The sequence below is a fragment of the Streptomyces sp. NPDC050704 genome (assembly GCF_040654355.1).
GTDB lineage: Bacteria > Actinomycetota > Actinomycetes > Streptomycetales > Streptomycetaceae > Streptomyces.
Map to the genome: position 1 here is coordinate 57672 of NZ_JBFAHW010000029.1, position 53965 is coordinate 111636.

48 protein-coding genes and 1 riboswitch are annotated in these 53965 nt (G+C 70.5%); of the genes, 13 read left to right on the top strand and 35 right to left on the bottom strand.

Features of this window, described 5'->3' with window-relative positions:
* Nucleotides 1-192 precede the first annotated feature (192 nt).
* The 6 genes from AB0I18_RS18995 to AB0I18_RS19020 all read right to left on the bottom strand — a co-directional run bounded on the left by AB0I18_RS18995 (nucleotide 193) and on the right by AB0I18_RS19020 (nucleotide 8164).
* Nucleotides 193-2517: a bifunctional diguanylate cyclase/phosphodiesterase gene (locus AB0I18_RS18995; protein WP_363106651.1), complete on the bottom strand. Its 2325-nt coding sequence runs from the start codon at nucleotides 2515-2517 to the stop codon at nucleotides 193-195.
* Nucleotides 2518-2811: 294 nt separating this feature from the next.
* Nucleotides 2812-5022, bottom strand: a complete 2211-nt coding sequence (ligA, locus tag AB0I18_RS19000; RefSeq protein WP_363106652.1) for an NAD-dependent DNA ligase LigA — start codon at nucleotides 5020-5022, stop codon at nucleotides 2812-2814.
* Between the two features lie 15 nt (nucleotides 5023-5037).
* Complete coding sequence (locus AB0I18_RS19005) at nucleotides 5038-6045, bottom strand: methionine synthase (protein ID WP_363106653.1); 1008 nt, start codon at nucleotides 6043-6045, stop codon at nucleotides 5038-5040.
* Between the two features lie 31 nt (nucleotides 6046-6076).
* Nucleotides 6077-6775 carry an SDR family oxidoreductase gene (locus AB0I18_RS19010; RefSeq protein WP_363106654.1) on the bottom strand — a complete coding sequence of 233 codons (699 nt, stop codon included), beginning with the start codon at nucleotides 6773-6775 and terminating at the stop codon, nucleotides 6077-6079.
* Between the two features lie 7 nt (nucleotides 6776-6782).
* Nucleotides 6783-7322 carry a TIGR00730 family Rossman fold protein gene (locus tag AB0I18_RS19015; RefSeq protein WP_363106655.1) on the bottom strand — a complete coding sequence of 180 codons (540 nt, stop codon included), beginning with the start codon at nucleotides 7320-7322 and terminating at the stop codon, nucleotides 6783-6785.
* Nucleotides 7323-7351: 29 nt separating this feature from the next.
* Nucleotides 7352-8164: a class I SAM-dependent methyltransferase gene (locus AB0I18_RS19020; RefSeq protein ID WP_363106656.1), complete on the bottom strand. Its 813-nt coding sequence runs from the start codon at nucleotides 8162-8164 to the stop codon at nucleotides 7352-7354.
* Nucleotides 8165-8266: 102 nt separating this feature from the next.
* On the opposite strand from AB0I18_RS19020, the gene AB0I18_RS19025 reads away from it, so the two are divergent.
* A complete protein-coding gene (locus AB0I18_RS19025) occupies nucleotides 8267-8590 on the top strand; it encodes a DUF427 domain-containing protein (RefSeq protein WP_363106657.1) in 324 nt (107 codons plus the stop codon).
* A gap of 52 nt (nucleotides 8591-8642) precedes the next feature.
* Here the strand turns inward: AB0I18_RS19025 and mnmA are convergent, their stop codons facing one another.
* Nucleotides 8643-9773, bottom strand: coding sequence for a tRNA 2-thiouridine(34) synthase MnmA (mnmA, locus tag AB0I18_RS19030; RefSeq protein WP_363106659.1), 1131 nt, complete (start codon nucleotides 9771-9773; stop codon nucleotides 8643-8645).
* A 60-nt stretch (nucleotides 9774-9833) separates the two neighbouring features.
* Here mnmA and AB0I18_RS19035 point away from each other — a divergent pair, with 60 nt between their 5' ends.
* Nucleotides 9834-10538, top strand: a complete 705-nt coding sequence (locus AB0I18_RS19035) for a peptidoglycan recognition family protein (protein WP_363106660.1) — start codon at nucleotides 9834-9836, stop codon at nucleotides 10536-10538.
* A gap of 21 nt (nucleotides 10539-10559) precedes the next feature.
* On the opposite strand, the gene AB0I18_RS19040 is transcribed toward AB0I18_RS19035, so the two are convergent.
* The 3 genes from AB0I18_RS19040 to AB0I18_RS19050 form a co-directional block, all read right to left on the bottom strand.
* On the bottom strand, nucleotides 10560-11729 hold the full coding sequence (locus tag AB0I18_RS19040; RefSeq protein ID WP_363106661.1) for a cysteine desulfurase family protein: 1170 nt from the start codon (nucleotides 11727-11729) through the stop codon (nucleotides 10560-10562).
* Nucleotides 11730-11789: 60 nt separating this feature from the next.
* Nucleotides 11790-12059, bottom strand: coding sequence for a DUF4190 domain-containing protein (locus AB0I18_RS19045; protein WP_363106662.1), 270 nt, complete (start codon nucleotides 12057-12059; stop codon nucleotides 11790-11792).
* A 61-nt stretch (nucleotides 12060-12120) separates the two neighbouring features.
* Complete coding sequence (locus AB0I18_RS19050; RefSeq protein ID WP_363106663.1) at nucleotides 12121-12285, bottom strand: hypothetical protein; 165 nt, start codon at nucleotides 12283-12285, stop codon at nucleotides 12121-12123.
* Nucleotides 12286-12404: 119 nt separating this feature from the next.
* Here AB0I18_RS19050 and AB0I18_RS19055 point away from each other — a divergent pair, with 119 nt between their 5' ends.
* Nucleotides 12405-13022 (top strand): TetR family transcriptional regulator, encoded by a 618-nt coding sequence (locus AB0I18_RS19055; protein ID WP_363106664.1) that lies wholly within the window; start codon nucleotides 12405-12407, stop codon nucleotides 13020-13022.
* On the opposite strand, the gene AB0I18_RS19060 is transcribed toward AB0I18_RS19055, so the two are convergent.
* From AB0I18_RS19060 to AB0I18_RS19125, 14 genes are all read right to left on the bottom strand, one after another.
* A complete protein-coding gene (locus AB0I18_RS19060) occupies nucleotides 12991-13674 on the bottom strand; it encodes an ATP-binding protein (protein WP_363106665.1) in 684 nt (227 codons plus the stop codon). The genes AB0I18_RS19055 and AB0I18_RS19060 overlap by 32 nt on opposite strands.
* Before the next feature lie 138 nt (nucleotides 13675-13812).
* Nucleotides 13813-14781, bottom strand: coding sequence for an MEDS domain-containing protein (locus AB0I18_RS19065; RefSeq protein WP_363106666.1), 969 nt, complete (start codon nucleotides 14779-14781; stop codon nucleotides 13813-13815).
* A 105-nt stretch (nucleotides 14782-14886) separates the two neighbouring features.
* Entirely contained in the window at nucleotides 14887-17178 is a 2292-nt protein-coding gene (locus AB0I18_RS19070; RefSeq protein ID WP_363106667.1) for a LuxR C-terminal-related transcriptional regulator, read from the bottom strand.
* Between the two features lie 275 nt (nucleotides 17179-17453).
* Entirely contained in the window at nucleotides 17454-18449 is a 996-nt protein-coding gene (locus tag AB0I18_RS19075; protein ID WP_363106668.1) for a YafY family protein, read from the bottom strand.
* Nucleotides 18450-18516: 67 nt separating this feature from the next.
* Nucleotides 18517-19377: a thioesterase family protein gene (locus tag AB0I18_RS19080; protein ID WP_363106669.1), complete on the bottom strand. Its 861-nt coding sequence runs from the start codon at nucleotides 19375-19377 to the stop codon at nucleotides 18517-18519.
* Nucleotides 19378-19437: 60 nt separating this feature from the next.
* A complete protein-coding gene (locus AB0I18_RS19085) occupies nucleotides 19438-20100 on the bottom strand; it encodes a trimeric intracellular cation channel family protein (protein ID WP_363106670.1) in 663 nt (220 codons plus the stop codon).
* A 133-nt stretch (nucleotides 20101-20233) separates the two neighbouring features.
* Nucleotides 20234-21712, bottom strand: coding sequence for a dipeptide ABC transporter ATP-binding protein (locus AB0I18_RS19090; RefSeq protein ID WP_363106671.1), 1479 nt, complete (start codon nucleotides 21710-21712; stop codon nucleotides 20234-20236).
* 14 nt (nucleotides 21713-21726) lie between these two features.
* Nucleotides 21727-22824, bottom strand: coding sequence for an ABC transporter ATP-binding protein (locus tag AB0I18_RS19095; protein WP_363106672.1), 1098 nt, complete (start codon nucleotides 22822-22824; stop codon nucleotides 21727-21729).
* On the bottom strand, nucleotides 22821-23819 hold the full coding sequence (locus AB0I18_RS19100; protein WP_363106704.1) for an ABC transporter permease: 999 nt from the start codon (nucleotides 23817-23819) through the stop codon (nucleotides 22821-22823). The genes AB0I18_RS19095 and AB0I18_RS19100 overlap by 4 nt, the downstream gene beginning before the upstream one ends.
* A 117-nt stretch (nucleotides 23820-23936) precedes the next feature.
* A complete protein-coding gene (locus tag AB0I18_RS19105; protein WP_363106673.1) occupies nucleotides 23937-25724 on the bottom strand; it encodes an ABC transporter substrate-binding protein in 1788 nt (595 codons plus the stop codon).
* 61 nt (nucleotides 25725-25785) lie between these two features.
* Nucleotides 25786-26799: an ABC transporter permease gene (locus AB0I18_RS19110; protein ID WP_363106674.1), complete on the bottom strand. Its 1014-nt coding sequence runs from the start codon at nucleotides 26797-26799 to the stop codon at nucleotides 25786-25788.
* 321 nt (nucleotides 26800-27120) lie between these two features.
* Nucleotides 27121-27912, bottom strand: coding sequence for an enhanced serine sensitivity protein SseB C-terminal domain-containing protein (locus AB0I18_RS19115; protein WP_363106675.1), 792 nt, complete (start codon nucleotides 27910-27912; stop codon nucleotides 27121-27123).
* 291 nt (nucleotides 27913-28203) lie between these two features.
* A complete protein-coding gene (locus AB0I18_RS19120) occupies nucleotides 28204-29037 on the bottom strand; it encodes an enhanced serine sensitivity protein SseB (protein ID WP_363106676.1) in 834 nt (277 codons plus the stop codon).
* Nucleotides 29038-29099: 62 nt separating this feature from the next.
* Nucleotides 29100-29777, bottom strand: coding sequence for an AAA family ATPase (locus AB0I18_RS19125; RefSeq protein WP_363106677.1), 678 nt, complete (start codon nucleotides 29775-29777; stop codon nucleotides 29100-29102).
* Between the two features lie 217 nt (nucleotides 29778-29994).
* Nucleotides 29995-30108: riboswitch (glycine riboswitch) on the top strand.
* Nucleotides 30109-30248: 140 nt separating this feature from the next.
* On the opposite strand from AB0I18_RS19125, the gene gcvT reads away from it, so the two are divergent.
* The 5 genes from gcvT to AB0I18_RS19150 all read left to right on the top strand — a co-directional run bounded on the left by gcvT (nucleotide 30249) and on the right by AB0I18_RS19150 (nucleotide 36697).
* On the top strand, nucleotides 30249-31403 hold the full coding sequence (gene gcvT / locus AB0I18_RS19130) for a glycine cleavage system aminomethyltransferase GcvT (RefSeq protein WP_363106678.1): 1155 nt from the start codon (nucleotides 30249-30251) through the stop codon (nucleotides 31401-31403).
* A 114-nt stretch (nucleotides 31404-31517) separates the two neighbouring features.
* Nucleotides 31518-31895 (top strand): glycine cleavage system protein GcvH, encoded by a 378-nt coding sequence (gcvH, locus tag AB0I18_RS19135; RefSeq protein WP_363106679.1) that lies wholly within the window; start codon nucleotides 31518-31520, stop codon nucleotides 31893-31895.
* Nucleotides 31896-31908: 13 nt separating this feature from the next.
* Nucleotides 31909-33171 (top strand): serine hydroxymethyltransferase, encoded by a 1263-nt coding sequence (gene glyA / locus AB0I18_RS19140; RefSeq protein WP_363106680.1) that lies wholly within the window; start codon nucleotides 31909-31911, stop codon nucleotides 33169-33171.
* Between the two features lie 151 nt (nucleotides 33172-33322).
* The gene (locus AB0I18_RS19145) at nucleotides 33323-34690 is read left to right on the top strand and encodes an L-serine ammonia-lyase (RefSeq protein ID WP_363106681.1); all 1368 of its coding nucleotides are present in this window, start codon (nucleotides 33323-33325) and stop codon (nucleotides 34688-34690) included.
* Nucleotides 34691-35011: 321 nt separating this feature from the next.
* A complete protein-coding gene (locus AB0I18_RS19150) occupies nucleotides 35012-36697 on the top strand; it encodes a hypothetical protein (RefSeq protein WP_363106682.1) in 1686 nt (561 codons plus the stop codon).
* A 31-nt stretch (nucleotides 36698-36728) separates the two neighbouring features.
* Here AB0I18_RS19150 and AB0I18_RS19155 read toward each other — a convergent pair whose 3' ends face one another.
* Together AB0I18_RS19155 and AB0I18_RS19160 are read right to left on the bottom strand one after the other, a co-directional pair.
* Nucleotides 36729-39248, bottom strand: a complete 2520-nt coding sequence (locus AB0I18_RS19155) for a tetratricopeptide repeat protein (RefSeq protein ID WP_363106683.1) — start codon at nucleotides 39246-39248, stop codon at nucleotides 36729-36731.
* A 237-nt stretch (nucleotides 39249-39485) separates the two neighbouring features.
* Nucleotides 39486-40022, bottom strand: coding sequence for a DUF2087 domain-containing protein (locus tag AB0I18_RS19160; RefSeq protein ID WP_363106684.1), 537 nt, complete (start codon nucleotides 40020-40022; stop codon nucleotides 39486-39488).
* Between the two features lie 164 nt (nucleotides 40023-40186).
* On the opposite strand from AB0I18_RS19160, the gene AB0I18_RS19165 reads away from it, so the two are divergent.
* Nucleotides 40187-40744: a glycoside hydrolase family 25 protein gene (locus AB0I18_RS19165; RefSeq protein WP_363106685.1), complete on the top strand. Its 558-nt coding sequence runs from the start codon at nucleotides 40187-40189 to the stop codon at nucleotides 40742-40744.
* A gap of 5 nt (nucleotides 40745-40749) precedes the next feature.
* On the opposite strand, the gene AB0I18_RS19170 is transcribed toward AB0I18_RS19165, so the two are convergent.
* Complete coding sequence (locus AB0I18_RS19170) at nucleotides 40750-41193, bottom strand: endonuclease domain-containing protein (protein WP_363106686.1); 444 nt, start codon at nucleotides 41191-41193, stop codon at nucleotides 40750-40752.
* A 548-nt stretch (nucleotides 41194-41741) separates the two neighbouring features.
* Between AB0I18_RS19170 and AB0I18_RS19175 the strand changes: the two genes are divergently transcribed.
* Entirely contained in the window at nucleotides 41742-42284 is a 543-nt protein-coding gene (locus tag AB0I18_RS19175; RefSeq protein WP_363106687.1) for an MOSC domain-containing protein, read from the top strand.
* A 27-nt stretch (nucleotides 42285-42311) separates the two neighbouring features.
* On the opposite strand, the gene AB0I18_RS19180 is transcribed toward AB0I18_RS19175, so the two are convergent.
* Nucleotides 42312-42971 carry an NAD(P)-binding domain-containing protein gene (locus tag AB0I18_RS19180; protein WP_363106688.1) on the bottom strand — a complete coding sequence of 220 codons (660 nt, stop codon included), beginning with the start codon at nucleotides 42969-42971 and terminating at the stop codon, nucleotides 42312-42314.
* Nucleotides 42972-43083: 112 nt separating this feature from the next.
* Complete coding sequence (locus AB0I18_RS19185) at nucleotides 43084-44085, bottom strand: zinc-dependent alcohol dehydrogenase family protein (protein WP_363106689.1); 1002 nt, start codon at nucleotides 44083-44085, stop codon at nucleotides 43084-43086.
* 102 nt (nucleotides 44086-44187) lie between these two features.
* Here AB0I18_RS19185 and AB0I18_RS19190 point away from each other — a divergent pair, with 102 nt between their 5' ends.
* Nucleotides 44188-45114 (top strand): AraC family transcriptional regulator, encoded by a 927-nt coding sequence (locus tag AB0I18_RS19190; protein ID WP_363106690.1) that lies wholly within the window; start codon nucleotides 44188-44190, stop codon nucleotides 45112-45114.
* Between the two features lie 83 nt (nucleotides 45115-45197).
* Here the strand turns inward: AB0I18_RS19190 and AB0I18_RS19195 are convergent, their stop codons facing one another.
* Nucleotides 45198-45410, bottom strand: a complete 213-nt coding sequence (locus tag AB0I18_RS19195; RefSeq protein ID WP_363106691.1) for an EF-hand domain-containing protein — start codon at nucleotides 45408-45410, stop codon at nucleotides 45198-45200.
* 137 nt (nucleotides 45411-45547) lie between these two features.
* On the opposite strand from AB0I18_RS19195, the gene AB0I18_RS19200 reads away from it, so the two are divergent.
* On the top strand, nucleotides 45548-46186 hold the full coding sequence (locus AB0I18_RS19200) for a GNAT family N-acetyltransferase (RefSeq protein ID WP_363106692.1): 639 nt from the start codon (nucleotides 45548-45550) through the stop codon (nucleotides 46184-46186).
* Between the two features lie 53 nt (nucleotides 46187-46239).
* Here the strand turns inward: AB0I18_RS19200 and AB0I18_RS19205 are convergent, their stop codons facing one another.
* From AB0I18_RS19205 to AB0I18_RS19225, 5 genes are all read right to left on the bottom strand, one after another.
* Nucleotides 46240-46872: an ADP-ribosyltransferase gene (locus AB0I18_RS19205; RefSeq protein WP_363106693.1), complete on the bottom strand. Its 633-nt coding sequence runs from the start codon at nucleotides 46870-46872 to the stop codon at nucleotides 46240-46242.
* A gap of 162 nt (nucleotides 46873-47034) precedes the next feature.
* A complete protein-coding gene (locus tag AB0I18_RS19210; protein ID WP_363106694.1) occupies nucleotides 47035-47616 on the bottom strand; it encodes an ATP-binding protein in 582 nt (193 codons plus the stop codon).
* Between the two features lie 264 nt (nucleotides 47617-47880).
* Nucleotides 47881-48648, bottom strand: coding sequence for an enoyl-CoA hydratase-related protein (locus tag AB0I18_RS19215; RefSeq protein WP_363106695.1), 768 nt, complete (start codon nucleotides 48646-48648; stop codon nucleotides 47881-47883).
* Nucleotides 48649-48815: 167 nt separating this feature from the next.
* The gene (locus AB0I18_RS19220; RefSeq protein WP_363106696.1) at nucleotides 48816-50060 is read right to left on the bottom strand and encodes an Ig-like domain-containing protein; all 1245 of its coding nucleotides are present in this window, start codon (nucleotides 50058-50060) and stop codon (nucleotides 48816-48818) included.
* A 182-nt stretch (nucleotides 50061-50242) separates the two neighbouring features.
* Nucleotides 50243-51475: an Ig-like domain-containing protein gene (locus AB0I18_RS19225; protein ID WP_363106697.1), complete on the bottom strand. Its 1233-nt coding sequence runs from the start codon at nucleotides 51473-51475 to the stop codon at nucleotides 50243-50245.
* A 152-nt stretch (nucleotides 51476-51627) separates the two neighbouring features.
* Between AB0I18_RS19225 and glgX the strand changes: the two genes are divergently transcribed.
* Entirely contained in the window at nucleotides 51628-53883 is a 2256-nt protein-coding gene (gene glgX, locus AB0I18_RS19230) for a glycogen debranching protein GlgX (RefSeq protein WP_363106698.1), read from the top strand.
* Nucleotides 53884-53965: the final 82 nt, after the last annotated feature.

Below are 53965 nucleotides of genomic sequence, written 5' to 3' on the forward strand. Positions count from 1 at the left end.
ACCGGTCTCAGGGCGGGCGCGGTGGCTGCGGGGCCGAGGGCACGACGCACCGGCAGTCGCCGACGGCGAGGCACCCCCACGGGAAGGCCCGTACCCGGCGGACGCGCGTCACGGGCGGTGCGGGCGGTGCGGGCGGGAATCACAAACCCGGCCGGGGGCCGGGGGCGCCCCCACAGACCCGCACAGGACCGACTACTCGTCCCCCGCGGCGGCAGGCAGCGCGGCGGCCGGCCGCTGCCACCCCCGGGACCCCCGGGCCAGCAGCCACGCGGTCGCCTCCTCCGCGGGCATCGCCGCGGCGACGAGCCAGCCCTGCACGGCATCGCACCCGAGATCCCGGAGCCGCTCCCACGTCTCGTCGTCCTCGACCCCCTCGGCGACGACGAGCAGCCCGAGCGAGTGGGCGAGGTCGACCGTGCACCGGACGATCTCGGCGTCCTCGTTGTCCACCGCGAGCCGGGCCACGAAGGAACGGTCGATCTTCAGCTCGCTCACGGGCAGCCGCCGCAGATGCACCAGCGACGAGTACCCGGTCCCGAAGTCGTCGAGCGACATCTTCACGCCGTGCCCGGTCAGTCCTGCGAGGGTGTCAGCGGCGCGCTGCGGGTCCTCCAGCAGCACATGCTCGGTTATTTCCAGCTGAAGGGACCCGGCGGGGACCCCGTGCCGGGCGAGCCGCGCGGCCACCGCCCCGGCGAACCCGGGTGTGTGCACATCGCGGGGCGACACATTGACGGCGACCGGAACGTGCAGCCCCTGCGCCCGCCACCGCGCCACCTGCCCGAGCGCCGTCTCCAGCACGTACTCGGTCAGATGCGGCATCAGCCCGGACGACTCGGCGATGGCTATGAACTCGTCGGGCGGTACGCGCCCGCGCTCGGGATGCACCCACCGTACGAGCGCTTCGAGCCCGGCCACCTGCCCGTCGAACCGCACCTTCGGCTGGTAGTGCAGCTCGACGTCCCCGGCGTCGAGCGCCCGCCGCAGATCCCCCAGCAGCCCCAGCCGGTCGGGGGTGTTGGAGTCCCGCTTGGACTCGTACACCTCCACCCCCGTACGGTCCCGCTTCGCCTGGTACATCGCGACGTCCGCCCGCCGCAGCAGGCCCTCCGCGTCCAGCGCGTGGTCGGGAAAGACGGCGAGCCCGGCACTGGCCTCCAGGACGAGCGTCAGCCCGTCGAGGTCGAGCGGCGAGCCGAGCGTGGCCACGAGACTGCGGGCGACCCGCGTCGCGGACGTCGTCGAGTCGGCGATGGGCAGCAGCACGGCGAACTCGTCCCCGCCGAGCCGCGCGGCCTCCGCCCCGCGCGGCAGTGCGACCCGCAGCCTGTCCGCTATCTGCAACAGCAGACGGTCCCCCGCGAGATGTCCGAGCGTGTCATTCACGGACCGGAAGCGGTCAAGATCGATCAGCATCAGGGCAGAACGTGCACCGATTCGCTCGGCATCGTCCAGCGCCCGCCAGGTCCGTTCGAGCAGCCACTGACGGTTGGGCAGACCGGTGAGCGGATCACGCAGTTGCTCCTCGGCCCGGGCCCGGGCTATCCAGAGCGTGGAGTCGAGAGCGATGAGCGGAACAGCGAAGAGCGGCAGTAACACGGGGAGGGCGACCGCGACGACGCAGATCAGCGGGGCGATGCCGAGCAGCGCGACGGCGACGAGCCCCTGTCTGACCAGGGCGCTGCGGGCCACGGTCGGCAGCCCTCCGGTACGCGGCGCATGGAGGTACCAGAGGAGCGCGCGGGTCACCGCGAGATACGCGACGGCCACCAACACCACCTCGGGGGCGGTGTAGACGGTCCACGTCTCCGGCTTCCACGGCGTCTCGACGGACGGGACCCGGCCGAACACGGCGAGCACCAGCGCCCCGGCGCCGATACCGAGGATGTCCACCGCGCCGTGCAGCAGTCCCTGCCGCCAGCGGTGGCGGCGGGCTATGCCGACGAGCACGACGACGGTGAGGCTGACCATCCCGGCGGGCACCCAGCCGTACAGGAGCAGGACGGCGAGGGTGAGGGCCGCGCCGGAGCCCGTGCCGCCCCACCAGCGGGAACGGCCGAGTGCGACCAGATGGCCGACGATGATGCCGACCAGGACGGCCAGCGCCCAGCCGGCCTGACCGGCCGGGAAGAGCGCGTGGTTCCCGGTGAACGCCCCGAAGAAGCCCGCGCCGAGCACGAACCCGGCCACCCCGACGACCGTCGCGGGCAGCGCGGGCCAGGCCGACTGCCGCTCGGACTCCTGGCCCGGCACGGAGGTATGGGATCCGGGAGCGTGGGATCCGGAAGTGTGGGATCCCGGGTAGGCGGTGTAGCGGCCCGGGCCGCGCCCGTCCGCCGTGGTGAGCTCTTCGGCCGCGCGCCCCTGCGTGCCCGCCCGTCCCATCAGCCGGGTGATCCGGCGAACCGCCCCGAGCTCCCGGCTTCGCTCCAGCAAGGGATACCCCCACCGCCACACGCCGGTCAGCCGGCGCGGGCGCAGCCGTGAGTCCGGGGCGGCGCTCTCGGTCGGTTCCATTCCCGTCCCTCTCACAGCCGGCGGTGCCCACGCCACGCGGCCCGATGCCCGACAGTCCTTCAACGGCACCGCGTCCGAAAACCCTTCCCCAGACTCCTGAAGAGCAAGGGAATGCCCCAACCGCAGCTGGGCACGGCAGGCGCACCCCTCAACAGTAGGCCGCAGAAGGCTTCCACGGGCAGCGGTCGTAGACGGTTGCCCGAATGCGTCCCAGCCACCCGTATGCATCTGGTATGCGCCGAACGGGTGGTCTTCAACCCCCCACGCCTCCGCCGCTCCTCCGCTGCTCCTCGATTACTCCTCGATCGGAAGCGCGACTTCGGCGGCCGCTTCCGGTCCTTGTTCGAGCAGGACGGCGAAGCCCTCTTCGTTCAGAACCGGCACCTTCAGTTGCATCGCCTTGTCGTACTTCGATCCGGGATTGTCACCCACGACGACGAAAGATGTCTTCTTCGAAACCGAACCGGTCACTTTCGCTCCCCGGCTCTGCAGTTCCTCTTTCGCTCCGTCGCGAGTGTGATGCTCCAGGGTGCCGGTGACGACGAGGGTGAGCCCTTCGAGCGGGCGGGGTCCCTCGTCCTCCCCTGAGCTCTCCTCCTCCATGCGGACACCGGCGGCCTTCCACTTGCGGAGGATCTCCTGGTGCCAGTCCACCGTGAACCACTGCTTCAACGAGGCGGCGATGGTGGGCCCGACGCCCTCGACGGCGGCCAGCTCCTCCTCCGTGGCCTGCTGGATGCGGTCGATCGAGCGGAACTCGCGGGCCAGTGCCTCGGCCGCGACCGGGCCCACATGCCGGATCGAGAGGCCGGTGATGATCCGGGCCAGCGGGCGCTCCTTGGCGGCCGCGATGTACTCCAGCATCGCGAGCGCGTTCTTCTTGGGCGCGCCCTCCTGGTTGGCGAAGACCGTGGCGACCTTCTCCTCGCCCGTCTTCGGGTCCCGCTTGGGCAGTCCGCTGTCCTGGTCGAGGACGTACGCCTTGATGGGCAGCAACTGCTCGATGGTCAGGTCGAAGAGGTCGCCCTCGTCCCCGAGGGGCGGCTCGGCGGGCTCCAGCGGCTTGGTCAGGGCGGCGGCCGCCACGTATCCGAAGTTCTCGATGTCCAGGCTCTTGCGTCCGCCGAGATAGAAGAGGCGCTCGCGCAACTGGGCCGGGCAGGTGCGGCCGTTGGGGCAGCGCAGGTCGATGTCGCCCTCCTTGGCGGGCGCCAGCGGGGTGTCGCACTCGGGGCACTCGGCGGGCATCACGAACTCCCGCTCGCTGCCGTCGCGCAGGTCGACGACCGGGCCGAGGATCTCGGGGATGACGTCACCGGCCTTGCGCAGCACCACCGTGTCCCCGATGAGGACGCCCTTGGCCTTGACCACGTCCTGGTTGTGCAGCGTCGCGAACTCGACCTCGGAGCCGGCCACGGTGACCGGCTCCACCTGCGCGTACGGCGTGACGCGGCCCGTGCGGCCCACGCCCACCCGGATGTTGACCAGCTTGGTGTTGACCTCCTCCGGCGCGTACTTCCACGCGATCGCCCAGCGCGGGGCGCGGGAGGTCGAGCCGAGGCGGCCCTGGAGGGGGATCTCGTCGAGCTTGACGACCACGCCGTCGATCTCGTGCTGCACGGAGTGGCGGTGCTCTCCGTAGTACTCGATGAACTCCCGTACCCCGTCGAGGTCGTCGACCACCTTGCTGTACGGAGTCGTCGGCAGGCCCCATGCCTTCAGCAGGTCGTAGGCCTCCGAGAGACGGCTCATGCCGTTGAAGCCCTGCAGCGCGCCGATGCCGTGCACGACCATGTGCAGCGGGCGGGTCGCGGTGATGCGGGGGTCCTTCTGGCGGAGCGAACCCGCCGCCGCGTTGCGCGGGTTGGCGAAGGGCTTGTCGCCGGCCTCCACCAGACGGGCGTTGAGCTCCTCGAACTTCTCCATCGGGAAGTAGACCTCGCCGCGGATCTCCACGAGGTCCGGGATGCGGTCGCCGCTCTGGAGGCGGTCGGGGATCTCCGCGATCGTCCGCACGTTCGGCGTGATGTCCTCGCCCGTGCGGCCGTCGCCGCGGGTCGCCGCGCGCGTGAGGCGGCCGTGCTCGTACGTGAGGTTGACCGCGAGGCCGTCGACCTTCAGCTCGCACAGGAAGTGGTGGTCGGAGGTGCCGACCTCCTTGGCGACGCGGTCGGCCCAGCCGGCCAGCTCCTCGTCGTCGAAGGCGTTGTCGAGGGAGAGCATGCGCTCGCGGTGCTGGACGGCCGTGAACTCCGTCTCGTACGCCCCCGAGACCTTCTGGGTCGGCGAGTCGGGGGTGCGCAGCTCCGGATACTCGTCCTCCACGGCCTCCAGCGCGCGCAGGAGCTTGTCGAAGTCCGCGTCGCTGACGACCGGCGCGTCCTTCACGTAGTACCGGAAGCGGTGCTCCTCGATCTGCTCAGCGAGCTGCGCGTGCTTCTCCCGTGCCTCGGCGGGCGCGGGTTGTCCAGCCGAGGCAGTCTGTGCGTCCTTGTCGCCGGCCACCGTATCGTCCTCCCGTTACTCTGGGTTGTCCGCGAGTGATCTCGCCGCCCGGGCGCAGTGGGCCAGCGCCCGGCGTGCGTACTCAGGGGAAGCGCCCGCGAGTCCGCACGCCGGAGTGACCGTGACCGCGTCCGTGAGAAGCCCCGGACTCAGCCCCAGCCTGCGCCACAGCGACCTGACACCCATGACGCTACCGGCAGGGTCTGACAATGGGCTGTCCGTGCCGGGCACGACACCGGCGAAGAGCTTCGTGCCCCCTTCCACCGCTTCCCCGATCGTGTCGTCGTCACGCTCGGTGAGGAGCGCGAAGTCGAAGGAGACCGCGGCCGCACCCGCCCTGCGCAGCAGCGCGAACGGCACGTCGGGCGCGCACGAGTGCACCACCACGGGTCCGCCGCGGTGCACCCCGATGACGTCCCGCAGCACGGCCTCGACCGCCTGCCGGTCCACGGGGCCGTGGGTCCGGTAGCCGCTCGCGCTCCTCACGTGCCCGCGCAGGACGGCGACGAGGGAGGGCTCGTCGAGTTGCAGCACGACGTCGGCTCCCGGCACGCGCCGCCGCACCTCGTCGAGATGCGTCCGCAGCCCTTCGGCGAGCGACCCGGCGAGGTCCCGGCGGGCGCCGGGGTCGGAGAGCACCACCTCGCCGTTCCTCAGCTCCAGGGCGGCGGCCAGTGTCCAGGGCCCCACGGCCTGCACCTTCAGCGGTCCCTCGTACCCCTGGGTGAACTCCTCCAGGGCATCGAGGTCTTCGCCGAGCCAGGACCAGGCCCGCTTGGTGTCACGCCCCGGCCGGTCGCCGATCCGCCAGCCGCTGGGTTCCACGCGCGCGTACACCTCGACGAGCATTCCGGCGGTCCGCCCGATCATGTCGGCCCCCGGGCCGCGGGCGGGCAGTTCGGGCAGGTACGGGAAGCCCTCGACGGATCCGGTGACCGTCCTGGCCGCCTCGCGGATGTCCCCGCCCGGCATGGATCCGACCCCGGTCGCCGGCCCGAACCTGAACACGCTGTTTTCGCTCACCCGGGCAGCCTACGGAATGGTTCCGCTGAGGTCAGCGGCCCGGTCGCACCGTCAGGTCGTTGACCTCGGCGTCCCGGGGCAGGTCGAGCGCCATCAGGATCGTCGTCGCGACGGACTCGGGGTCGATCCACTGCGAGGCGTCGTACTCCTTGCCCTCCTGCTGGTGGACCTTGGCCTGCATGGGACTCGCGGTGCGGCCCGGATAGACGGAGGTGACACGGACGCCGTTCGCGTGCTCCTCGTGGCGCAGGGAGTCGGCGAGGGCCTTCAGACCGTGCTTGGAGGCCGCGTACGCGGACCATTCGCGGCCGGCGTTGAGACCCGAGCCGGAGTTGACGAAGAGCACATGGCCCTGGGCGACCCGGAGTTGGGGCAGGAAGTGCCGGGTCAGCTCGGCGGGGGCGATCAGGTTGACGTCGAGCTGGTGGCGCCACGCCTTGGGAGTCAGCTCGCCGACCGTGCCGAGGTCGATGACGCCCGCGATGTGCAGCAGGGAGTCCACCCGGTCGGGCAGCGTCTGGTGCGAGAACGCCCAGGAGAGCCGGTCCGGGTCAGCGAGGTCGCCGACGAGCGTCCGGGCCCCGGGGAACTCGGCGGCCAGTGCCTTCGCGCGGCCCGCGTCGCGCGCGTGCAGCACGAGTTCGTCCCCGCGCGCGTGCAGACGGCGGGCGACGGCCGCGCCGATGCCGGAGCCCGCCCCGGTGATCACATGTGTAGCCATACCCTTCATGCTCGCATCACCGGGTGCCCTGGCTCTCCTCCAGGTAGGCCAGCGCCCCTACGGGCTCCTCCGCGAAGAACACCAGGTCGGTGAGGGGACGCGGCAGGAAGCCCTCGTCCTCCATGCGCCGGAACTGCTCCTTCAGGCCGTCGTAGAAACCCGCCGTGTTGAGCAGGACGACCGGCTTGTCGGTGTGCCCGTGCTTCTTCAGCTCCAGGATCTCGGTCGCCTCGTCCAGCGTCCCCGTACCACCCACCATGATCACGACGGCGTCGGCCTTCTCCAGGAGCAGCGCCTTGCGCTCGGCCAGGTCGCGCGCGATGACCATCTCGTCGGCGCCCGGCCGGGCCTTGGCCGCCAGGAACTCCACGGAGACGCCCAGCAGATGCCCGCCCGCCTCCTGCACCCCGTCGGCGACGACCTTCATGAGCCCGACGTCGGAACCGCCCCACACCAGGGTGTGCCCGCCCTTGCCGAGCAGCTCGGCGAACTCGCGGGCGGGGCGCGTGTAGCGCTCGTCGAGGTCGGCGGCGGAGAGGAAGACGCAGATATTCATGGCCTACACGCTACTGGCCTGCTCCGACATCACGAGCCGGTTCCGACGTCACGGGCGGGCTCCGGCATCGCGGTCACCCGCATCTTGGACTGGCGGTGCGGCAGGGCCTCCCAGTCGTCCATGAAGCGGGCCGACAGGCCGTGTTTCGCGGCGAGTTCGACGAGCGTCCGGGTGCGGTAGTAGAAGTCCTCGTGCAGCACCTGGTGTTCCGTGCCCTCGGTCCGGTCGAAGGTGAAGTCGAAGAACCCGCCGGGCGCGAGGACCCGGCCGACGTGCGCGAAGCACTCCTCGATGACGTGCGGCGGCGAGTGCGAGAACACGCTGTGCGCGTGCACCACGTCGAAGTGCCCGTCGGGCAGGAAGGCGAAGGTCAGGTCGTCGGTGAGCGTCAGGTGCGGCAGCTTGGCCTGCAGGTCCTCCCGTACGAGGGTGTCCTGGGCGGCGATCAGGATGTCCGGCGAGATGTCGATCCCGTAGTAGTGGCCGCTCTCCAGGTAGTCGATGAACAGCCGCCCGGCGCGCAGGTTCCCGCAGCCGATCTCCAGCATCCGGTGCTCCGGCTTCAGACCGTGCCGCACCAGGTAGTCGAACTGCATCCGGCCGATCTGCGTCCACCGGTCCCGGGACGGATTGTGGCCCACCGCCGCCTCGGCGGAGCGCGCGGCGTCGGAGGCCATCACCGCCCGGTAGTACGCGATGTGGTCGTGGCCGTATCTGAGCCGCAGCAGGGCGTCGCGCGCGGCCCGGCGCACGTGCGCGGGCACCTTCCTGGGGTGCCGCAGGGCGTAGCGCGCCTGGTGGGCGAGGCTTCTGCGGTTACGGGTCGGACTCGCGGCTCCCATGAGGACCTCCGCCGGAATCAAGCCATGAGGAAGAGCGGGAAGAACACGACAGCAGCGTGCGCTGTACCCGGCGAGACCGCTACCCGAGGAGGCCGAAAAGCCGTGACCCAAGGCCACCGCATCACCATCGAGCAGGGCACCGAGCACGTCCGTGTCGTGCACGGCGACCAGGTGCTCGCGGAGAGCACGCGCCCGCTGCTGCTGCGCGAGACGGGCCTGCCCGTGCGCTACTACCTCCCCCCGGAGGACGTACGCCTCGATCTGCTGACCCCGTCGGACACCCACACCCACTGCCCGTTCAAGGGCGACGCGTCCTACTGGTCGCTGCCGGACGCCCCGGACCTCGTCTGGACGTACCCCGACCCGAAGCCGGAGGTCGCCGAGATCAAGGACCACCTGTGCTTCTACGGAGTAGAAGTCGTCTGAGTCCAGGACCGGGACAGGAAGCCCCTGTCAGGAGGGCCTCAGACGGAGGACCTCAGACCGACGCGGCGGCCGTCCGCGCGGTCGTCGCGATCGTCGCCGAGCCCACCACCCGAGTGTCGTCGTACAGGACGATCGCCTGGCCGGGGGCAACACCCCGGACGGGCTCGGTGAACCGCACCCGGAGTTCGCCGTCGACGAGCTCCGCCGCCACCTCGGTCTCGCCCCCGTGCGCGCGCAGCTGGGCCGTGTACGTGCCCGGTCCTGTCGGGGCGGCGCCGCACCAGCGGGGCCTGATCGCCGTCAGGGCGTCCACGTCGAGGGCGGCGGCGGGGCCCACCGTCACCGTGTTGTCGACCGGCGAGATGTCGAGGACGTAGCGCGGCTTGCCGTCCGCGGCGGGGGTGCCGATGCGCAGCCCCTTGCGCTGGCCGATCGTGAAGCCGAACGCTCCCTCGTGGGTGCCGAGGACCTCGCCGGACTCGTCGACGATGTCGCCCTCCGCCTTGCCCAGCCTGTTCGCCAGGAAGCCCTGGGTGTCGCCGTCCGCGATGAAGCAGATGTCGTGCGAGTCCGGCTTCTTGGCGACGGCCAGGCCGCGGCGCTCGGCCTCCACGCGGATCTCGTCCTTGGTGGTGACCGTGTCGCCGAGCGGGAAGAGGGCGTGCGCGAGCTGACGGCCGTCCAGTACGCCCAGGACGTACGACTGGTCCTTGGCCATGTCCGAGGCGCGGTGCAGCTCACGCGTGCCGTCCTCGTTCACGATCACCTTGGCGTAGTGCCCCGTGCAGACCGCGTCGAAGCCCAGGGCGAGGGCCTTGTCGAGCAGGGCCGCGAACTTGATCTTCTCGTTGCAGCGCAGGCAGGGGTTCGGGGTGCGCCCGGCCTCGTACTCGGCGACGAAGTCCTCGACCACGTCCTCTCGGAAGCGCTCGGCGAGGTCCCACACGTAGAAGGGGATGCCGATGACGTCCGCGGCGCGGCGGGCGTCGCGCGAGTCCTCGATGGTGCAACAGCCGCGCGCGCCCGTGCGGAACGATTGGGGGTTCGCCGAGAGGGCGAGGTGGACACCGGTCACGTCGTGTCCGGCTTCCGCGGCGCGGGCCGCGGCGACGGCGGAGTCCACGCCGCCGGACATGGCGGCCAGTACGCGGAGGGGGCGGGGGCGCTGCGAGATCTCAGTCATAACCCTTCAAGGGTAAGGGTCCGCGGGAACCGAAGCCCGCGGGTATCCGTTCACGACTACATGCACGATCAGGTGGGGGAGACGTCGAACGACTCGGACCGGCGCATCGGGCGCCGTGCGCTGCTCATCGGCGGGGCGGCGGCCGCGGTGGGCACGGCCGTGCTGGCCCGTGACGAGCTGGGGCGCCTGTGGTGGCGGCTGCCGAGCGTGGACAAGCCGCGCAAGGAGGGCGAGGTCGACTACCGCGGTGCGCGCTGGGTGGCGGCGTCCCCGGCGAACTGGCGGATGGCGGACCGGCCCGAGGACTACGGGATAGACCGCGTGATCATCCACGTCACGCAGGGCAGCTTCAAGAGCGCGGTGAAGGTCTTCCAGGACCCCGGCCACGGCGCCGCCGCGCACTACATCGTCCGCAAGGACGGTCACATCACGCAGATGATCCGCGAGCTGGACGTGGCCTTCCACGCGGGCAACCGCGACTTCAACGAACGCAGTGTCGGCATCGAGCACGAGGGCTTCGTGGACCGGCCGCAGGACTTCACGGACGCGATGTACGAGGCGTCGGCGCGCCTGACGGCACGCGTGTGCGCGCGGTACGACCTACCCGTCGACCGGGAGCACATCATCGGCCATGTCGAGGTGCCCGGCACCGACCACACGGACCCTGGGCCGCACTGGGACTGGGACCGGTACATACCGCTGGTGCGGAGGGCGGCCGAGCAGGCGGCCGCCACCGGGTCGGCGACGCCCACGGGCAGCGCCTAGCCGACGCGCCGGGCGCGGGTCTCAGCTCAGCCCCGCGTTGCGGGCGCGCTCCACCGCCGGGCCGATCGCCCTCGCCACCGCCTCGACGTCCGTCTCCGTGGAGGTGTGGCCGAGGGAGAAGCGCAGGGTGCCGCGGGCCAGGTCCGGGTCGGTCCCGGTGGCGAGGAGGACATGGCTGGGCTGGGCCACGCCCGCCGTGCAGGCGGAGCCCGTGGAGCACTCGATGCCCTGGGCGTCCAGGAGCAGGAGCAGCGAGTCGCCCTCGCAGCCGGGGAACGTGAAGTGCGCGTTCGCGGGCAGGCGGCCCGCGCCGGCGGGGTCGCCGCCGAGGATGGCGTCCGGGACGGCCTTGCGTACGGCGTCCACCAGGTCGTCGCGCAGTCCGCCGATCTCGCGGGCGAACCACTCGCGCTCCTCGGCGGCGGTCCGGCCCGCCACGGCGAACGCGGCGACGGCGGGCACGTCCAGGGTGCCGGAGCGCACATGGCGCTCCTGGCCGCCGCCGTGCAGGACGGGTACGGGGCTGTACTCGCGGCCGAGCAGCAGCGCGCCGATGCCGTACGGGCCGCCGATCTTGTGCCCTGACACCGTCATCGCGGCGAGGCCGGAGGCCCCGAAGTCCACCGGGATCTGGCCGAAGGCCTGGACCGCGTCGGCGTGCAGCGGGATGCCGAACTCCCCTGCCACGTCCGCCAGTTCGCGGACCGGCATGATCGTGCCGATCTCGTTGTTGGCCCACATGACCGTGGCCAGGGCGACGTCGTCGGGGTTGCGGGCGATGGCCTCGCGCAGGGTTTCGGGGTGGACGCGGCCGTACGGGTCGACCGCGAGGTACTCGACCGTGGCGCCCTCGTGTTCGCCGAGCCAGTGGACCGCGTCGAGGACGGCGTGGTGCTCCACCGGGCTGGCGAGGACCCGGGTGCGGGCCGGGTCGGCGTCGCGGCGGGACCAGTACAGGCCCTTCACGGCGAGGTTGTCGGCCTCGGTGCCGCCGGAGGTGAAGACCACCTCACTGGGGCGCGCGCCGAGGGCGTCCGCCAGGGTTTCGCGGGCTTCCTCGACCGTCCGGCGGGCGCGGCGGCCGGCGGCGTGCAGGGAGGAGGCGTTGCCGGTGACGGCGAACTGGGCGGTCATTGCCTCGACCGCCTCCGGAAGCATGGGCGTGGTCGCGGCGTGGTCGAGGTAAGCCATGGTGAGCCGATTCTACGGGCCCGGTCCCGACGGCTTCGGCCGGTGGGTTCGGCGTCGGCCTCAGAAGCTCCACGACAGCGTGTTGTCCGCCGACATGAAGGCCGCCAGGACCAGCAGGTCGGCGACGCCGAGGCCGAGGCCGAGGAAGGCGCGGCCGCGGCGCGCGGTGCCGCGGTAGAGCGCGATCGAGGCCAGCGTGATGGCGACGGGGCCGAGGAAGAGGTTCAGGGCCAGGAGGCCGACGAGGCCGAGGATGAAGGACGCGACGGCCATGCCATCGGCGTCACGGACGGTGCTCCGGCGCCGCGGGGCGGCGGTCGTGAGTTCCATGATTCTGCTCCCAACAGGCGGTCGTACGTGGTCGGTCGGTGTTCAGCGGTCGATGTCTCGGTCAGTTGCTGGTGCCGCGTCGGCGGCCGTGGCGCTCGCGGGCCGCGAAGACGGCCAGCCAGACACCGATGACGGCGGCGGCGACGAGGGAGAACGAGAGCGGCGCGTGGGCGACGGTGCCCAGCATGACGCCCAGCAGCATGAGGGCTGCGACGAGGAACAGCATGAGATACCTCTCCTGGCGACAACTCGGTGAACGCTTGTGGTTACAGTTGTTCACTGACTCTTGAGTCTAGCGCGTTCGACGGCTTTCCAATTCCGGAGAACAGTTGTTAACTGCATGGCATGAGTCACATTCTCGGCGTCCGGCAGGTCCAGAAGCAGAAGACCCGACAGGCGCTCCTGGACGCCGCGTTGAGCCTGCTGGAGGAGCAGAGCCTGAGCAGCCTGGGCCTGCGCGAGGTCACCCGGGCCGTCGGTGTCGCCCCGACCGCCTTCTACCGGCACTTCCACTCGACGGCGGATCTCGGCGTCGTCCTGGTCGAGGAGGCGCTCGGCAGCCTGCACCCGATGATCTCCGGCACGGTGTCCGCGGACGGCGACAGCGACGAACGCATAGCGCGTGCCGTGTCCCTGATCGCCCGTCACGTGCGGGAACACCCCGCGCACATCCGCTTCATCGCGCGCGAGCGCAACGGCGGCGTGCAGAAGGTCCGGGCCGCGATCGCCGAGCAACTGGACCGGTTCACCGACGAGGTGAAGGCCGCGCTGGCCGAGGACCCGGAGTCGGCCGGCTGGAGCGACGACGACCTGCTGATGCTGGCCGGCCTCTACGTCGACCAGATGCTGATGACCGCCAGCACCTTCCTGGAGTCGTCCCCCGAGGAACAGGACCAGGTGGCCCTGGTGGCGACCCGCCGGATGCGGCTGATCAGCATCGGCCGCCGCCACTGGCTGGGCTGAGCCCCGGCCCTGCCCTGCCCTGCCCCTCCCTGCCTCCGGTGTCTTCGGCCGTACCCGGGGACCGGGGCCGAAGACCGTCCGGCCAAGGGCGGGCGCCGCACCACGGGTCCGTCCCGTTCCGGTCTCCCGCTTCCGCCGGGCCGTCTCCCCCGTCGTCCGGCGCGGTGGTCGCCAGCTCGAACCAGACGCCCTTGCCTTCGCCGTGCTCCATGACGCGGCACCCCCACCGGTGGGAGAGCGCGGCGATCAGGAGCAGACCACGACCGCCCTCGCCGTCCGCGGCGCCGTCGATGCCGTCGATGCCGTCGATGCCGTCAGTGTCCGCCGCAGCGTCGCCAGTGGCCGGTTCACCGCCGTCGCCCCGGCGCGGCAGCACCGGGAAATCCCGCCGTTCGTCCGCCACTTCGCAGCGCAGCGCGTCGGAGCCCAGTGTCAGGGTGAGCCGGAAACGGCCGCCGGCGTGCACGATCGCATTGGTGGCGAGCTCACTGACCAGCAGCTCCGCGGTGTCCGTCTGGTCCTGGATGCCGTAATCGGCCAGCCACTTGCGGACTATGCTCCGGGCCTCGCGAACCGAGGACCTTCCAGGACCGAGGATCGCTGTGTAACTGCCGCCCGCGGGCGGCAGGCCGCGCGAATGGGCGTTCGGCATGGTCTCTTCCCCTTCGGCCCTGGGGCCCGGCTGTTCCGAAGGCGGGACCTTCGTCGGTCCCGCACAGGAGTCAACCGTGCACCTGCCGCCCCCTTCGAGGCGCGGGGGGAACTACCCGGATTTCCACCCGCGGGTCCGTCAACCGACGGACGCGAGAGCCGTCTCCATCCGGATGCTCCATCCCTCCCCGCCGGACTCGCGGGACCGCATGTCCACGAACTCGCAGACCTGGCGGGTGTTCCAGAGGCCGTCCTCCGGCCGCGCCTCGGGGCCCGGCGGCCGGAAGCCGAGGAACGGGTCGGTGATGCGTCCGCGTGAGGTGCGCAGTTCGCAGACGATGCGCTCCCGGGTCGACCACAGCAGCAGGCGGGCCTGCTCGCAGCCCTGGCCCACCGCGTAGTCCGCGGCGCCGGACACGGCCTCCCCGAAGCGTTCGGCCCGCTCGGCCGCCATCCCGCGGGTCACCGCCTGTTCCGCCGCGAACCGGCGGCCCGCGGTCATGTCGCCGACGAGTCCGACCCCGGCCGTGTCCGGCGGCGGCGCGGGCAGCGGGCCGGTCTCCAGGGCCGCGTAGACGGCGGGTTCCGTGTACAGCGGGCTGGGCCGGACACCCTGCCGGTCCCGTTCCGTCGGGTGGGTACGCCGGGCCGCTTCGATGACGGCGGGAGGGGCGGTGCGGGTGTCGTACAGGCACATCAGCTCGGGGGGAAAGCCGGTGAAGAGTTCGGTCACCAGTGCCTCGTACCGCTGCCACTCGGTGGTCTGGCGGGCCGAGCGGCCGTCCCAGAGCGGTTCGCCGGTCATGTGGATCCGGCCGGTGGGGCCCGCGTGCGCGGCGTAGTAGTCGAGAGCGACGACCAGGTCGTTCGCCGGTGTGCCGCGGTACCAGTGCGCGGACTCGTGGAAGTCCACGTGGCGGGCGTCGGGGCCGAGCGCGTCCCGCAGCAGGCCGAGCTTGCGTGCGGTGCTCATCGCCATCGGGTCCGGTTCGTCCTCGGCGGCGATGCCCTCGCGGAGAAACGGCACCACCACCGCGAGGAACTCCTCGTCACTGGAGTGGATGCCCACATGGTGCCTGGCGCACATGCCGGGTTGCTGGTGATCCATCTGCCTGCCTCGCTCTCGTGGTGACTGTTCCGATGTACCGACCGACTCTTCCCGTATGCCTTGCATGTCCTGTCAGTCGGTCGGTCGGTTCTTCCTGTGGCCGTTTCACGCGCGTACGTCGCGGCGCCCCTCGGCCCAGACGGCGACCTGGCTGCGCGAGGTGAATCCCAGCTTGCTGAGGATCCGTTCCACGTGGCCCTCCGCCGTGCGCCGTGCGACGACCAGCCGGTCGGCGATCTGCTGGTTGCTGAGCCCCTGGGCGATGAGCTCGGCGACCTCGGCCTCACGGCGGGTGAGCCGGCCGTCGAGCACGGGCCGGCCGGGGGTTTTCCGCTCTCCGAGCGCGTAGCCCACCGCCTCGTCGCAGGACAGCTCCAGGCCCTCGCGGTACGCGGTCTTGAAGGCACGGTCGCCCAGCAGCTCGCGGGCCTCCCCCTCGGCCACGGCACGTACGGGACCGTGGGACTCGGTGTCGGGGACGGCACTGACGGTGTCCTGCCAGATCCGCCGGGACGCGCCGAGCAGGATGGCGGCGCGTCGGCCCTCGCCGTCCTGGACATGGACCGCGGCGAGCAGTTCCAGCGTCATGGCGATTCCGAACAGGTCGCCGACCACCCGTTTGAGCCGCAGGCATTCCTGGGCGTGGGTCCCGGCCGTCGCCCGGTCGCCCTTGGACCATTCGGCGAGGGCGAGAACGCGCAGCAGGTACGAGTGGATCCACTGCTCACCGTGCGACAGGCAAGTCTGCCGGAACTCCTCGCACAGGGCCATGGCTCGGTCGTACTCGCCCTGGAGGGTGAGCACGAAGGCCAGCTCCACGTACTTGAAGCCCACCAGGCTCATCAGCTCGCCCTCGACCGGCGGCCGGGAGATGGCCTCCTCGTACACGGCACGCGCCCCCGGATAGTCGCCGCTGAGCAAGGGGGCACCGCCCCGGGTGAAGAAGGTGTGCGCCGCCTCGGCCCGGTCGCCGAGGCGCAGGGCCAACTCGTACGACTCGTCCGCGAGCGGCGCCGCTCGCGCGGTGTCGCCCTGGCCCAGCAGCACCATGGCCAGTACCCACAGCGCCCGCGCCCGGGCACGGGTCGGCCGGGGCTCGGGCTCGGCGGCGAGCAGCCGGTCGAGCCAGTGCCTGCCCTCCGTCCAGGTCCCGCAGGCGATCCAGAAGAACCACAGGTGTCCGGCCGTCCGCAGCCCGGCCTGACCCTCGCCCGGGGTGCTCAGGCAGAAGTCGAGGGCGGAGCGGATGTTGTCCAGCTCGGCGTGCAGTCGCCGTGCCAACCGCGGCTGGTCGGGGCCGAACCACCGCTGCTCGCACTCCTCGGCGAGCCGCAGACACCAGTCGCGCGCCCGGCGTCTGGTCCACTCCTCCGCACCGGTGCCGCCCTCGCGGAGCTTGTCGAGCCCGTACTGCCGGATCGACTCCAGCATCCGGTACCGGGCGAAGAGGGCATCGCCGTCCCGGACCAGCAGCGACTTGTCGACCAGGCCGACGACGGCGTCCACGATCTCGTCGTGGCCGAGGCCGGGACCGGCGCAGACCTCCTCCGCCGCGTCCAGGTCGAAACCGCCGGCGAAGACCGAGGCGCGCGCCCACACCTCCTGCTCCTGCGGCGTGCACAGCTCGTGGCTCCAGTCGACGGCCGCCCGCAGGGTGCGGTGGCTGGACAGACTGTCCTCGTCGCCGGCCAGCAGCCGGTGGCGCCGGTCCAGCCGTTCGAGCAGTTGCTGTACGCCCAGGGTGCGCAGCCGCGCCGCCGCCAGTTCGATGGCGAGCGGCAGCCCGTCCAGCCGGTGGCACAGGGCGGCCACCACATCCTGGTTGTCCGCGGTGAGCGCGAACCCGGGCAGCGGGCCCGCGGCCCGGTCGGCGAAGAGCGCGAGCGCCGGATACTCCAGGGCGGGGTTCGGCGGCAGCGGCTCACCGGGAGAGGGCGTCGGCAGCGGTCGTACCTCCAGCACATGCTCGGCCGTCACGCCCAGCCGGTGCCTGCTGGTGGCCAGGACGCGTACCCGCGCGGTCTCCGCCAGCAGCGTTTCGACGAGCCGGGCGCAGGCGTCCACCAGGTGCTCGCAGTTGTCCAGGACCAGGAGCAGTTCCCGGTCCCCGAGCCGGTCGACCAGGGCCCGGACGGGCGAGCGGCCCGAACCGTCCCGGATGCCCAGCGCTTCGATCACCGCGAGGGGCACCAGCGACTCGTCGCGTACGCCGACCAGCTGGACGAGGTGGATCCCGTCGGGGTGGAGCCGTTCCAGCCGGGGCACGGTGTGCAGGGCCAGTCTGGTCTTCCCCACCCCGCCCGTCCCGGTCAGGGTCACCAGCCGGTGGGCGGCCAGCAACCGCTTCACCTCGGCGGTCTCCTGCCGTCGGCCGACGAACGCCGTCCTCCTCGGCATCGGCCCGACGGCCCCTCGCGCCAAGGCTCCGCTCACGATCGAACCCGCCTCCGAGTGCTCTGCCCAGTGCTGCGTCCGGTGCTCACCGCGGCGGGCAGGTCCCGGTGAGCAGGCACTCCGGGAACACTAGGGGCGACCTGCGGGCAAAACACCGCAAGCACGGTATTGACCACGGACAGCGCGCTTCCTGACAGAAAAATGCGCGGAGTTGCCAGAGCGGAGTTGCCGGTCAAGACCGCGCCCACCGGAAGCCGGGCCCCTCGCGGACACGGAATTCACCGGCGCCGGACGGTCCCGCCGGCCGTTCGGCCCGCGCCGCCGTACACCGCCATGACCGAAGCCGCCACCCGCGCCAGTTCCTCCCGTACCTCGGGCGGTGAGAGCACCTCCAGCCGGTCGCCGAAGGCGAGCAACGGCCGTGCCTCGCCGACGACTCCGTAGGTGAGCCGCGCGGTGACCCACGGGCTCTCCCCGTCGTCCTCTGGCGGCTCGGTGAGCGCGCCGCCGTGCAGGCGCAGGAACAGGTCGAAGCGGTCGCGCCGCACCCGCACCGTCAGGTCGATCCCGCCCGGCCGCTCCTCGACCTGACGCCGCAACTCCTCCCAGACGTCGGCGAGTTCGACGCCGGGACGGCGTCTGACCGGCGCTTCCGTGAGACGGGCGGACCGCACGCGGTCGGCCCGGAAGAGCCGCGGCCCGCCGCGCCGGTCGGCGACCAGGTACCAGATGCCCGCCTTGGAGACGAGCCCGTAGGGGTCCACGGTGTACGCGCGCGGCTCCGTGTCGCCGCTGTGGCGGTAGCTCAGCCGCAGCCGGCGGTCGGCGAACACCGCGTCCTGGAGCGTGGCCAGGTCGACCGCGGCCTGCGGGCCGCCCTTCCAGCGGGTGGCGTCGACGAGGATGCGCCGGCCGGCCTCCTCGGCGGCGGGCCGGTACGGCTCCGGCAGCGCGGCCATCACCTTGCGCAGCGCGGAACCGAGTGCCGCGTCCAGGCCGAGCGCGGCGTGCGCGCCCCGGGCGGCCAGGATGAACAGCGCGCGCGACTCGTCGGCGGTCAGTCCCGTGACGTCCGTACGGAATCCGGCGAGCAGCTCGATCCCGCCGTGCCGCCCGCGCTCGGCGTACACCGGGACGCCGGAGGACGACAGCGCCTCGACGTCCCGGTAGATGGTGCGCACCGACACCTCTAGGCGCTCGGCGAGTTCGTGCGCGGGCACCCGGCCGCGGGTCTGGAGCAGCAGGAGGATCGAGAGCAGCCGGTCGGACTTCACGCCCTCAGCGTACGAATCGGCCTCCCGTGCCCGGCATACGGATCGGCTTCCCCCGTCCGCGTGCGGATCAGCCGAGCCGCGCCCGGGCCAGCTGGCGGGACTGCGCGACCAGCCGGTCCTCGCTGTCCCACACCTCGGCGTCCTCCTCCAGGAAGCCGCCCGCGAGGTTGCGGGTGGTGATGGAGACGCGGACGGGTCCCGGGGCCGGGCGGCGGCGCACGTGCACGGTCAGCTCGACGGTCGGGACCCAGCCGGTCAGGCCGATCTCGAAGGCGGTCGGCGGCAGCGCGTCCACCGCGAGGAGCAGCGAGAAGGGGTCCTGGTCCCGGCCGTCGGCGAGGCCGAACCAGGCCCGCATCTCGCCCTTGCCGGACGGCGACCCGAGCGCCCAGCCCAGGGTGGCGGGGTCCAGCTTGAGCATCAGGCGGTCGGTGATGGCGGAGCTGCCGGGGACCGGGGCGGGACCGTCCTCGGGACCGAAGCACTGGTCCATCGGCGGGAACGCGGGCGGCTTCGCGCTCGTACGGACGTCGTCGGGCAGGCTGTCGAGGTCCCCGTAGGAGGCGAGCACGCGGATCCGCTCGACCTCGCGGCCCTCGTCGTCGTACTGGAACAGGGAGGCCTGGCCGGTGGAGAGGGTGCGACCGGTGCGTACGACGTCCGTGCGGACGACCGCCGGGCCCGGCTGGGACGCGGTCAGATAGTGCGCGGAGATCGTGAACGGGTCGGAGTGCGGCAGGGCGTCCGCGAGTGCGCGGCCGAGGACGGCCAGCAGATAGCCGCCGTTGACGGCGCTGATGATCGCCCACCCCGCGGAGAGGTCGATGTCGTATACGCCGGGCTCGCGTCGCGTGGCCGCGGTGTCGCGGTCGAACTCGCTGTCGCCGATCCTGGCCTGTACCGCGTGCGCGGATGCTGCTTCTGACATGCATGAACGGTACAACAGGAAATTACTAAGCAGTAGCTTTTGCTGTTTCGATCACGTGAATCAGTCCTCGGCCTCGACCGCCGTCGACCGCCGGTTCCAGGCCCGCGGCGCGCGCCAGTGGTACCGCATCGCGAGCAGCCGCAGCACGAACGCGGTCACGACGGCGAGCGCGGTGGTGAGGGTGGAGAGCATGTCGTAGCGGATGCACAGGACGATCATCGTGGCGCCGACGATCGCGGGTACGGCGTAGAGGTCGCGGTCCCAGCGCAGCAGCGAGGGGACCTCGTTGGCGAGGACGTCGCGCAGCACACCGCCGCCGACCGCCGTCGCAAGACCCAGGGCCGCCGACGCGGTGAGGCCGAGACCGTACTCGTACGCCTTCGTCGTGCCGGCCACGCAGAACAGGCCGAGTCCGGCGGCGTCGAAGACGTTCACGCCGGTCTGGATCCGCTCCACCTCCGGATGCAGGAAGAAGACCAGGAGCGCGGCCAGTAGCGGAGTGAGGAAGTACCCCAGGTCCGTGAACGCGGCCGGCGGTACGGCCCCGATGACCAGGTCGCGCAGCAGTCCGCCGCCCAGTGCGGTGACCTCGGCGAGGACGGCGATGCCGAAGACGTCGAAGTTCTTGCGGACGGCCAGCAGGGCGCCGGAGATCGCGAAGACGAAGATCCCGATCAGATCGAGCACATGCTGGACGGACGGGCTGAAGAGTTGTTCGAGCACCGGGACATTCTCACCCGGCGCCGGACACGCATCGAGCGGGAGAGCGCCTGACCTGCGCTCTCCCGCTCGGGTGCGGTGTGCTCGGATACCGGGTACCGGACACCCGGTGCCCGGTACCGCTCCGGTTCGGGGCCTACTTCTCGGTCGGCTCCGGACGGTCGGTGTCCGCCTCGGGCGTCCCCTCAGGTGTCCCCTCGGGCGACTCCGCGGAAGCCGCGGGCGTCTCGTTCGAGACCTCGGCGTCGGCCGCCGCGGCGCCCGGAGTCCCGGACTCCTCGGCCGCCTTGGTGACCGGCTTGTCCGCGACCTCGGCGACCGGCTCGTCCGGAACGTCGGCGTCCTTGGCGACCGGCTCGTCCGGGACGTCGGCGTCCTTGGCGACCGGCTCGTCCGGGACGTCGGCGTCCTTGGCGACCGGCTCGTCCGGGACGTCGGCGTCCTTGGCGACCGGCTCGGCGTCGGCCGCCGCGGCCTCCGCCGCCTTGGCCTCCGTCAGTTCGGCCGCCGTTCCCACGGCCACCAGGTCGACCGCGTCGCGCGCCGCCGTCAGCAGAACCGTGTCCTGCGGCTGCTGGTCCTCGAAGTTCTCCGGGTGGTGGCAGGCCACCTCCTGACCCGGCTTCAGCGCCACGAGCGGCGGCTCGACGGTCGTGCAGATCTGCGTGGCCTTCCAGCACCGCGTGTGGAAGCGGCACCCGGTCGGCGGCGAGATCGGCGACGGCACGTCGCCCTTGAGCAGGATGCGCTCGCTCTTGGCCGACCGGCGCCTGGGGTCCGGAATCGGCACGGCCGACATCAGCGCCTTGGTGTACGGGTGCATCGGCGCCTTGTACAGCGAGTCCCGGTCGGCCAGCTCGACGATCTTGCCGAGGTACATCACGGCGATACGGTCCGAGACATGGCGTACGACGGACAGGTCGTGCGCGATGATCACGTACGTCAGGCCCAGCTCCTGCTGGAGGTCGTCCAGCAGGTTCACGACCTGGGCCTGGATCGACACGTCGAGCGCGGAGACCGGCTCGTCCGCCACCACCATCTTCGGGTTGAGCGCGAGCGCGCGGGCGATACCGATGCGCTGACGCTGGCCGCCGGAGAACTCGTGCGGGTAGCGGTTGTAGTGCTCGGGGTTGAGGCCGACCACCGACAGCAGCCGCTGGACCTCCTTCTTGACACCGCCCTCGGGCGAGACGCCCTGGAGCTTGAAGGGGGCGCTGATGATCGTGCCGATGGTGTGCCGCGGGTTCAGCGACGAGTACGGGTCCTGGAAGATCATCTGGACGTCACGGCGCATCGGCCGCATCGCGCTCACACCGAGGTGCGTGATGTCCCGGCCCTCGAACTCCACGGTGCCCGCGGTCGGTTCGAGCAGCCGGGTGATCAGCCGGCCCATGGTCGACTTGCCGCAGCCGGACTCGCCCACGACGCCGAGGGTCTCGCCGGACTTGACCTCGAAGTCGATGCCGTCGACCGCCCGCACCGCACCGACCTGCCGCTGGAGCAGGCCTTTGCGGATCGGGAAGTGCTTCTGCAGCCCGGTCACCTTCAGCAGGGTCTCGCCGGGGGCGGCGTCCTTGGTGAGGGTCGCGCCGCCGCTCTGCGGGGAAGGGGTCACTGCTTTGTCCTCGCTCACAGCTTGGGCGCAATCTCTTCGGTCCAGATCCGCTCCCGCTGCTCCTGCGTCATGTGGCAGGCGGCCCAGTGCTCGCTGCCGACCTGCGACAGCTCGGGGCGGACCGTGCGGGTGACGTTGTCCTTGGGGACGTCCGCGTACGGGCAGCGCGGGTTGAAGGCGCAGCCCGACGGGATGTTGATCAGCGAGGGCGGCGAGCCCTTGACCGGGATCAGCCGTTCGGTCTGCTCGCGGTCCAGGCGGGGCATCGAGCCGAGCAGGCCCCACGTGTACGGGTGCCGGGGCTCGTAGAAGACCTTCTCGGCCGGACCGCGCTCGATGCAGCGGCCGCCGTACATCACCAGGATGTCGTCGGAGAGCTCGGCGACGACGCCCAGGTCGTGGGTGATGATGATGACTGCGGAGCCGAACTCCTGCTGCAGGTCCCGGATGAGGTCGAGGATCTGCGCCTGGACGGTCACGTCCAGGGCGGTCGTCGGCTCGTCCGCGATCAGCAGCTCGGGGTTGTTGACCAGCGACATCGCGATCATCGCGCGCTGGCGCATACCGCCGGAGAACTCGTGCGGGTAACTGTCGATCCGCTTGTCCGGCTGGGGGATGCCCACCCGGTCGAGCATCTCGATGGCACGCCGGCGGGCCACCTTCTTGTCGACCTTGTGGTGGATCCGGTACGCCTCCACGATCTGCTGGCCGATCGTGTAGTACGGGTGCAGCGCCGACAGCGGGTCCTGGAAGATCATCGCCATCTCGCGGCCACGCAGCTTGCGTACGTAGTCGGGATCGGCGGAGAGCAGTTCCGTGCCGTCGAGCCAGATCTCACCGGAGATCTGCGCCTTGCGCTTGCCGTACTGGCCGGCGGTGTGCAGGCCCATGATGCCGAGCGAGGTCACCGACTTGCCCGAGCCGGACTCGCCCACGATGCCGAGGGTCTTGCCCTTCTCCAGCGTGAAGCTGAGCCCGTCGACGGACTTGACCAGGCCGTCGTCGGTCGGGAAGTGCACCTTCAGGTCGCGGACTTCGAGGAAGGCGGAAGGGGCGGGCGAGTCCTTGACGGGCTCGCTCACGGCCGCTCCGCTCTTGCTGAGTTCGGTCATGAGAGCCTCACTCGGGGGTCGATCACGGCGTACAGCAGGTCCACCAGCAGGTTCGCGACGATCACCGCGAGCGAGGTGATCAGCGTGACTCCCAGGATGACAGGCAGGTCCTTGTCGCTGATCGCCTTGAGGACGGCCTGGCCGAGGCCGGGAAGGCTGAAGGTGGTCTCGGTGAGGATCGCGCCGCCGATCAGCGCGCCGAGGTCCATGCCGAGCATGGTGAGGATCGGCGTCATCGTGGAACGCATCGCGTGCTTGCCGATGACGACGGGTTCGGTCAGGCCCTTGGCCCGGGCGGTACGGATGTAGTCCTCGCCCAGGACCTCCAGCATGGTGGCTCTGGTGATGCGGGCGTACATCGCGGCGTAGAGGAAGGCGAGCGTGATCCAGGGCAGGATCATGCCGCCGAACCAGCCGGTGAAGCTCTCCTCCAGCGGCACGTACTGGGCGTCGAGCCAGCCCAGTCCGTAGCTGAAGATCGCCAGCGACAGCAGGCCGGTGAAGTAGATGGGGAGCGAGACGCCGCCGAGGGCGACGATCATCGCGCCGCGGTCCCAGAGCGAACCGCGCTTGAGCGCGGAGAGCACACCCGCCGCGACACCGAAGATCAGCCACAGGACGGCGGCACCGAGCGCGAGAGCCAGGGTCACTGGGAAGCGGTCGGTGAGCACCGGCCAGATGGCCTGCTCGTTACGGAAGGAGTAGCCGAAGCACGGCGCCGCGCACTCCGTGACGTCACCGCCGCCGGAGTAGGTACGGCCCGCGAAGAGTCCCTTGAAGAACTCCCAGACCTGGAAGAAGATCGGATCTGCCAGACCGAGCTTCTGCCGCACGGCCTCGATGGCCGCGGGGTCCGCCTGCTTGCCCACGAACATCGTGGCCGGGTCCACACCCGCCCAGCGGGGGACGAGGAAGAAGATGCCGAAGACCACCAGAATGATGACCACCAGCATCACTGCGGCGGCGAAGAGCCGCCTGATGAGGTATGCGAGCACTGCTCTCGGCCCGACGGCGGTGCCGCGGGCCACCGGAGGTTGTCCGGTGGCCCGCGGGTCACGCCGCGCCGGCCTTCACCTGCCTTTCGTGCCGTATGGCGGGTGCGCCGGTCGGTGTTACTTCTTCAGGCCGAGGTTGACGAAGTCGTACTGACCGCTGTAGCCGTCGGTCGTGTAGACGTTGGCCAGCCGCGACGAGCGCCAGTTGACGAACTTCTCGAAGACGAAGGGCAGGTAGTAACCGCCCTCCATCACCTTGTGGTTGATCTCCGTGGCGATCCCGGTCTTCTTCGTGTCGTCCAGCTCCTTGACGTAGCTGTCGAAGAGGCCGTCGATCGTCTTGTCCTTGATCATCGCGAAGTTGTTGTTGCCGCTCTCAAGGATGTACGAGCTGTCCCACAGCGGGAGACCGTAGCCCTGGACGGTCGGGAAGTCCGGGCCCCAGCCCATGATGATGATGCCGTAGCCCTTCTTCTTCACGTTGTCCGGGGCACCGATGATGCCGGTGGTCTGCGCACCGTCGTACTGGTCGATCTCGACCTTGACGCCGATCTTCTTCAGCGACGCCTGGAGGGACTCGGCGGTGGCCACCTCGACCGGCTTGTTGTTGCGGACCGCGATGGTGGTGCTGAAGCCGTTCGGCTGGCCGCAGGCCTTGAGCTCTTCCTTGGCCTTGGCGACGTTGCCCTTCTTGTTCGCACCGGCCAGCTCGTACGGGTCGTACTTCTGACCCTCGGAGCCCGGCACGGTCGGCGGCAGCATGTTGGTGCCGATGTCACCGCCGGCGACCGGGCCGCCGCGCGCGGTCTGCAGCGACTCGTGGTCGGCGCCCAGGATCACGGCCTTGCGGCAGTGGATGTTGTCGAACGGCTTCACGGTCTGCGGGAAGACCGCGTAGCGGATGTAACCGGAGACCGGGTTGTCCAGGTTGCCCTTGTGCTGCTTCAGGGCGGTCGTGCGGCCCTGCGGGGACATACCGGTCTGGTTGATGTCCAGGTCGTAGTCGCCGTTGATCAGACGCTGGTCCATGTCATTGGCGTTGGTGAACAGCGTCAGCGAGATCTTGTCCGGGTACGCCTTGCGGACCGGGTCCGAGGAGACCTTCCAGTTCTCGTTGCGCACGAGGACCAGCTTCTTGTTCGGCGTGTACGACTCGAACTTGTACGGGCCGGACGAGAAGGGCCTCAGGCCGTACTTGGACTTGGTGTCCTTGTCCTGGCGGACCGGGGACGCCGAGGTCAGCGCGAGCATCTCCTCGAAGTCGGCGTTCGCCTCGGGCAGCTTGAAGACGATGGTCTTGTCGTCCGGCGTCTCGATCGCCTTCAGACCCAGCTTGTCCTTGGACGTGTCCTTGTACGGGCCCTTGTACTCGGCCTTGGGGTCGAGCACCTGCTGGAGGTAGATCGGGCCGCCGGACAGCACGTCCTGCGCCCACACGCGCTCGATGCCGTACTTGACGTCCTTGGAGGTGATGGGCTTGCCATCCTCCCAGGTGACCCCGTCACGCAGCGTGTACGTGTAGGTCTTGCCGTCGTCGCTGATCTCCGCCGTTTTGGAGGCGAGGTCCGGCGTGATCTCGGCACCCTTGGCGCCGGGCTCCGCCTTGTTGGTCACCAGCTGGCGGCTGTAGTAGCGCATGAAGTTCCACGCCATGCCGTAGTAGCCGCGCGTGGTGTCCCACGAGTCGGCGTCCTGGGCACCGGCGAACTTGAGCTCGCCGCCCTTCTTGGCGAGGTCGGCCTGCGCGACCTTGTTGTTCGCGGCGTCGAAGCCGGCCGCGCCGCTCTTCGAACCGCCGTCGTCGTCGTTGCCGCCGCCGCACGCCGCCGTGGACAGCAGTGCAGCGACCACGGCTGCGGCTGCCACGGCCTGCTTGCGCCGCCCTGTGGTGCGTTGGGTAATCACTCGGATCCTCCGTGTGTGTAGCGGCCCGTCGACAGATGACGAGCCCTGGGGGTACGGCAGTTCAGCGGGAACCCTTCGGGTCGAGCGCATCGCGTACGCCGTCGCCGAAGAGGTTGAAGGAGAGCACGGTGATGAAGATCGCTACACCCGGGATCACCATGTACATGGGGTCCGAGTCGTAGTAGTCGATCGCGGAGGAGAGCATCTGTCCCCAGGAGGCCGTGGGCGGCTTGACGCCCACGCCCAGGAAGCTGAGCGCCGCTTCGGTGAGGATGTTGGTCGGGATCATCATCGTCGTGTACACGATGATGGGCGCGACGAGGTTGGGCAGCAGCTCCTTGAACAGGATGTAGAACCGCCCGGCCCCGAGGCTGCGCGCGGCCTCCACGTACTCGCGCTCACGCAGGGACAGCGTCTGGCCGCGCACCACGCGTCCCACATAGGGCCAGCCGAAGAAGCCGATCACCAGGATCATGACGAACAGGCGAACACCCGTGCCTGTCAGGCCCAGCATCTCGTTCGGCATGACCGAGACCAGCGCGATGATGAAGAGCAGCTGCGGGAAGGCCAGCAGGCCGTCCATGACCCGGCTGATGACCGCGTCCGCCCAGCCGCCGAAGTAGCCCGCGAGCACACCGAGAACGGTGCCGAGCACAACGGCCACCAGGGCCGACAGGAAGCCGACCAGCAGCGATACCCGGGCGCCGTAGACGATCCGGGCGAAGATGTCGCGACCGCTCACGGGCTCCACGCCGAGCAGGTGGTCCCCGCTGATACCGCCCCAGGACCCCTTGGGGGTCGAGAAGAGCGGATCGATCAGGTCCTCGTGGTGGGTCTCCGGGTCCTGCCCCACCAGGTCTGTGATCACCGGGGCGAGAAGCGCGATCGCAATGAGCACGAGAACGATGACGCCGCCCGTCAGGGCAAGCTTGTCCCGCTTCAGCCGCTCCCAGGCGATGCGGCCGAGGGAACGCCCTTGAACGGCCTTCGCCTCGGCGGAGCCGGCGACGAGCGCCGCCTCCTCGGCCGCGCTCGGGGCGGCTTCGGCCGTCGGCTCGTGCAATGGTGCCGTCATCGTGGCAGGGACCCCTCTCAACCGGCGGTAGCCGGCCCACACTTGCCGCTGTAGCGGCGTGATCAGTCCGTCGTACACAGGGGCGAAACCCCCTGGACCGGGAGTCTTCAACGCCTCAGCGATCTGTAGCCAGACTTGACGGTGAATGGATGCGCAAACGTGATGCTGTCTGGGGGATTCCGTTATCCGAACGTCAGGTAACGGGGGTCGGACGCGGTACAAATGGGGCGCAAGGTGCCTTGCGCCCCATTTACCCGCGTAGATCGGGTGATTTCGCCCGAGCATAGCGCGAGCGCCGAGCAGGCGCGCGACGCAGGGGCCTCAGTACGTGCCCGGGTACCCGTACCCGCCCGCGACCGGCGCCTGGGCGGGGGCCGCGTGCGCCTCGCGGTCGTAGAACGGCCGCGCGTTGGCCCGCATCCACAGGGCCACCGGGTCGTACTCGTCGGACATCGCGAGGGTCGACACCGGAAGACCGTCCGGCACCGCGCCGATGGACTGCTGCATCATCGCCCGCACCGAGTCCACGGCGGGCGGGCTGGTGTCGTACACATCGAGCCCGATGGCCAGATACGGCGCACCGAGCGCGGGCTGCACCCAGGCGCGGCGCAGCGAGCGCACCGCGGAGGTCCGATGCGCGTTCTGGGTGAGGAGGGCGTAGAACTGCGGGATCTCGATGCCCGGCTCGGACAGCCGGAGCGGTCCCGCAGGCTGCCGCTCCAGGCCGGTGGCGATACGGCGCAGATCCAGCCAGGGGATGCCGACGCCGCCGCCCGGGGCGTGCGGGTTCAGCCAGAGGCCGTAGTGGTCGGGGTAGAGGGTGCGGGCGACGTCGAGGCCGTCGACCACCTCGTACGAACGGTTCCAGCCGCTGGCCGAGAGCTCCTGGGCGGAGGTGACGCAGGGGGCGTAACCGAAGCCCTCCACCTCCATGTTCCCGTACTGGGCGTCCGGCGAGCCGGCCTGGCCGTGCCAGAGCAGCATCCAGACCTGACCGGACGACGGGGTCGCGAGGGCGCGCAGGAGCGCCTCGTAGGCGTCGTAACGCCCGGGCGTCACTTGGCGCAGCATGTGCTCGACCTGCCCGGCCGCAGCCGTGCCCGACGCGCTCACCTTCTACCGCCCCTTCGCGACATCCCTGACATACGGATACATACGAGTCCAGTTCGACCGGGAGGCAGCGCGCACTTGAACGCGACGCCGCCCTGCCGGGTCATGAAACCAGCTTAAGCGGGGATGACGCTCCGCCGGGGGAGCCGGGTTGCAACTCGGGGCTTGCTGTCGGTGGGATGGTGCGGGTTCGTTGTGGCTGGGCGCTCCCCCACTCTCGGCTTCGCTCGACCGGGGGGACCCCCATCGCGGCGGAGCCTCACATGTCACAGCCCCGCACCCCTTCGGGGCGTGTCAATGGGACTGGTAGAAGGGCCGCACCCGCTCGCGCAGCCAGTCGCCCACCGGGTCCTGGGCCACGTCGAGGAACACGAGGTTCACCGGGTGTTCCAGCGGGGCCAGGCCGAGGGCCCGGCCGAGGGCGTCCAGCGGGAGCGTCCGTACGACCTCGTCCCAGTGGGTCAGCTCGACCCCGATGAACATCACGGGGTCGCCGCCCTCGATGCTCGCCAGGCAGCGGCGGGCGCTCAGCACGACCCCGGTCGCCGCGAACTCCGCCGAGGCCGCGGCCAGGAAGTCCAGCGGGTCGTGCTGCCAGTCGGGCTGGAAAAGCCGCACCCGACCGCCGCTCGCGGGCCCGTCCAGCGGCGTCCGCCCGGACCGGGCGAGCTCGGCCACGGCGAGCGGCGGCAGCGGTACGCCGACCGTGCCGTCCGGGTTCACCGCGATGCCCGCCTGGGGCGGCAGCCCGCGCGCGAACTCGACGGCGGGCGCGACCGTGTAGGGCATGCGGTCGCCGGTGACCTGGCGGAACTGCTGCTCCGAGCTGAAGACCGGCACGTACGCCTGTCCGTCGAGCTCTATCGTCGGCAGGTCGAGCGGGCCGCTGTGCGGGCCGCCGCCGTTGGGCAGCGGCACCCACAGGAAGCTGCGGCCGAGGACCTCGACGAGCCGGGCGCCCGTCGAGGGCGACGCGGCGACACCGAGCGACGCGGCCAGCACCTCCTCCAACTCGTTGCCGGGCCAGCCGGCGTGGGGATGGGGGTGCGCCTGTGCCGAGAAGTCCTGTGCCGGGAAGTCCTGTGCCGGAATGCCCTGTCTCGGGATGTCCTGTGCCGGGATGTCCATCTGCCTGCCTACCGCCTGCTCGAACTGCCTTCTGCGGCTGACGAGATTACTCGTACGCGCCCTCAGTCGCCGAAGTCGATCCGCCGCAGGACGTCCGCCGCGGTCCGGTCGACGAGGACCGCCGAACCGCAGCCGTCCGGGAGGTCGCCCTGCTCCACGGAGCGCAGCAGCCGGGCGACCGCGCCGCGGTGCCGCGCGAACGCGTACCGCGAGACGCCGCGGCCGCGCTCGCGCTGGCCGTCCAGGGCGGTGCCGGGGTCGACGTCGAGCAGCAGCAGGTGCAGCGTGCCGCCGCGGCGGCGGGCGTCGCGCGCGAGCCAGCTGCGCACCCAGGCCTGCGTACCGCAGTCGTGCACGACGACGCCCTCGCCGGAGCGCAGGGCCCGGCGCAGGCCCGCGTAGTGCGCGACGCGAACGAGGGGGCGGTAGACCGCGTACGGCAGAAAGCGGGAAAGGCGGCCGTCCCAACGGTCGCGGGTGTCCTGGGAGTCGATGCGCCGGCCCGTCACCGCGCGCCGCATCAGGGTCGACTTGCCGCTGCCCGGCAGTCCCGTGACCACGACCAGGTCGGCCGCGCCGAAACGGAGGCCGTGCGGGCTGTGCCCCGCGCGCTCCCGCAGATCGCGGACGACGGGCGCCGGAAGCGGGCCGCACGCCTCCCTGGCCGGGGCAGTGGGCTGCTTGGGCAGCGCGAGGGACGCGCTGGTCGCGGTGGTCGCGTACGCCGTGGTCCTGTTCACCCTGTTCGTCCTCCCCATCGGGTCGGAAGACCCATCCCCGTCGAGTGTAAAGAGAAGGTAATGCGCGAGACCCCTCGTTTCTGTTCTTGGTCTGCCACAGGCCCGTCACAGATCACTGTGGATACCTGTGGACGCTGTGCGGCCCCTGTGGAGGACTCCCCTGCCGCGCCGGTCGGATGCGTGCAATGATGTGCGCGCCAACTGCATACCGGCCGCTTGAATCCGCGCGGGAGAGTTCCGGAGACATGTACACGCACGTGTACGGGTTCCCGGGCGCCGAAGGAGCAAGTCCCTCCCTTGAATCTCTCAGGCCCCGTACCGCGCGGGCGAGGCACATCTGAAAAGCGAGCCGCCGACCGGTGGCTCCACCCAAGGTGCAAACCATTGACCTGCCGGTCATGGTGAACCTCTCAGGTTCCGATGACAGATGGGGAGGAACGACCTCGCCGTCATGCCTTGGGAGCCCCACCGATGAGCAGTAACGCCCCTGTTGAACCGCGCCGCACCGCACTCGATTCCCTGCATCGCTCGCTCGGCGCGACGATGACCGACTTCGCCGGCTGGGACATGCCCCTGCGGTACGGCTCCGAGCGCGACGAACACCTCGCGGTACGCACCAGGGCCGGTCTCTTCGACCTCTCCCACATGGGCGAGATCACGGTGACCGGGCCCCAGGCGGCCGCACTGCTCGACTTCGCGCTGGTCGGCAACATCGGAGGCGTGAAGACCGGCCGCGCCCGCTACACGATGATCTGCCGCGAGGACGGCGGCATCCTCGACGACCTGATCGTGTACCGGCTCGCCGACACCGAATACATGGTCGTCGCGAACGCCTCCAACGCCCAGGTGGTTCTCGACGCGCTCGTGGAACGTGCCGGAGGCTTCGACGCCGAGGTCCGCGACGACCGCGACGCGTACGCCCTCCTCGCCGTACAGGGCCCCGAGTCCCCCGGCATCCTGAAGTCGCTCACCGACGCCGACCTGGACGGCCTCAAGTACTACGCGGGCCTGCCCGGCACGGTCGCCGGCGTCCCCGCCCTGATCGCGCGCACCGGGTACACGGGCGAGGACGGCTTCGAGCTGTTCGTCGCCCCGGCCGACGCCGAGAAGCTCTGGCAGGCGCTGACCGAGGCTGGGGGTACCTCCCGGCCGGAGGCTGGGGGAGCCCCGGTCGGGCTCGCCCCCTGCGGTCTCTCCTGCCGGGACACCCTGCGCCTGGAGGCGGGCATGCCGTTGTACGGGCATGAGCTGAGCACCTCGCTCACGCCCTTCGACGCCGGTCTCGGCCGGGTCGTGAAGTTCGAGAAGGAGGGCGACTTCGTGGGGCGCGAGGCCCTGACCGAGGCCGCCGCCCGGGCCGAGTCGTCGCCGCCGCGCGTCCTCGTCGGCCTGGTCGCCGAGGGCCGCCGCGTCCCGCGCGCCGGATACCCGGTCGTCGCCGGCGGCGAGGTCGTCGGCGAGGTCACCTCCGGCGCCCCCTCCCCCACCCTCGGCAAGCCGATCGCGATGGCGTACGTCGACGCCGCGCACTCCGCGCCCGGCACGGCCGGCGTCGCTGTGGACATCCGGGGCAGCCACGAGCCGTACGAGGTCGTCGCCCTGCCGTTCTACAAGCGCCAGAAGTGACACTCGCCCGCCGGGCCCGGAAGTGACACAGGGCACATCCGCCCAGCTCACCACCAGTCTCCACGTCATCAGCACTGTCATCAGCACTCCCCCGCGTACAGGAGAATTCAGGCCATGAGCAACCCCCAGCAGCTGCGCTACAGCAAGGAGCACGAGTGGCTGTCGGGCGCCGAGGACGGCGTCTCGACGGTCGGTATCACGGAGCACGCGGCCAACGCGCTCGGCGATGTCGTGTACGTCCAGCTCCCGGAGGTCGGTGCCGCGGTGACCGCGGGCGAGACCTGCGGCGAGCTGGAGTCGACCAAGTCGGTGAGCGACCTGTACTCGCCCGTCACGGGCGAGGTCACCGAGATCAACCAGGATGTCGTGGACGACCCGGCGCTGGTGAACTCCGCCCCGTTCGAGGGCGGCTGGCTGTTCAAGGTACGCACCTCGGAGGAGCCGAAGGACCTGCTCTCCGCGGACGAGTACACCGAATTCTCCGGCAGCTAAGGACTCCTGACCGATGTCGCTTCTGAACCAGTCCCTGCACGAGCTCGACCCGGACGTCGCCGCCGCCGTCGACGCCGAGCTCGACCGTCAGCAGTCCACCCTCGAAATGATCGCCTCGGAGAACTTCGCTCCGGTCGCGGTCATGGAGGCCCAGGGCTCGGTCCTCACCAACAAGTACGCCGAGGGCTACCCCGGCCGCCGCTACTACGGCGGCTGCGAGCACGTCGACGTCGTCGAGCAGATCGCCATCGACCGCGTGAAGGCCCTCTTCGGCGCCGAGCACGCGAACGTACAGCCCCACTCGGGCGCCCAGGCGAACGCGGCCGCGATGTTCGCGCTGCTCAAGCCCGGCGACACGATCATGGGTCTGAACCTCGCGCACGGCGGGCACCTGACCCATGGCATGAAGATCAACTTCTCCGGCAAGCTCTACAACGTCGTCCCGTACCACGTGGACGACGAGACCGGCCAGGTCGACATGGCCGAGGTCGAGAAGCTCGCCAAGGAGGCCCAGCCGAAGCTGATCGTGGCCGGCTGGTCCGCGTACCCGCGTCAGCTGGACTTCGCGGCCTTCCGCCGGATCGCGGACGAGGTCGGCGCGTACCTGATGGTCGACATGGCGCACTTCGCCGGTCTGGTGGCGGCGGGGCTGCACCCGAACCCCGTACCGCACGCGCACGTGGTCACCACCACGACGCACAAGACGCTGGGCGGCCCGCGCGGTGGCGTGATCCTGTCGACGGCCGAGCTGGCCAAGAAGATCAACTCCGCGGTCTTCCCCGGTCAGCAGGGCGGTCCGCTGGAGCACGTGATCGCGGCCAAGGCGGTCTCCTTCAAGGTCGCCGCGTCCGAGGACTTCCGCGAGCGCCAGCAGCGCACGCTGGACGGCGCCCGGATCCTGGCCGAGCGCCTGGTCCAGGACGACGTGAAGGCCGTCGGCGTGGACGTCCTGTCCGGCGGCACGGACGTGCACCTGGTCCTGGTGGACCTGCGCGACTCCGAGCTGAACGGCCAGGAGGCCGAGGACCGCCTCCACGAGGTCGGCATCACGGTCAACCGCAACGCCATCCCGAACGACCCCCGCCCGCCGATGGTCACCTCCGGCCTGCGCATCGGCACGCCCGCCCTGGCCACCCGCGGCTTCCAGGCCGCGGACTTCACCGAGGTCGCGGACATCATCGCCGAGGCACTGAAGCCGTCCTACGACACGGAGTCCCTGAAGGCCCGCGTGTCCGCTCTGGCCGACAAGCACCCGCTGTACCCCGGCCTGAAGTAGTTCGTACGGCCTGAAGCAGTTCGTACGGAACGTACGAATCTTCGCGGCGCCGCGCACACTGGAGGTGTGTGCGGCGCCTGCCCCGGGCTTCACCTCGCTCAGCCACGTTCCACCCTGCTCCACCCGCTCCACCCCGTATTGAGGAGTCCCCGTGGCCATCTCGGTCTTCGACCTGTTCTCGATCGGCATCGGCCCGTCCAGCTCCCACACGGTCGGCCCGATGCGTGCCGCGCGCATGTTCGCGCGCCGCCTGCGCAATGAGAACGTGCTGGCCCCCGTGACCTCGGTACGGGCCGAGCTGTACGGCTCGCTCGGCGCGACCGGGCACGGACACGGCACCCCCAAGGCTGTGCTGCTCGGCCTGGAGGGCGCCTCGCCGCGGACGGTGGATGTAGAGGGGGCCGACGACCGGGTCGAGGAGATCAAGTCGTCCGGGCGCATCAGCCTGCTCGGCGAGCACGAGATCGCCTTCTCCTTCTCCGACGACCTGGTCCTGCACCGCCGCAAGACCCTGCCCTACCACGCGAACGGCATGACGCTCTGGGCGTACGACGCCTCCGGAGCCGAACTGCTGTCGAAGACGTACTACTCGGTCGGCGGCGGCTTCGTCGTGGACGAGGACGCGGTGGGCGAGGACCGCATCAAGCTGGACGACACCGTCCTCAAGTACCCCTTCCGTACGGGCGACGAACTGCTGCGGCTGGCCCGCGAGACCGGCCTGTCGATCTCCGCGCTGATGCTGGAGAACGAGCGGGCCTGGCGCACCGAGGACGAGATCCGCGAGGGGCTCATCGCCATCTGGCGGGTCATGCAGGCGTGCGTGTCGCGCGGTATGGCCCGCGAGGGCATCCTGCCGGGCGGCCTCAAGGTCCGCCGCCGGGCCGCCATGTCGGCCCGCCAACTGCGCGCCGAGGGCGACCCGCTGGCCCACGCGATGGAGTGGATCACCCTGTACGCGATGGCGGTGAACGAGGAGAACGCGGCGGGCGGCCGCGTCGTCACCGCCCCGACCAACGGCGCGGCGGGCATCATCCCGGCGGTCCTGCACTACTACATCAACTTCGTGCCGGGCGCCGACGAGGAGGGCGTGGTCCGCTTCATGCTGGCCGCCGGGGCCATCGGCATGCTCTTCAAGGAGAACGCCTCCATCTCCGGCGCGGAGGTCGGCTGCCAGGGCGAGGTCGGCTCGGCCTGCTCCATGGCCGCGGGCGCCCTCGCCGAGGTGCTCGGCGGCAGCCCCGAACAGGTCGAGAACGCGGCCGAGATCGGCATGGAGCACAACCTCGGCCTCACCTGCGACCCGGTCGGCGGCCTCGTCCAGATCCCCTGCATCGAGCGCAACGGCATGGCCGCGGTCAAGGCCGTCACGGCCGCCCGGATGGCGATGCGCGGCGACGGCTCCCACAAGGTGTCCCTCGACAAGGTCATCAAGACGATGAAGGAGACCGGGGCGGACATGAGCGTCAAGTACAAGGAGACGGCCCGGGGCGGGCTCGCGGTGAACATCATCGAGTGCTGAGCGGAAAGTCCCCGGGAAATCCCACGGGATGGAAGCCTGACCTCCTCGCGCCGTCGTGGTCGGCATGGTTCGTTACCGTGTACGAGTTAGGACACTGCCCCACTGACCACAGGGCTACCCAGAGGATTGCTAACCGGCTTGAAATGGGATAAAGGCACCATAATCGCGAGCCGCGAGCCGCGAGCCGCGAGCCGCGAGCCGCGAGCCGCGAGCCGCGAGCCGCGAGCCGCGAGCCGCGAGCCGCGAGCCGCGAGCCGCTGACCGACTGGAGGCGTGGGTTTGTTAGAGGCGGTCGGCTTGTTCGATAGCCGGCCGCTTCGCGTGCCCGTGGGCCCTGACGCCCACCGCTGGAGCACCTTCCACGGCGAGCGCACCCTTGTCGTCGCCGCCCGTACCGTCACTTCGACCGTACGCGCCCTCGAAACACTGCCGTCGCTCCTGCGCGACGACGCCCGCGTGACCGTCGTCTTCGCCTACGACCGCACTTCCGCTTTCAACGACGGCGTCCTCGATCTCCTCCACGCCGCCGGCTGCCGGGTCGCTCCCTGGGAGCAGCTGGGGCACATCGACCCCGACCTCATCCTGTCCGCGAGCGAGAACATCGACGTGCCGGAGGGCGATTGCCCGGTACTGGTGCTGCCGCACGGCGTCGGCTTCCAGAAGTTCGTGCCGGATTCCCGCAGTCCACACGAGAGGCTCTCCGGAGTCGTACCGGATTCCCTCCTGGAGTCGGGACGTGCCTGGCTCGCGGTCTCGCATCCGGCGCAGGAGGAACAGTTGCTCGCCACCCACCCGAAGTCGGCCGGGCGCACGCTGCTGGTCGGTGACCCGTGCTTCGACGAGCTGGTGGGCAGCCGGTCGCGCAGGGGGGCGTACCGAGAGGCGTTGGGCGTCGCGGAGCATCAGCGTCTGGTCATGGTCAGTTCCACCTGGGGCCGCACTTCGCTCCTGGGGAGTCTCCCGGATCTCCTCCCGCGTCTGATCGCCCAACTGCCCTGTGACGAGTACCAGGTCGGCGCGATCGTCCACCCCAATGTGTGGTCGGCCCACGGGGCCTGGCAGATCCGCACCCTGCAGGCCGCCGCCCTGGACGCGGGTCTGCTGCTCATGCCGGCCGTCCACGCCTGGCGGCCCGCGCTCGTCGCCGCCGACGTCGTCGTGGGCGATCACGGCTCGGTGACGCTGTACGGCGCGGCGGCCGGCACCCCACTGCTGCTCGCGGCATTCGGCAGCGACGCGGTGCCCGGGACCGCCGCCCACAAGCTGGCGGCCGTCGCGCCCCGGCTCGACACTCGCGGGGACCTTCGCCGGCAGGTGGAGGACGTCATACGCGGGCACACGCCCCAGCGGTACGCCGCCGTCGCCGCGCAGGCCTTCGCCGAACCGGGGCACGCCCTGGCCCGGCTCCGCACCGCCCTCTACCGCCTGCTGAACCTTCCGGAGCCGTCCTCTCCGCCACCCGCTCCGCTGGTACTGCCGGTTCCGGATCCGCCCGCCACACCAGTCACCTCCTGGCAAGTGACCACCGACGTCACCGGGGACAGCGTCGCTCCGACCGTCACCGTGCACCGCTTTCCGGCGACAGTCACCTCGTACGGCAAGACCTGCCCGGAGTCCGCCGCTCTCTTCACGCACCTCGCCTGCGCCGATGACGAACGCGACCGCCGGCTGACCGAGAGCGCCTCGGTTCTCGTCCGACGCCGACCCGCGTCCGCCGCGCTGACGGCGCTGCGCTGGATCGAGGACGCCCTCGTCCAGTCGCCCGGAAGCCTTGTCGCGGCATCGGCGGTGCGCGGGGGCGGCTGTCTGGTCGGGCTGCGGGACGGCCGGGTCGTGGAGGCGGCGGCCACGGGCCCGGTGCTGGATCCGGGTCTGCCGGCAGCGGTCGTCTATGCCTGCCTGCGTGCGGGACTCGCGCTTGACGACACCCAAGTGACGCTGCGAATCGGCGACTTGCGGGACGAGGACGTCGTTCTGCGGCTTCGTCCCGCGCTGCCGACCGGATGACCGCCGCCCGGGCACATCGCGGGAAGCGGGTTCAGCGGTCGAGATCGCTCAACCGTCGGCGCAGTTCCTCCACCAGGCGCTGGTTGCCGAGCGCCTCGTAGATGTCGGCGGCCCGGCCCAGGCACTCGCGCACCAACTCCTCGTGACCGCCCTGGCGCTGGGCGATGCCGGCAAGCCGCACCCGGGCCTGCGCCTCGTACTGCATCCCGTCCGCCACTGCGGCCAGTTCCCGGATCGCCTCCCGCAGGTCGTGGATCGCCTGCTCGATGTCGCCGAGATTCCCGTGCGCGACGCCGATGGCGGCCTTCACCCGCGCCGCCATCCGCCGGTCGGGCTCCGCACGGTTCTCCAGGTCTCGCTGCGCCCGGCGCAGCAGGTCCATGGCCTCCGCGTGCTCGCCCCCCGCGTCCAGGGCGCAGCCGAGGAAGAAGGTGGCGAGGGCGGCACCGCGGGATTCCCCGGCCCGCTCGTTGAGTTCGAGGGAGCGCCGGTACGCGCCGGCCGCTTCGGTCGGGGCAACGACATCCAGGTAACGGCCGAGGAATTCCTGAACGGAGGCCCGCAGGGCGAGGCGATCGGTCGCCTCGGCCAGGGCGACGGCCCTCTCCAGTTGCTCTCCCGCGCGGTCGTTCTCCCCGAGGTCCAGCAGTGGACGTGACAGCAGGCTGCGGAGCCGGGCACCGACCGCCGTGGCCTCCTCGTCGGTCCCCCCTGCCGTTTCCGCTACGGCGATCGCCGCCTCGGCCGCCTTGATGCCCAGCTCCAGTGTTTCCGTCCACGCCCTGAGGTAGCGGTGGTAGAGGAACAGCACCGAGAACGCCTCGGCCAGTCGCCAGGCCAGGGTGTACAGCTCGTGCCGGACGGTCTCGCGCAGTACCGCGAGGATGGCGGAACGCTCGGCGTTCAGCCACTCCAGCGGCGCTGGACCGCTCGCTCCGGCGAACGGGTCGTGGGCGTCCCGCAGCAGGTCGTCGAGGTCGGCGATCCGCAGCCGCTCTCTCCTGAGCGCCCGGTCGGCGAAAGCGCTCAGCACGAGGTAGTGGGTTCCGACGCGCTGTGTCAGTGCCGTCTGCTCGGTCTGCGGCTCCTCGTCGGCCGCGCACTCGCGGGCGTGCAGACGGACCAGGTCGTGCATGCGGTACCGGCCGTCGCGCATCTTCTCCAGCAGGCTGGCCTTCGCCAGCACGCCCAGCAGGCGCTTCGCGCTCCCCGGGTCCACTCCGGCGGCGACCGCGGCCACGCCGGCGTCGAAGAGTCCGAACGGCAGCCATCCGAGCAACCGGTAGAGCCGGGCCGCGTCGGGCGGCAGCAGCCGGTAGGAGGGACCCAGAACCGCGGACACCGAGGACTCCTCCCCGTCCAGTGCGAGTCCGGCCAGCCGGCCTGCCTCGTCGTCGAGTTCGGCGGCCAGTTCCGCCATGCCGAGACTCTCGTCAGCCAGTCGCGCCGCCACCACCAGCAGGGCCACGGGCAGCCCGTCACACAGCTCCACCAGCCGCCGCGCGGCCTCCGGTTCGGCCTCGACCGCCTCCGGTCCGCACCGGTCCTTCAGCAGTTCCAGCCCACCATGTGTGTCCAGCGGCTTGACGCGGACCAACCGGGCACCGCCCTGGACAGCCAGTTCACCGATCCTGCCCTGACTCGTGGCCAGTAATGCGCTGCCTGCCCCCTTGGGAATCAGGGCACGGACCTGTGCGGGCTGGTTGACATCGTCGAGGACGAGAAGGATGCGCAGGTCGGCCGTGCGCGACCGGTAGAGGTTGGTCCGGTCGAGGAGCGAGTCCGGAATGCCGAGCTCACCTCCCGGCAGCGACCTCAGGCACATGGCCAGGGCCTCGGAGACGTCCCCACCAGGACCGGTCAGCGGCGTGGCCTGGTCGCGCAGGGCCGCGAAATCCACGTACAACTGCCCATCCGGAAAATGCCCCTTGACCCTCTCCGCGCACCGCCATGCCATGGCCGACTTGCCGACCCCCGGAGGCCCGAACAGCACATCGACGCCCACAGATCCGGAGCCGCCCGCCGGCGCGCCGAGCCTTGCCTGCAGGATCCCGAGTTCAGCCGTCCGATTACTGAACGGCTCGGTCATGACGGGCACTTGATCCGGCCTGGCGGGCCGACCCGCCGCGGACGAGGGTGCCGAAGGGACGTGGAAGTGGATGTCACCGTGGATGGGTGAGCCCTGGAGGACCAGGCCGTGGTTCACTCCGCCGCTGACCAGGTTGACGAAAGTACGTGACGCGTCCGGCGCCAGCTCGGACAACAGCCGCGCCAGTTCCTCGGCTGCACCCGGATCCTCCTGGAACAGGCCTTCCAGCCGCTGCCGCAGGCGGGTTCGGACAACTGCCTGGGCCTCGGCGTCACCCACCGTGTGAGCCATGTCCAACTCCTCGTGCGTGGCTCGCAGTTCCTCCTCGGCGGCCTCATCCGAAGCGCGTCGCCCGAAGAACCGGGTCAGCCCGCTCTTCGCTCGCTCGTACGCATCCGAAACCATCAACCCGGCCAACGCCGTTGCCCCCGACGCGGCAAGAGCCGCCAACTCGGCTTCCACACAGTCCCCTTCGCCCTCATCCAGTCCCTCAAAGCAGTCGAACACCAACCGTAGAGAGGTCTTGGACGCTTGGACAGCCCGGCCCGCCGCGTGCCCCATGGTCGCCTCCCGTTCCGGGAGCAGGGCACTCCTTCCCTGATCGAAGTCGGCAGACACTGCTGCACACGGGTGAGCGCATCGACGTATCGCATGACACCGGCCGGCCGCCGCCCTCGACGCGGGCACGCCGGGCACGCGCTAGGCGCGCTCGTAACTGGTGCCGGACTCGTTTCTGCGCAGCAGGCCCTCGTCCACGAGGGCGCGGCGCAGGGTCACCCAGTCGTCGAACCACTCGCCGCAGATCGCGTTGACCTTGGCCTCGGGGTAGCTCACGCCGGGCTCGAACGAGTCCTTCACCACGGCCAGCACACGGCCGCGCACCTCCGCCCGGCCCGGAACGGAGGTGAGCCGCCCACGCCGGAAATAGGAGCCCGCCCCGTCCCCGCCACCCCGGCCGGAGACCCTGACCTCGGCCTGGACGGCGAGCCGGAACGTGTCGTCCAGCAGGGTGTACGCGCGCTTCTCACTGTCGAAGACGGCGACCCGTCCTTCCGTCAGCTTCCGCAGCGCCGCGGCGGCGGCCGGTGGGCGGAGCCCGGCCATTTCGGCGACCTCCGCCACCGAGGTCGCGCCGAGGGCGAGGGCCGCGTAGGCGGCACGCCTGTCGTGCTGGGCGAGGAGGCCGACGAGGTCGCGGCAGGAGGGCGGGTGGTCCTCGGTGGAGGCCGTGTTCATGTGTCCGTTCCGGTCGTCGTCATCGGGTGCGGTGGGGTGTGGCGGGCAAAGTAAGGGAATAACAAAGGTAGTTGACCCCTCATCAGCCCCACCGGTGTACTGGTGCGACGACGCGCGTCTCTCCCCATCTCCCCCACGCACACTCACCGCACGGAGGCACCCCCATGCTGCGCGGCATCGACGTAAGCGGCTACCAGTCGTCCTCGTACAACACCGACGGTCTGTCCTTCGTCTTCGTCAAGGCGACGGAAGGCCGCAGTTACGTCAACCCGAAGCTGAGCGCACAGGCGAAGAGAGCCCGTGACGCCGGCTGCGTGGTCGGCTTCTACCACTTCCTCTGGCCGGGCAACCTCACGGCCCAGGCCGAGTACTTCGTCGGCAAGGCCCCGGAGAAGGCGGGCGACATCCTGGCCGTCGACTGGGAGACGACCAGCGACGGCACACACGCCAGTAACGCCGAGAAGGACCGCTTCATCCGCAAGGTGAAGGAACTGCGGCCGAACCATCGGGTGATCTTGTATGCGAACAGGAACTACTGGTTGAACGTCGACGACACCTCATACGCGGGTGACGGCCTCTGGATCGCCGACTACGTCACGGCAGGCAAGCCCCGAATCAAGGCGAAGTGGCGCTTCCATCAATACACCGACGACCCCCTGGACAAGAACGTGGCCGACTTCTCCAGCAAGGAAGCGCTGCGCGATTGGGCCAAGGGGGCCTGACACGTTTACTGTCCCGGCGAAACCGGTTCCGCCCGGAGCCGCATCGCAGGCGGATCCGTGAGGTAGTTGTTCAGCAACTCGAAGGTACGAAGCTCGGGCGGGAGAGCTTCGTACCACGCAAGGCCATGCAGGTTGCAGTTATTGCAGACGAGGCCTCGCACGCAGTCACCGCAACTGCCCGGGCCAGGGCAACAGGAGTGGTTGTGATCAATGTCCATGGCCCTGCCGCCCACGTGAGCGCTTCCGCACACGGCACAACGGCCCTGCTGGAATTCCATGAGTAGGTCGACGAATTCCCTGGTCACCTTGTAGTTGCCGAGGCGGACGCGCTCGGCATTGCACGGCTTGCAGTACGGTCGCGGCGCACCCGACGCGTTGAGGATCGAATACTCCGACAGCGGCTTTCCCTCACCGCATCCCAAACATTCGACGATTCCGCGCTCGATCATCTCGCGGAAGGCGCCGTTTCCCCTCTTCTTCCGCAGAAGTGAGAGCGGCTACCCCTTGACGCTCTGCTGGTAATGACCGGTACAGAGCCTCCGGGCAGAAACCGCTCTGTCGCATCCGTCGAACTCACAAATACGGCCCTCGGCGACTGCACGCTCAACGTTGATCGGAGCTATTCCTCTGCCCCTCCGATGCTGCGCGTAGTGGGTTCGGCACAGCCCCTTCGTCAGCGGGTACCGGTCTGATGACCGGTCACAGGTCCATCCCTCCCGCCCGCTTCGCACACTCTCATTCAATCCCCCTGGCCGAATAGCGCGGTTGATATAGCATCCGATCAACGAGGACGCCGAACATACGTAACGCTCTCGCACACCAGAATCATCAATCCCGAAAGCCTCGCCCAGGACGCACCAGACCGGCGCGCTACTCGCCCCGGTGACCGTCGCCTGTTCGTCGGCGCAGGGGCCGCGATCGATCCCGATAGCGGCCTCCCCTTAGGGTCTGGCCTGCGGGTCGGCAGCAGCCGTGCCCAAGAGGGGAGCTTCACAGCATGGGCGGGACAGTCGCTGCGGTCAGCAGCAACGGGGAGTATTCGTTCACCAAGCCGAACCGGGCGAGCATCACGCTGCTCGCCGGGCTCGGGGTGGAGGGGGATGTGCACGCGGGGGTGACCGTCAAGCACCGGTTCCGGATGCTGAAGGACCCGTCGCAGGTGAATCTGCGGCAGGTGCACTTGATACACGAGGAGTTGTTCGAGGAACTGCGCGGCGCCGGGTTCGCCGTCGCGGCCGGGGAGCTCGGGGAGAACGTCACCACCCGGGGGATCGACCTGCTGGGGCTGCCCGCGGGAGCGCTGCTTCGGATCGGGGACGAGGCCGTCGTCGAGGTGACCGGGCTGCGCAATCCCTGCGCTCAGATCGACGCCTTCCAGAAGGGGTTGCTGAAGGCGGTCGTCGGGCGGGGCCCGGACGGAATGGCCGACTTCAAGTCCGGGGTGATGAGCGTCGTGGTGACCGGTGGCGTGGTGCGGCCCGGGGACTCGGTCGAGATCGAGTTGCCTGACGGGCCGCACCGGCCGCTGGAGATCGTCTGAGCGGGGCAGGGCGGAAGACTGGACGGCTTACGCCCGGAAGTCCGCCGGCCGTTCCGGTGACGCCTCCGCCAGGGCCTTCGTCACCGCGTCGACGCCCTCCTGGAAGCCGTAGACCGGGGTGCCGGGCTGCTGGCGCCAGGAGTCGTCGAGGGAGCCCGCGTCCACCGTGTCGAAGCCGAGTTCGTCGATGAGGTCGCGTACGCGCCGCTTGGCGGCCTCGTCGTCGCCGGCCACCGGGAGGGCCATGCGGTCGGGGGCGCCGGCCGGGCGGGGGCGGTCGAGGATGTCCTGGGCGTACGTGCCGTTGAAGGCCTTGATGACGGTGTGGCCGATCTGCCGGGCCGTCCAGCGGCTCTCCGTCACGCCCTCGTCCTCGATCGCGGCGATCCTGCCGTCGCGCTGCGGGTAGTAGTTGTTGGTGTCGATGACGGTGACCCCGTCCGCCGCCTCGTCCAGCAGCCCGGACGGCAGGTCGGGAACGGCCTTCACGGGAATCGTCACGACGACGAGCTCCGCGCCCCGCGCCGCCTCCTCGACCGTGACGGGCGTCGCTCCGGTCTCCTCGGCCAGTGCGGTCAGGGTGTGCGGACCGCGGGAGTTCGCGACGGAGACGTCATGCCCGAGGGCGGTGAGCCGCCGGGTGAGGTTGCCGCCGATGTTGCCCGCGCCGATGATGCCGATCTTCATGACTCGCTTGCCCTTCCGGAGGCCTGTGCTGCCGATGTGGCTCACCAACCTCCGGACGGGACGGGCTATTCCGGACGTTCACCCATAAGGCCTCTCTCGACGCCGAAAGGAGTCAGATCCGGACCACGATCTTCCCGGTGTGACGGTTGCTCTCCATCAGGCGGTGGGCGTCCAGGATGCGGTCGAGGCCGTCGAAGACCTCGCCGATCAACGGCCGGAAACCGCCGTCGCGCAGGCCGGCGTTCAGGAAGGCCGTGGACCGGCGTCGGCCACCGGGTGTGGTGGTGAGGGCGAAGTTCGCGTACGTGTGGAGGGTGAGGGGCCAGTTCCAGGGGATCTCGGCGGGGCGCCGGTCGAGCCAGCCGTACACGACGACCGCACCGCCCTCCGCGAGCGCGTCGCCGAGCGGGCGGAAGCCGGGCCCGCCGATCGCGTCGAAGATCACCTCGACACCGCGGCCGCCGGTCAGCCGGCGGGCCTCCTTGGCCACGTCCTCCGCGCCCGCTCCGCCCGACACGATCACGTGTTCGGCGCCGAGGTCGAGGAGCGCCCGCCTCTTCGCCTCGGTGCGGGTCGTGGCGAGCGGGATCGCACCTATACGGCGGGCGACCTGGATCGCCGCGGTGCCCACGCCGCTGGACGCGCCGGTGACCAGCACATGGTCGCCGGGCTTCAGACCGGCCGTCTCCAGCAGCCCGCCGTACGCGGTCGTGTACGTCAGCCAGGCCGCGGCCCCGGTGACCGCGTCCACCGAGTCGGGGCGCCGCACGACGGCGGTCTCGGGCAGCACGACCCGCTCGGCGTACACGCCCTGCGCGCCCATCTCGATGCCGGGGCCGGTCATCACGAGGTCCCCGACGGCGAGTTCGGTGACGCCCTCGCCGACGGCCTCGACGACACCGGAGGCCTCGTAGCCGAGCCGGGAGGCGGGCAGGGACGGCTGGTAGTAGTAAGTCCCCGCGCGGAACAGGGCTTCGGCGCGGTTGAGCCCCAACGCCTCGACACGGAGGAGGACTTCACCTGCGCCGGGTGCGGACACCTCGACGTCCTCGATCTTCAGGACGTCCGGGCCGCCGAGTTCGTGAAAGAGCACGGTACGTGCGGTAGTTGGCATACCCACGACGCTAGGAGCGGGTGCCGAGACGATCCATGGCCCTCACGCTCGATTTCCTGTCAGATCGTCTCACTCCGCGCGAGGCCGCCTACAGTCGAGGACATGGACGTACTGAGCGACGCCGTCGCCGCGATGCGCACCGGGCGGCCGCACTCCTCCCGCCAGGACCTGTACGCGCCCTGGGGACTGCGGTTCGCGGCCTCCTCGGGTGCCGGGTTCCATGTGGTGCTGCAGGGTTCGGCGTGGCTGCTGCCGTCGGAGGGTGCGCCGGTGGCGGTCGGCCCGGGAGACGTGGTGTTCCTGGCGCACGGGTGCGGGCACGGACTGGCCAGTGATCCCGGCGTACCACTGCGGGAGGTCCGGCCGCGGGAGGACGGCACCTGGCCCGAACCGACGCCTGCGACAGGGCAGTTGGGCGAGGTTCCGGACACCGTGCTGCTGTGCGGCGCGTACCACCTGGACCGGGCCCGGGCGCATCCCCTGCTCTCCGAGCTCCCGGAGGTGGTCCACCTGCCCACCCGGATCGGCGCACATCGCTCGCTGCGCGCGGCCGTCGAACTCCTCGGCGCCGAGTTGGAGGACCCGCAGCCCGGCTCGGACACGATCGTCACGTCCCTCCTGGACACGCTCCTGCTCTACATGCTGCGTGCCTGGTGGCAGCGCGAGCAGCACGGTTCCGGCCACCCCACGGGCTGGTCCGCGGCGCTCACCGACCCGGCCGTGACGGCGGCCCTGCACGCGATCCACGAGGCCCCGTCCCACCCTTGGACGGTCGAGCAACTCGCCGGCCGTGCCGGCCTCTCCCGCGCGACCTTCGCCCGCCGCTTCACCTCGCTGGTGGGCGAACCCCCGCTGACGTACCTGACGTGGTGGCGCATGACGACGGCGGGCCGCCTCCTGCGCGGCGGCGACGTCCCCCTCCGTCTGATAGCCCAACGCACCGGCTACACCTCCGAGTTCGCCTTCGCCAAGGCCTTCAAGAGGGAGTACGGGGTGGCGCCGGGGCAGTACCGGAGGCGGGCGTCCTAGACATCCTCGAAGCCGGACATGGCGAAGGGGCGCCCGGTACCACCGGACACCCCTTCCGCCCGCCTCACTGGTTCAGGCTCGACTCACTTGTTCAGGTGGGACCAGAACTCGTCGAACGAGAGCAGCTTGTCACCGTCGAGGTCCTGCGCCGCGATCACGGCCTCGGCCACCGATTCGGTGACGTTCCAGTCCCCGCCCTGGGCGAGCGCGGTCTTGAACTCCGCGGCGGTGATGTGTCCGTCCCCGTCCACGTCGATCCGCTCGAACGCCTTGCGTGCTTCCTCGATGTCCGCCACCGGGTCCCGCCCCTTCTGATGTGCAGTACTGACTGGGGTCAGATTAACCGCCTGGCCGGGCGCGGAGTGCGGCGGCTTGCGTTCCCGACGCCCGGTGGGTGGAGACTCAAGCGAGTGAGCCGAGAGGGGACATCCACATGCAGAGGGCTCTGGGGGACATTCTCGACGCGGCGGCCCGGGGGGTCTTCCCGCCGCCGGACGGCGGTACCACCGTCGTGCCGCAGGACGGTCATCGTGACGCGGGGGTCATCGCGTTCACCGCGCACTCCGTCGTCTTCACGGACGAGGAGGAGGGGTGGGTGCGCGAGACGCTGGCCCGGATCGACTGCGATCCCCTCGCGGCGACCATGAACCCGCGGTTCCTGACGGCGTTCATGGAGCGTACGGGGCGTACGACGGACACGATCGACCTGCTGACGGTTGCCGCGCCGCTGGCCGGGCCGCCGCCGGTCGACCTGGCGGAACTCGACGATCCCGACCATCCCCGGGTCGTCCGGGCCCGCAAGCGGCGCGACGACGTGCGGGTGTGGGCCGCGGACGGGGGCGTACTCGTCATGGGGCGCGGGGTCGCCGGACGACTGGAGGCCGCGATCGAGGTGGCCGAGGGGGTACGGCACCGGGGGCTGGGCCGGGCGCTGGCCTCGGCGGCGCGGCATCTGAGCGGGGGCGAACCCGTCTGGGCCCAGCAGGCCGCCGGGAACGCCCGCAGCGTACGGGTGTTCCAGGCGGCCGGGTTCCGCCCGGTCGGGGCGGAGGCACTGCTCGCCGCCCGGTGAGGCCACCGCCCGCCGCAGCGGGCGGCCGGTACCAGGCTCGGACAGGGCCGGTGTCAGTGCCAGGGCTCGTAGTGCGGGTTGCTCTCGCAGTCGCTCATGATCTCGGTCTTGGTCTTCTTGTCGACCGGGCAGACGCCGATGATGTACTGCCGCGCGATACCGCCGGGGAAGGCGACCTCGACCTGGTCGGCCCACCGGTGGGTGTCGCCGATGGTCTTGTTGACGTCCACGCCGCCGGGGGCGTCGATGTAGTAGTTGTAGCCGCTCTTCCACCACGTCTTGTAGAGGTCGTGGTCGTAGCTCGTGGAGACGTACGGCGAGGGCTGGTTGACGAGGACGTACTGCTCGATGTCGTACTGGCCGTCGATGACGTCCCGCGGGAGGAAGCCCTGCTCGAAGACGGTCGCGGGGCCGCGGCCGTCGCTGCGGTAGAGCGTGCCGCAGGTCTTGCGCCAGACCGGCTCGGGCGTGATGCGGTCGACGTCGACGCGGTGGTCGGCGGCGGCGTGGACGGGGTCGGCGAACTGGGGACAGGCGGGCGCGGCGGCGGCCCTGGCGAACGGTGCCGCGACAGCCGGTGACGCGACGGCCGGTGACGCGGGGACCGTCGCGGCGGACGTCGCGAGGACGGCCGAGAGGGACAGGACGACAGCAGCGGCCCGCCGCCGCAAGCGAGTTGTGATCATGAGGAGCACGATCTCGGCTCGGCGGGGGCGGGTTGTGGATCATCACTCGTTCGGCGGCGAGTCGCGCCTGTCGGGGACGCCGACGTCAACGGCCGTTGCCCCAACGGAAGATGCCAGGCTCTTCCCGGCTTGGTACGGCCCTTGCCGCGGAGCGCCCACCGGCTAACGGTCGGCGACGCGCATCTCGAACCAGGTCGTCTTGCCGCGGGGCAACAGGTCAACGCCCCAGCGGTCGGAGAGTTTGTCGACGAGGAAGAGGCCACGGCCGCTGATGTCCATTTCCTGGACGGGCATCAGACAGGGCAGGCCCCGGGAGGGATCGCGGACCTCGATACGGATCCAGCCCCGCCGGCGCCGCATACGGAGTCCGAAGACGCGGGCACCCGTGTGCCGCACGGCGTTGCCGACGAGCTCCGAGACCAGTAACACGGCGTCCTCGGTCATCTTCGGCGAGAGCCCCCAGTGGCGCAGGACCACCACCTGGGCGAGCCGCCGAGCGGTGGCCGCCGACTCGGGCCGGGACGGCAGCGGCACTTCCGCCTCCGTCGGGTTGCCGAACAACTCCAGCGCCTTGAGCGCGTGTTCGTCCTCGACCGCAGGCGACCAGCGCGCCGCGGTCGCACTCCCGTGCCGCCGCGGCTGTTCGATACCCTCCAGCCCCGCCATGCCCCCATCATGGCCGCCCAAAGGCCCTTCCGGGGGCGTTCCGAAGGAATACGCCCCCCGGAACCTCTCATTCCACATGGACCGTCTGGCATATACCGAAGGCAATGCAGCCTCCCTCGCAACCCACCTGGCCTGCGAGAACTGCCTACTCGACGGCAATCGCCCGGGCCCCTCGCCAAGCCGACCCCAAGGTCGCCTTGAGGCTCGGATAAACCGCTCCTTCGAGGGATACGGGTAAGACATCGCGTCAACTGCAAGTGGATCAGCGGAACTTGCGGAGTGACTTCAGCGTCACCGGCAGGCGGCCGAGGAGGGTACGCGGAGGACCGCCGCAGGGCACCGTCAGAGGAACTTCGCCTTGCCCGGGCCCTCGTCCACGAAGCTCCGCATCCCGCGCTCCCGGTCCTCCGTCGCGAACAGACCGGCGAACCAGTTGCGTTCGATGGCGAGCCCCGTCTCGATGTCCGTCTCAAGACCTGCGTCGATCGACTCCTTGGCCGCGCGCAGCGCGAGCGCCGGCCCCTGCGCGAGCTTCGCGGCCCACGTGTGCGCCTCGGTGTACACCTCGTCGACCGGTACGACCCGGTCCACCAGGCCGAGCGACAGCGCCTCGTCGGCCCTGACCATGCGGCCGGTGAAGATGAGGTCCTTCGCCCTGGAGGGGCCGATGAGGCGGGACAGGCGCTGGGTGCCGCCCGCGCCGGGGATCAGGCCGAGCAGGATCTCCGGCTGCCCGAGCTTCGCGTTGTCCGCGGCGATCCGGAAGTCGGCGCACAGCGCCAGCTCGCAGCCCCCGCCGAGCGCGTAGCCGGTGACCGCGGCGACGACCGGCTTGGGGATGCGGGTCACGGCGGTGAAGGAGTCCTGCAGGGCCCGGGAGCGTACGACCATCGCCGTATGGTCCATGGCCTGCATCTCCTTGATGTCCGCGCCCGCCGCGAACACCTTCTCGCCGCCGTAGAGGATCACCGCGCGCACGTCCTCGCGGCGCGTCGCCTCCTCGGCGAGCTCCTTGAGGCGGTCCTGCGTGGCCACGTCCAGCGCGTTCATGGGCGGGCGGTCGAGGCGGATCGTGCCCACACCTTCGGCGACTTCGAGATGCACAGTCATGCTGGCACCGTACCGGGGGGTCTGGGGGGTCGTCCCCCGGGGCAGACGCAGCACGGTGACTAACGACAACGGGCCCGGTGTGCTCGGTCACAGCGGCGAAAAGCCGTGACCGAGCACACCGGGCCCGTACGCGCAGAAGCAGAAGGACGCCGAAGGATGCCGAAGGGCTACGCCTTCCACTTCTCCCAGGACATGTTCCAGCCGTTGAGCCCGTTGTCGGGCGCGACGGTCGCGTCGTTGGAGTTCTTCACGATCACCACGTCGCCGACGATCGAGCGGTCGAAGAACCACGCGGCCGGCGCACCGCGGTCGCCGCCGCCTCGCTGGTCCCGCAGGCCGATGCAGCCGTGGCTGGCGTTGTAGTTGCCGAAGGCGTCGCCGCCCCAGTAGTTGCCGTGGATGAACGTGCCGGAGGTGGTCAGGCGCATCGCGTCCGGCACGTCCTTGATGTCGTACTCGCCGCCGTAGCCGACCGTCTCGCCGTTCATGCGGGTCACCCTGAGGCGCTCGCTGATGACCATCTGGCCGTTCCAGGTCTCGTAACCCGGCTTGCCCGTCGTGACCGGGATGGTCTTGAGTACCTTGCCGTCCCGCTTGACCGTCATCTTCTTGGTCTTGACGTCGACGGTGGAGACCTGGCTGCGGCCGATCGTGAACTTCACCGTCTTGACCTGCTCGCCGTAGACGCCGGGCCTGCCCTCGACGCCGTCGAGGTTGAGGCTGACGGTGACCTTCGTGCCGGCCTTCCAGTACTTCTCGGGACGGAAGTCGAGGCGGTCGTTGCCGAACCAGTGGCCCTCGACGTCGACCGCCGGCTCGGTCTTGATGTCGATCGCCTTCTCGACGTCCTCGGGCTTCGTGATGCCCCGGGTGAAGTTGATCGAGAAGGGCATCCCGACGCCGACCTTGGAACCGTCCTCGGGCGTGAAGATGCCGACGAACGTGTTCTTCGGGGTCAGCGTGGTGAACGCGGACTCCTCGGCGGCCTCGCGGCCCTCGGAGTCCTTGGCCACCGCGTGGACCTTGTACTTGGTGGCCGCGGCGAGGTGGGTGGACGGCGTCCAGGTGTCACCGCCCGATATCTTGCCGTCGACCTCGTTGCCCTTGGTGTCCTCGACGGTGATCTCGCTCAGGATGCCCTTGGCCACCGTCACCTTGAGCGCGCCGCTGGTCTTGACGTCGTCGGCGCCGTCCTTCGGGGCGATGCTCACGACGGCCTGCGACACCTTGGTGTCCGCCTGGTCGGAGTCCTTGCCCTTCCCCTTGCCGGACCCGGAACCCGAGTCCGAATCCCCGCCCCCGCCGCAGGCGGTCACGACGAGCAGCAGCACGCCCAGCAGAAGTGCCAGGACCCCCTTGCCGCCCCGTGTCCGCGCGCCAACCGACGCCCCCGATATCGGTCGCCCGTTCAAGTTCTCTCTCCCCTCGCACGGCCTTCTTCAGGCCCGCACTCCCATGCGCATCCCCCGCGCGTATCGCGTTAATTAATCACACCACCAGGGGCGATGACCTCCCGGGACTGTCACTGTTCGGTCCCAACCTCCCTCGTCCATGGTGCTGTCCGCACCCGCCGCGTGCGTACCCCTATGTCGGACTACTTCAGTGCGGAGCCCGCTTTCCAGGGCTTCCAGCCCATGTTCCACCCGCCGAGCCCGTTGTCAGGAGCGACCTTTTTGTCATTGCTGCGCACGACTTCGACGACGTCGCCGATGAGGCTGCGGTCGAAGAACCAGCCCGCCGGGGTCGCGGAACTGCCGCCCTTCACATCGCGCAGGCCCACACAGCCGTGGCTGACATTCGCCGTGCCGAACACGCCCCGCGCCCAGTAGTTGCCGTGCAGGAAGGTTCCGGAGGTGGTGAGCCGCAGCGCGTGCGGGACGTCCGGGATGTCGTACTCGCCCTTGCCGTCGGCGTCCGTGAAGCCGACCGTGGCGCCGTTCATCCGGGTCACTTCGAGCATCTCGGTGACCACCATCTTCCCGTTGTACGTGGTGCTGTCGGGCGCGCCCGCGGTGATCGGCACGGTGGCGAGGAGTGTGCCGTCGCGGCGTACCTCCATGGTGTGGGCGGCGGCGTCGACGAGGCTGACCTGGCTACGGCCGACCGTGAAGGAGAAGCTCTTCTGCTGGAGCCCGTACACGCCGGGCGCCGCCTCGACGTCCCGCAGCCGCAGGCCGACGGTGACCTTCGTGCCCGGCTTCCAGTACTTCTCGGGCCGGAAGTCGAGGCGGCCCTTGCCGAACCAGTGCGGGGCGATCTCCACCTTCGGTGTGGACGTCACCTCGATCGCGCGCTCGACCGCCGCCCGGTTCTCGATCGCGCGGTTGAACTCCAGCGAGACGATCATGCCGGTGCCGACCGTGGAGCGGTGCTCCGGCGTGACGTATCCGATGAACCGCTCGTCGGGGACGTACGTCGTGAACGTCGCGTGCCGTGCCACCCGCCGGCCGTGTCCGTCCAGCGCGACCGCATCGACCGAGTACTTGGCGGCCAGCGCGAGTTTCGGCTCGTCGGGCCGCCAGGTCATGCCGTCCCGGCCGATCCGGCCCGGCACCGGGGACTCCTGCGCGTCCTGGGACCTGACGACCTTCACCGACTCGAGGCGGCCGGCCCGCACCCGTACCCTGAGCCCCTCCTCGGGACGTACCGCCCTGCTGCCGTCGTCCGGCGAGACGCGGATCACGTCCTCGGCCGAGCGGGGCTTGCCGAGCATCTCGTCCACCCCGTGCGAGGTACATCCCGAGGCCCCGGCCAGCAGCCCTGTCCATGTCAGTACGACGGCCAGCGCGGCCCCTGCGCGCCGCGCGCGCGTCTTTGCGTGCATCACGTGGGCCCAACGACGTGCGCCCTGCTGGGGAAACGTGAGTGCGAGGCCGGCTCTGGGCAGAACAGTGGGGAGGACGACGTGAGGCGGAGGCGTGGCCGGGACGCTGTGCACTCTTCTCACGTTGCTTCAACCGAGCCGCAGGAGGCCGTCAGGTGTCGAGCGCAGCCGAGCAGGAGGCAGTGCGGGAGGGGCGCGCCCCGGGAAGCGGGCTGCCCGCGCAGCCCGCCCCGGTACTGAACGGCAAGGCGCGTACCGCGCCGGCCTTGCCCGTCTGGCCGGGTGCGCCCACCCCGCTCGGGGCGCGCTTCCGTACCGGGCCCGACGGTGTCGCGGGCACCAACTTCGCGCTGTGGGCGGGCGGGGCCGAGTCGGTCGAGCTCTGTCTCTTCGACGACGGGGGCGCCGAGACCCGGCTGCCGCTGGCCGAACTGACCCACGAGATCTGGCACGGCTTCGTGCCCGGAGTCCGGCCAGGGCAGCGGTACGGCTTCCGCGTGCACGGCCGCTGGGACCCCTGGACCGGCGCCCGCTGGAACCCGGCGAAGCTGCTCCTGGACCCGTACGCGCGCGCGGTGGACGGCGACTTCGGCCTGCCGCCCGAGGTGTACGGGCATGTACGGGACTGGCCCCAGCAGCAGGTCGCGGACACCGTGCGCGACGACCGGGACTCCGCGCCGTACGTCCCCAAGGGCGTCGTCGTCCACGATGACGACGACTGGTCGGACGACCGCCGCCCGAAGACCCCCTGGGCGGACTCGGTCATCTACGAGCTGCACGTACGGGGATTCACCAAGCTGCACCCCGGAATCCCGGAGGAACTGCGGGGCACCTACGCCGGGTTGGCGCATCCGGCCGCGATCGAGCATCTGACCTCGCTCGGTGTGACGGCCGTCGAGCTGCTGCCTGTGCACCAGTTCGCGCACGAGGACCACCTGCTGCGGCGCGGCATGAAGAACTACTGGGGCTACAACTCGATCGGCTACTTCGCGCCGCACGCCGGCTACGCGGCCGCCGGGACGACCGGGGAGCAGGTCGGCGAGTTCAAGCGCATGGTGCGCGCGCTGCACACCGCCGGGATCGAGGTCATCCTCGACGTGGTCTACAACCACACCGCGGAGGCGGGCGAGTTGGGCCCAATGCTGTCGCTGCGCGGCATCGACAACCGCGGCTACTACCGGCTGCAGGACGATGCCCGGCGGTACGCGGACTACACGGGCTGCGGGAACACCCTGCACGTGGTGCAGCCGCAGGTGCTGCGGCTGATCACGGACTCGCTGCGGTACTGGGTGACGGAGATGGGCGTGGACGGCTTCCGCTTCGACCTGGCGGCGGCGCTGGCGAGGTCGATGCACGACGTCGACATGCTGTCGCCCTTCCTGGCGGTGATCGCCCAGGACCCGGTGCTGCGGCGCGTGAAGCTGATCGCCGAGCCGTGGGACGTGGGGTCGGGCGGCTACCAGGTGGGCGCGTTCCCTCCCCTGTGGACGGAGTGGAACGACCGCTACCGCAACGCCGTACGGGACTTCTGGCGGGGCGCGCTGCCGGACGTACGGGACCTCGGGTACCGGCTGTCGGGGTCGAGCGACCTGTACGCGTGGGGCGGGCGGCGGCCGTACGCCTCGGTGAACTTCGTGACGGCCCACGACGGTTTCACCCTGCGGGACCTGGTGTCGTACGAGCGCAAGCACAACGAGGCCAACGGGGAGGGGAACCGGGACGGTACCGATGACAACCGGGCCTGGAACTGCGGGGCGGAGGGGGAGACGGAGGACGCGCGGGTACGGGGTCTGCGGCGCCGCCAGCTGCGCAATCTCCTCACGAGCCTGCTGCTGTCCACGGGCGTGCCGATGCTGGTCGCGGGTGACGAGTTCGGGCGGACCCAGCGGGGCAACAACAACGCGTACTGCCAGGACAACGAGATCAGCTGGATCGACTGGGGTCTGCTGGATGATCCCGGCTGGCGGGCCCTCTTCGATCTCACGTCCCGGCTGATCGCCCTCCGCCACGCCCATCCCGTGCTGCGGCGGCGGGCGTTCTTCTCCGGGCGGGCGCATTCCGTCGACGGGTTGCGGGACTTGGCGTGGTTCACGGAGCGGGGGGCGGAGATGACCGAGCGGGACTGGTACGCGCCGGCCGGCACCGTGGGGATGTATCTGTCCGGCCGTGACATCCCCGGGCGGGACGCTCGGGGTGTGCCGGTCGTCGACGACAGTTTCCTCGCCGTGCTGCATGCCGGGGACCGGCCCGTGAGCTTCGTCCTGCCCGGGCCGCCGTGGGCGGAGGGGTACGAGGTGGTGGTGGATACGTCGAGGGAGGAGCAGGGGGAGGCGCCGGGGGTGGTGCATCGGGCGGGGACGACGGTCACTGTGCCGGCTCGGGCCGTGCTGTTGCTGCGGGTGGTGGGGTAGGGCGTTTTTCGCCCCCGCCGCCCCTACCCGTCCCGTCCCCTGGGGCTCTGCCCCAGACCCCGTGGGGTGTGGTGTCGGGTGC

Coding starts and splice junctions, on each gene's coding strand:
- AB0I18_RS18995 (WP_363106651.1), bottom strand. CDS start 2,517: ATGGAACCGACCGAGAGCGCCGCCCCGGACTCACGGCTGCGCCCGCGC.
- AB0I18_RS19010 (WP_363106654.1), bottom strand. CDS start 6,775: ATGAAGGGTATGGCTACACATGTGATCACCGGGGCGGGCTCCGGCATC.
- AB0I18_RS19015 (WP_363106655.1), bottom strand. CDS start 7,322: ATGAATATCTGCGTCTTCCTCTCCGCCGCCGACCTCGACGAGCGCTAC.
- AB0I18_RS19020 (WP_363106656.1), bottom strand. CDS start 8,164: ATGGGAGCCGCGAGTCCGACCCGTAACCGCAGAAGCCTCGCCCACCAG.
- mnmA (WP_363106659.1), bottom strand. CDS start 9,773: ATGACTGAGATCTCGCAGCGCCCCCGCCCCCTCCGCGTACTGGCCGCC.
- AB0I18_RS19035 (WP_363106660.1), top strand. CDS start 9,834: ATGCACGATCAGGTGGGGGAGACGTCGAACGACTCGGACCGGCGCATC.
- AB0I18_RS19040 (WP_363106661.1), bottom strand. CDS start 11,729: ATGGCTTACCTCGACCACGCCGCGACCACGCCCATGCTTCCGGAGGCG.
- AB0I18_RS19045 (WP_363106662.1), bottom strand. CDS start 12,059: ATGGAACTCACGACCGCCGCCCCGCGGCGCCGGAGCACCGTCCGTGAC.
- AB0I18_RS19050 (WP_363106663.1), bottom strand. CDS start 12,285: ATGCTGTTCCTCGTCGCAGCCCTCATGCTGCTGGGCGTCATGCTGGGC.
- AB0I18_RS19055 (WP_363106664.1), top strand. CDS start 12,405: ATGAGTCACATTCTCGGCGTCCGGCAGGTCCAGAAGCAGAAGACCCGA.
- AB0I18_RS19060 (WP_363106665.1), bottom strand. CDS start 13,674: ATGCCGAACGCCCATTCGCGCGGCCTGCCGCCCGCGGGCGGCAGTTAC.
- AB0I18_RS19065 (WP_363106666.1), bottom strand. CDS start 14,781: ATGGATCACCAGCAACCCGGCATGTGCGCCAGGCACCATGTGGGCATC.
- AB0I18_RS19070 (WP_363106667.1), bottom strand. CDS start 17,178: ATGCCGAGGAGGACGGCGTTCGTCGGCCGACGGCAGGAGACCGCCGAG.
- AB0I18_RS19080 (WP_363106669.1), bottom strand. CDS start 19,377: ATGTCAGAAGCAGCATCCGCGCACGCGGTACAGGCCAGGATCGGCGAC.
- AB0I18_RS19095 (WP_363106672.1), bottom strand. CDS start 22,824: ATGACCGAACTCAGCAAGAGCGGAGCGGCCGTGAGCGAGCCCGTCAAG.
- AB0I18_RS19110 (WP_363106674.1), bottom strand. CDS start 26,799: ATGACGGCACCATTGCACGAGCCGACGGCCGAAGCCGCCCCGAGCGCG.
- AB0I18_RS19120 (WP_363106676.1), bottom strand. CDS start 29,037: ATGGACATCCCGGCACAGGACATCCCGAGACAGGGCATTCCGGCACAG.
- gcvT (WP_363106678.1), top strand. CDS start 30,249: ATGAGCAGTAACGCCCCTGTTGAACCGCGCCGCACCGCACTCGATTCC.
- gcvH (WP_363106679.1), top strand. CDS start 31,518: ATGAGCAACCCCCAGCAGCTGCGCTACAGCAAGGAGCACGAGTGGCTG.
- glyA (WP_363106680.1), top strand. CDS start 31,909: ATGTCGCTTCTGAACCAGTCCCTGCACGAGCTCGACCCGGACGTCGCC.
- AB0I18_RS19160 (WP_363106684.1), bottom strand. CDS start 40,022: ATGAACACGGCCTCCACCGAGGACCACCCGCCCTCCTGCCGCGACCTC.
- AB0I18_RS19165 (WP_363106685.1), top strand. CDS start 40,187: ATGCTGCGCGGCATCGACGTAAGCGGCTACCAGTCGTCCTCGTACAAC.
- AB0I18_RS19170 (WP_363106686.1), bottom strand. CDS start 41,193: ATGATCGAGCGCGGAATCGTCGAATGTTTGGGATGCGGTGAGGGAAAG.
- AB0I18_RS19175 (WP_363106687.1), top strand. CDS start 41,742: ATGGGCGGGACAGTCGCTGCGGTCAGCAGCAACGGGGAGTATTCGTTC.
- AB0I18_RS19180 (WP_363106688.1), bottom strand. CDS start 42,971: ATGAAGATCGGCATCATCGGCGCGGGCAACATCGGCGGCAACCTCACC.
- AB0I18_RS19185 (WP_363106689.1), bottom strand. CDS start 44,085: ATGCCAACTACCGCACGTACCGTGCTCTTTCACGAACTCGGCGGCCCG.
- AB0I18_RS19190 (WP_363106690.1), top strand. CDS start 44,188: ATGGACGTACTGAGCGACGCCGTCGCCGCGATGCGCACCGGGCGGCCG.
- AB0I18_RS19200 (WP_363106692.1), top strand. CDS start 45,548: ATGCAGAGGGCTCTGGGGGACATTCTCGACGCGGCGGCCCGGGGGGTC.
- AB0I18_RS19205 (WP_363106693.1), bottom strand. CDS start 46,872: ATGATCACAACTCGCTTGCGGCGGCGGGCCGCTGCTGTCGTCCTGTCC.
- AB0I18_RS19210 (WP_363106694.1), bottom strand. CDS start 47,616: ATGTGGAATGAGAGGTTCCGGGGGGCGTATTCCTTCGGAACGCCCCCG.
- AB0I18_RS19215 (WP_363106695.1), bottom strand. CDS start 48,648: ATGACTGTGCATCTCGAAGTCGCCGAAGGTGTGGGCACGATCCGCCTC.